At 46.0% G+C, this 57,671-nt stretch carries 56 protein-coding genes and 4 pseudogenes (2 of these 60 only partly in view); 57 read left to right on the forward strand and 3 right to left on the reverse strand.

The window, feature by feature from the left end:
• From DW996_RS04825 to DW996_RS04960, 31 genes and pseudogenes are all read left to right on the forward strand, one after another.
• Positions 1-659: the end of a DUF6020 family protein gene (locus DW996_RS04825; RefSeq protein ID WP_118535024.1), read on the forward strand. The gene continues 979 nt to the left of window position 1, outside the view; only the last 659 of its 1,638 coding nucleotides appear in the window; its start codon lies off the left edge, out of view; it ends in the stop codon at positions 657-659.
• A 745-nt stretch (positions 660-1,404) separates the two neighbouring features.
• Positions 1,405-2,394, forward strand: coding sequence for an acyltransferase family protein (locus DW996_RS04835; protein ID WP_118535026.1), 990 nt, complete (start codon positions 1,405-1,407; stop codon positions 2,392-2,394).
• Positions 2,395-2,406: 12 nt separating this feature from the next.
• Positions 2,407-3,393, forward strand: a complete 987-nt coding sequence (locus tag DW996_RS04840; protein ID WP_158575206.1) for an acyltransferase — start codon at positions 2,407-2,409, stop codon at positions 3,391-3,393.
• Positions 3,394-3,495: 102 nt separating this feature from the next.
• On the forward strand, positions 3,496-3,801 hold the full coding sequence (locus DW996_RS04845; protein WP_118280492.1) for a helix-turn-helix domain-containing protein: 306 nt from the start codon (positions 3,496-3,498) through the stop codon (positions 3,799-3,801).
• Positions 3,761-4,003: a HipA N-terminal domain-containing protein gene (locus tag DW996_RS14060; protein WP_330428785.1), complete on the forward strand. Its 243-nt coding sequence runs from the start codon at positions 3,761-3,763 to the stop codon at positions 4,001-4,003. The genes DW996_RS04845 and DW996_RS14060 overlap by 41 nt, the downstream gene beginning before the upstream one ends.
• Entirely contained in the window at positions 3,985-4,545 is a 561-nt protein-coding gene (locus tag DW996_RS14065; protein ID WP_330428786.1) for a HipA domain-containing protein, read from the forward strand. The genes DW996_RS14060 and DW996_RS14065 overlap by 19 nt, the downstream gene beginning before the upstream one ends.
• Complete coding sequence (locus DW996_RS14785) at positions 4,455-4,745, forward strand: HipA domain-containing protein (RefSeq protein WP_334294517.1); 291 nt, start codon at positions 4,455-4,457, stop codon at positions 4,743-4,745. Before DW996_RS14065 ends, DW996_RS14785 begins: the two co-directional genes overlap by 91 nt.
• A gap of 23 nt (positions 4,746-4,768) precedes the next feature.
• Positions 4,769-7,066: a type I phosphomannose isomerase catalytic subunit gene (locus DW996_RS04855; RefSeq protein WP_118535028.1), complete on the forward strand. Its 2,298-nt coding sequence runs from the start codon at positions 4,769-4,771 to the stop codon at positions 7,064-7,066.
• A gap of 35 nt (positions 7,067-7,101) precedes the next feature.
• A complete protein-coding gene (locus tag DW996_RS13205) occupies positions 7,102-7,794 on the forward strand; it encodes a mannose-1-phosphate guanylyltransferase (RefSeq protein WP_243098668.1) in 693 nt (230 codons plus the stop codon).
• Positions 7,779-8,168: a hypothetical protein gene (locus DW996_RS13210; protein WP_243098669.1), complete on the forward strand. Its 390-nt coding sequence runs from the start codon at positions 7,779-7,781 to the stop codon at positions 8,166-8,168. Before DW996_RS13205 ends, DW996_RS13210 begins: the two co-directional genes overlap by 16 nt.
• Positions 8,169-8,350: 182 nt before the next feature.
• Complete coding sequence (locus tag DW996_RS04865) at positions 8,351-10,081, forward strand: phospho-sugar mutase (RefSeq protein WP_118535029.1); 1,731 nt, start codon at positions 8,351-8,353, stop codon at positions 10,079-10,081.
• Positions 10,082-10,116: 35 nt separating this feature from the next.
• Positions 10,117-11,064 (forward strand): glycosyltransferase family 2 protein, encoded by a 948-nt coding sequence (locus DW996_RS04870; protein ID WP_118280488.1) that lies wholly within the window; start codon positions 10,117-10,119, stop codon positions 11,062-11,064.
• Complete coding sequence (locus tag DW996_RS04875) at positions 11,058-12,665, forward strand: response regulator (RefSeq protein ID WP_118535030.1); 1,608 nt, start codon at positions 11,058-11,060, stop codon at positions 12,663-12,665. Before DW996_RS04870 ends, DW996_RS04875 begins: the two co-directional genes overlap by 7 nt.
• The gene (locus tag DW996_RS04880; protein ID WP_118535031.1) at positions 12,662-14,110 is read left to right on the forward strand and encodes a sensor histidine kinase; all 1,449 of its coding nucleotides are present in this window, start codon (positions 12,662-12,664) and stop codon (positions 14,108-14,110) included. The genes DW996_RS04875 and DW996_RS04880 overlap by 4 nt, the downstream gene beginning before the upstream one ends.
• 162 nt (positions 14,111-14,272) lie before the next feature.
• A complete protein-coding gene (locus tag DW996_RS04885; RefSeq protein ID WP_118280485.1) occupies positions 14,273-15,268 on the forward strand; it encodes an ABC transporter substrate-binding protein in 996 nt (331 codons plus the stop codon).
• 125 nt (positions 15,269-15,393) lie between these two features.
• Positions 15,394-16,883, forward strand: a pseudogene (locus tag DW996_RS04890) (sugar ABC transporter ATP-binding protein).
• Between the two features lie 2 nt (positions 16,884-16,885).
• Positions 16,886-17,974, forward strand: a complete 1,089-nt coding sequence (locus tag DW996_RS04895) for an ABC transporter permease (RefSeq protein WP_118280483.1) — start codon at positions 16,886-16,888, stop codon at positions 17,972-17,974.
• 1 nt (position 17,975) lies between these two features.
• A complete protein-coding gene (locus DW996_RS04900; protein WP_118535032.1) occupies positions 17,976-19,037 on the forward strand; it encodes an ABC transporter permease subunit in 1,062 nt (353 codons plus the stop codon).
• 151 nt (positions 19,038-19,188) lie between these two features.
• On the forward strand, positions 19,189-20,289 hold the full coding sequence (locus tag DW996_RS04905; protein WP_243098670.1) for an ABC transporter substrate-binding protein: 1,101 nt from the start codon (positions 19,189-19,191) through the stop codon (positions 20,287-20,289).
• Positions 20,290-20,303: 14 nt separating this feature from the next.
• Entirely contained in the window at positions 20,304-20,630 is a 327-nt protein-coding gene (locus DW996_RS13215) for a hypothetical protein (RefSeq protein ID WP_243098671.1), read from the forward strand.
• 44 nt (positions 20,631-20,674) lie between these two features.
• Entirely contained in the window at positions 20,675-20,995 is a 321-nt protein-coding gene (locus DW996_RS13220; protein ID WP_243098672.1) for a hypothetical protein, read from the forward strand.
• Positions 20,996-21,017: 22 nt separating this feature from the next.
• Positions 21,018-21,608: pseudogene (locus DW996_RS13225) on the forward strand (tocopherol cyclase family protein); the annotation flags it as partial.
• Between the two features lie 38 nt (positions 21,609-21,646).
• Positions 21,647-22,717 (forward strand): 6-phosphofructokinase, encoded by a 1,071-nt coding sequence (locus DW996_RS04920; RefSeq protein ID WP_118280481.1) that lies wholly within the window; start codon positions 21,647-21,649, stop codon positions 22,715-22,717.
• 19 nt (positions 22,718-22,736) lie between these two features.
• Positions 22,737-24,341, forward strand: coding sequence for a DNA polymerase III subunit gamma/tau (dnaX, locus tag DW996_RS04925; protein WP_118535033.1), 1,605 nt, complete (start codon positions 22,737-22,739; stop codon positions 24,339-24,341).
• Positions 24,342-24,692, forward strand: a complete 351-nt coding sequence (locus tag DW996_RS04930; protein ID WP_118280479.1) for a YbaB/EbfC family nucleoid-associated protein — start codon at positions 24,342-24,344, stop codon at positions 24,690-24,692. It begins immediately after the preceding gene.
• A gap of 9 nt (positions 24,693-24,701) precedes the next feature.
• Entirely contained in the window at positions 24,702-25,298 is a 597-nt protein-coding gene (recR, locus tag DW996_RS04935) for a recombination mediator RecR (RefSeq protein WP_118280478.1), read from the forward strand.
• Between the two features lie 92 nt (positions 25,299-25,390).
• Entirely contained in the window at positions 25,391-26,083 is a 693-nt protein-coding gene (locus DW996_RS04940; protein ID WP_118535034.1) for a hypothetical protein, read from the forward strand.
• Entirely contained in the window at positions 25,966-26,568 is a 603-nt protein-coding gene (locus tag DW996_RS04945; RefSeq protein ID WP_147403527.1) for a LysM peptidoglycan-binding domain-containing protein, read from the forward strand. Before DW996_RS04940 ends, DW996_RS04945 begins: the two co-directional genes overlap by 118 nt.
• Positions 26,569-26,628: 60 nt before the next feature.
• Positions 26,629-29,646, forward strand: a complete 3,018-nt coding sequence (locus DW996_RS04950; protein ID WP_118535036.1) for a DUF6240 domain-containing protein — start codon at positions 26,629-26,631, stop codon at positions 29,644-29,646.
• A gap of 149 nt (positions 29,647-29,795) precedes the next feature.
• On the forward strand, positions 29,796-31,238 hold the full coding sequence (locus DW996_RS04955) for a flagellin N-terminal helical domain-containing protein (RefSeq protein WP_118535037.1): 1,443 nt from the start codon (positions 29,796-29,798) through the stop codon (positions 31,236-31,238).
• A gap of 11 nt (positions 31,239-31,249) precedes the next feature.
• On the forward strand, positions 31,250-31,735 hold the full coding sequence (locus DW996_RS04960) for a flagellar protein FliS (RefSeq protein WP_118535038.1): 486 nt from the start codon (positions 31,250-31,252) through the stop codon (positions 31,733-31,735).
• A 68-nt stretch (positions 31,736-31,803) separates the two neighbouring features.
• Here the strand turns inward: DW996_RS04960 and DW996_RS04965 are convergent, their stop codons facing one another.
• Complete coding sequence (locus DW996_RS04965) at positions 31,804-32,016, reverse strand: DUF2508 family protein (RefSeq protein ID WP_118280473.1); 213 nt, start codon at positions 32,014-32,016, stop codon at positions 31,804-31,806.
• Between the two features lie 355 nt (positions 32,017-32,371).
• Here DW996_RS04965 and DW996_RS04970 point away from each other — a divergent pair, with 355 nt between their 5' ends.
• From DW996_RS04970 to DW996_RS05030, 13 genes are all read left to right on the forward strand, one after another.
• Positions 32,372-32,689, forward strand: coding sequence for a prepilin peptidase (locus DW996_RS04970; protein WP_243098695.1), 318 nt, complete (start codon positions 32,372-32,374; stop codon positions 32,687-32,689).
• A 163-nt stretch (positions 32,690-32,852) separates the two neighbouring features.
• The gene (locus tag DW996_RS04975; RefSeq protein ID WP_118280470.1) at positions 32,853-33,872 is read left to right on the forward strand and encodes a hypothetical protein; all 1,020 of its coding nucleotides are present in this window, start codon (positions 32,853-32,855) and stop codon (positions 33,870-33,872) included.
• A complete protein-coding gene (locus tag DW996_RS04980; RefSeq protein ID WP_118280469.1) occupies positions 33,859-35,091 on the forward strand; it encodes a CpaF family protein in 1,233 nt (410 codons plus the stop codon). The genes DW996_RS04975 and DW996_RS04980 overlap by 14 nt, the downstream gene beginning before the upstream one ends.
• The gene (locus DW996_RS04985) at positions 35,079-35,702 is read left to right on the forward strand and encodes a type II secretion system F family protein (protein WP_158575208.1); all 624 of its coding nucleotides are present in this window, start codon (positions 35,079-35,081) and stop codon (positions 35,700-35,702) included. The genes DW996_RS04980 and DW996_RS04985 overlap by 13 nt, the downstream gene beginning before the upstream one ends.
• A 95-nt stretch (positions 35,703-35,797) precedes the next feature.
• Positions 35,798-37,081 (forward strand): hypothetical protein, encoded by a 1,284-nt coding sequence (locus DW996_RS04990; RefSeq protein ID WP_118535041.1) that lies wholly within the window; start codon positions 35,798-35,800, stop codon positions 37,079-37,081.
• Between the two features lie 17 nt (positions 37,082-37,098).
• Positions 37,099-37,263 (forward strand): Flp1 family type IVb pilin, encoded by a 165-nt coding sequence (locus DW996_RS04995; protein WP_118280466.1) that lies wholly within the window; start codon positions 37,099-37,101, stop codon positions 37,261-37,263.
• Positions 37,264-38,751, forward strand: coding sequence for a DUF5702 domain-containing protein (locus DW996_RS05000; RefSeq protein ID WP_118535042.1), 1,488 nt, complete (start codon positions 37,264-37,266; stop codon positions 38,749-38,751). It abuts the gene before it with no gap.
• Positions 38,752-38,854: 103 nt separating this feature from the next.
• Positions 38,855-39,595, forward strand: a complete 741-nt coding sequence (locus DW996_RS05005) for a TadE/TadG family type IV pilus assembly protein (protein WP_147403528.1) — start codon at positions 38,855-38,857, stop codon at positions 39,593-39,595.
• A 92-nt stretch (positions 39,596-39,687) separates the two neighbouring features.
• The gene (locus DW996_RS05010; RefSeq protein WP_118535044.1) at positions 39,688-40,092 is read left to right on the forward strand and encodes a prepilin peptidase; all 405 of its coding nucleotides are present in this window, start codon (positions 39,688-39,690) and stop codon (positions 40,090-40,092) included.
• 45 nt (positions 40,093-40,137) lie between these two features.
• Positions 40,138-40,365 (forward strand): hypothetical protein, encoded by a 228-nt coding sequence (locus DW996_RS05015; protein WP_147403360.1) that lies wholly within the window; start codon positions 40,138-40,140, stop codon positions 40,363-40,365.
• Between the two features lie 13 nt (positions 40,366-40,378).
• Positions 40,379-41,521 carry a DUF6382 domain-containing protein gene (locus tag DW996_RS05020; RefSeq protein ID WP_118535045.1) on the forward strand — a complete coding sequence of 381 codons (1,143 nt, stop codon included), beginning with the start codon at positions 40,379-40,381 and terminating at the stop codon, positions 41,519-41,521.
• A gap of 80 nt (positions 41,522-41,601) precedes the next feature.
• Positions 41,602-42,603, forward strand: a complete 1,002-nt coding sequence (locus DW996_RS05025; protein ID WP_118280460.1) for an SCP2 sterol-binding domain-containing protein — start codon at positions 41,602-41,604, stop codon at positions 42,601-42,603.
• Between the two features lie 24 nt (positions 42,604-42,627).
• Positions 42,628-43,041: an HIT family protein gene (locus tag DW996_RS05030; RefSeq protein WP_118535046.1), complete on the forward strand. Its 414-nt coding sequence runs from the start codon at positions 42,628-42,630 to the stop codon at positions 43,039-43,041.
• A gap of 106 nt (positions 43,042-43,147) precedes the next feature.
• Here DW996_RS05030 and DW996_RS05035 read toward each other — a convergent pair whose 3' ends face one another.
• Complete coding sequence (locus tag DW996_RS05035) at positions 43,148-44,212, reverse strand: undecaprenyldiphospho-muramoylpentapeptide beta-N-acetylglucosaminyltransferase (RefSeq protein ID WP_118535047.1); 1,065 nt, start codon at positions 44,210-44,212, stop codon at positions 43,148-43,150.
• Positions 44,213-44,371: 159 nt separating this feature from the next.
• Here DW996_RS05035 and DW996_RS05040 point away from each other — a divergent pair, with 159 nt between their 5' ends.
• The 9 genes and pseudogenes from DW996_RS05040 to dusB all read left to right on the forward strand — a co-directional run bounded on the left by DW996_RS05040 (position 44,372) and on the right by dusB (position 51,298).
• The gene (locus DW996_RS05040) at positions 44,372-44,686 is read left to right on the forward strand and encodes a hypothetical protein (RefSeq protein ID WP_118535048.1); all 315 of its coding nucleotides are present in this window, start codon (positions 44,372-44,374) and stop codon (positions 44,684-44,686) included.
• A 148-nt stretch (positions 44,687-44,834) separates the two neighbouring features.
• Positions 44,835-45,971, forward strand: coding sequence for a cell wall hydrolase (locus tag DW996_RS05045; protein WP_118280453.1), 1,137 nt, complete (start codon positions 44,835-44,837; stop codon positions 45,969-45,971).
• Positions 45,972-46,029: 58 nt separating this feature from the next.
• Positions 46,030-46,215: a diguanylate cyclase gene (locus DW996_RS05050; RefSeq protein ID WP_158572998.1), complete on the forward strand. Its 186-nt coding sequence runs from the start codon at positions 46,030-46,032 to the stop codon at positions 46,213-46,215.
• 90 nt (positions 46,216-46,305) lie between these two features.
• The gene (locus DW996_RS05055) at positions 46,306-47,223 is read left to right on the forward strand and encodes an SPFH domain-containing protein (RefSeq protein ID WP_118280451.1); all 918 of its coding nucleotides are present in this window, start codon (positions 46,306-46,308) and stop codon (positions 47,221-47,223) included.
• 139 nt (positions 47,224-47,362) lie between these two features.
• Positions 47,363-48,347 (forward strand): annotated as a pseudogene (argF, locus tag DW996_RS05060) (ornithine carbamoyltransferase).
• A gap of 24 nt (positions 48,348-48,371) precedes the next feature.
• Entirely contained in the window at positions 48,372-49,145 is a 774-nt protein-coding gene (locus DW996_RS05065) for a biotin--[acetyl-CoA-carboxylase] ligase (protein WP_118280449.1), read from the forward strand.
• A 17-nt stretch (positions 49,146-49,162) separates the two neighbouring features.
• Positions 49,163-49,501, forward strand: a complete 339-nt coding sequence (locus DW996_RS05070) for a DUF6145 family protein (protein ID WP_118535049.1) — start codon at positions 49,163-49,165, stop codon at positions 49,499-49,501.
• An 11-nt stretch (positions 49,502-49,512) separates the two neighbouring features.
• Complete coding sequence (locus tag DW996_RS05075; protein ID WP_118280447.1) at positions 49,513-50,301, forward strand: type III pantothenate kinase; 789 nt, start codon at positions 49,513-49,515, stop codon at positions 50,299-50,301.
• Between the two features lie 13 nt (positions 50,302-50,314).
• Entirely contained in the window at positions 50,315-51,298 is a 984-nt protein-coding gene (dusB, locus tag DW996_RS05080) for a tRNA dihydrouridine synthase DusB (protein ID WP_118280446.1), read from the forward strand.
• Here dusB and DW996_RS05085 read toward each other — a convergent pair.
• Positions 51,290-53,547 (reverse strand): annotated as a pseudogene (locus DW996_RS05085) (glycogen/starch/alpha-glucan phosphorylase). The gene dusB and the pseudogene DW996_RS05085 sit on opposite strands and share 9 nt — an antisense overlap.
• Before the next feature lie 135 nt (positions 53,548-53,682).
• On the opposite strand from DW996_RS05085, the gene DW996_RS05090 reads away from it, so the two are divergent.
• The 4 genes from DW996_RS05090 to DW996_RS05105 form a co-directional block, all read left to right on the forward strand.
• Positions 53,683-54,570 carry an AraC family transcriptional regulator gene (locus DW996_RS05090; protein WP_118535050.1) on the forward strand — a complete coding sequence of 296 codons (888 nt, stop codon included), beginning with the start codon at positions 53,683-53,685 and terminating at the stop codon, positions 54,568-54,570.
• Between the two features lie 165 nt (positions 54,571-54,735).
• Positions 54,736-55,746, forward strand: a complete 1,011-nt coding sequence (locus DW996_RS05095) for a LacI family DNA-binding transcriptional regulator (RefSeq protein WP_118535051.1) — start codon at positions 54,736-54,738, stop codon at positions 55,744-55,746.
• 114 nt (positions 55,747-55,860) lie between these two features.
• Complete coding sequence (locus DW996_RS05100; RefSeq protein ID WP_118535052.1) at positions 55,861-57,168, forward strand: ABC transporter substrate-binding protein; 1,308 nt, start codon at positions 55,861-55,863, stop codon at positions 57,166-57,168.
• A gap of 158 nt (positions 57,169-57,326) precedes the next feature.
• On the forward strand, positions 57,327-57,671 hold the beginning of the coding sequence (locus DW996_RS05105; RefSeq protein WP_118280441.1) for a carbohydrate ABC transporter permease. 507 nt of this gene lie beyond the right edge of the window; only the first 345 of its 852 coding nucleotides appear in the window; the start codon lies at positions 57,327-57,329; its stop codon lies off the right edge, out of view.

Below are 57,671 nucleotides of genomic sequence, written 5' to 3' on the forward strand. Positions count from 1 at the left end.
TGTGGAATGGAAACATATCAGAAGATGAGGAAGAAGTGCTGTATGCGGTATTGCCAGAAGAAAAGTGGAGACAAAATTATGCTTTTGCGTTTGTGGATCCAATAAAGTTTGACGAGCATTTTGATAACCTTTATCTAGCCGCGCACAAAAAAGAATTTTTGCAAACATGGGCAAGTATGTTAAAAAAGAATCTTACAATCTATGTGAAGGCATATCTGTATCACACGTATGGAAATTGGAGTTTGGCTGCATACAATACGAACGCGGTTGATAAGACGCAATCAATTTTTCTAAAACTTAATAATAATACAGGGGATACTAGTATATGGGGCGAATACTTAGCAAGTATATCCTTGAAAAATGATTCTTTATTGCCGAATGGTTTGACTAAATTGCTTCAAGGATTTCATGAAGATGCCTGCGAATGGAACCTGTGGCTTACGCCAGGAATTATGTTTTTACTTTTAAATTTGTGTACATGTATTGCCTGGAAAAATAAACGATATAAATTAATGTTAACGTTTCTGCCACTGTATTTATGTTGGGGATGTATGATGGTTGCAAGTCCTGCGTCTATGATCTACCGCTATAGTTTTTACATATTACTTTCGTTGCCATTTGTTTTAACTATGACATGGAGAGATATAGGATACAAATAGAAGAGTTCATAAGAGAGAAATTGCTCCCCTAAATTAGTTTTTAGAGCTAGAAGGAAAAGCTAGCATTTATGCGAATCACTATGCTGATGAGAAAGGGGCTCTTGATAAAGTTGCAGGTGATTTGGGTTACACAGGAGAGGAATATGTTGCGGGAGTTTCGATTGTCGATTGGAAAGCATATAAACTAATAAAATAAGAAAGATGCAATTGAGAAAACTTATAGCAAAATCAATTGTGTAAATTTACATATGATAACGTAGAGGCACTGATGCGGGTGCGATTAAATGGCATATTAGAACCATGAGGTGATGGTAATAAGAAGAATAAACTTATAAATCCGTATAGACCGGGAGCGGGAACGAAGCCTCTGGTTCTCGCTGGACGTGATCAGGATCTGGAAGAAGTAGCACAGATATTTGAAACTTTGCGGCTTAACATACCGACACAATCTATTATTTATAGTGGGCTTCGGGGGGGGGAGACGGTCTTGTTAAATGCGCTGGAGGAAATTGCAGAGGACAAGGAGATTTTCAGCAGACACGTAGAGGTGGAGACAAGAAATGATTTTATCTCTCAAATATCTGCATGTGCACAAGCATACATTCGTAAGTACAGTGCCAAAGACAAGTTGTATTTTCCTTGTCTGTAAAAGAAAGGGAATTATATATCCGGTTCGATACCGAGAATTGGACTTTACGGTTCCTGAATTTGATGGTTTTATCAAGAGATTGGAAGAGTACCAGACATGGGACGAAAAGAAGAAAAAAAACGCAACTTAACACTGGATTTTGCCAGAGGATTTGCCATTCTTCTAATGATTTATGATCATATTATAGGGCATGGAAAGGTCATTACCTCTTTTCACATGCCCTTGTTTTTTATCATTAGCGGATATCTTCTGAAAGATCAACCATTTAGACAGACTTTGAAAAAGAAAGCGAAAGGACTGCTTTTGCCATATCTGGAGTTTGCCGGACTGGCAATACTTGTAGGTTTTTTCAAGGCCATATTTATTCTGCACGCTAACTGGCAGGCAACAGGCAACTATCTGTTTCATAAGATGGTTGATACACTTTGTGCAAGGGATATCTGGCTTTTGTGGTTTTTGCTGGCATTGTTTGAGGCTCTTATGATTTATGTTGGCATCAAATGCCTGACGAAAAATCGGTATATGCAGATCATACTGGTTTTGCTTGTTTTTGTACTGGGCTACTGTTTATCACAAAAGTATGGAAGTGCCAATTTTTATTATTTGGATCAGGGGATGATGGCGGTGCTTTTTGTGGCGGTTGGCGACGCAGCGAAAAAACTATCCTGGGAGAAATTATATAGATTCTCATGGATGCGTATGGGAATTCTAGCAATGATGCTTGTCATATGGATGTTGGGGATCTGTTTCGGCCTGCTTGTCATGGCTAATCGTGTTTACGAAGGTTTCCCTCTATGTATTTTTTCTGCTATCGCAGGAACCTATCTCGTTGTATTCTGCAGTCATTTTATGAAAAGAATACCTTTGCTGGGATCAATGATTGTCTGGTGTGGGCAAAATACCTTAGAAATACTGTGTCTAGCCAATATCTTTCGGCAGTTTAGTGATTGGAAGGCTTTGTGTCAGGGCTTGGGAATACATAGTATATTCGTTATGTCCCTACTTCAGACCGGACTGATTGTAGGGATAGTTCTGGTCTGGAAAATTATAATAAAACACACAAGAAAACTTGACGAACGTCAATAAATGGAAGCCGAAATGATACAACTAAATGAAAAATCTAAAAATAGAATACAGATTATTCGGGCGATAGCCATTATATCTGTGCTAGTGATTCATACCGTAGGGCAGAGTCCATATGAACTATACATCCGTCCGTTAGTGAATTTTGGTGTTGGAGTATTTCTTTTTTTATCAGGTTTTCTGACACCCCGTATAGAGGATGTGAAGGTATTTTACACAAAAAGAATACTTAGGGTATTCATACCCTACCTAGTCTGGTCACTTTTGCTTTGCGTGGTTTATGGAGATTATCAGGATCTGGCATGGAACCTGCTGACATTTCAGGAGAGTAGCATTTACTACTATATTTTTGTTTATCTGCAGATCACATTGCTTGTGCCAATTTTATGGAAACTATTAGATGCAAGATATTATTGGCTGGGACTTGCTATTACGCCGGTGGCAATTCTGGTCGAGGTAATCTGGGCATTGACGGGACACTATCTGATTTATCCATGGAATATCAATAACTGCCTGGTTTGGATATCTTTTGTTTATCTGGGAATGCTTTTTAGAAGAGGAATAATTCGGATACACGGCAGATATCAACAGTGGAGTATAGTTATGGGGCTGGCAATGTTTTTAGAAGTGTTGGAAGGAAAATTCTGGCTATCTTTTGGCAGAGAAGATTTTGCTACAACACAGGTCAAACTTTCGTCTATGTTTGTGACAGGATGTGTGTGTGTGCTGGTGTTTTTTTATATTACAGGTCTTCATAAAGATGAAATATATACGGAGAAAGGTAGTAAAAAAGAAATTTTTAGGCGAATCGTGATTTCTATTGGTGATGCTTCCTTTGGTATTTATCTGGTGCATCCCCTAGTGATATATTTTTCGAGGCATAATACAGGATTTTTATTTCCTCTTAACACGATACTGACCTTGATACTCACTTATCTGTGTGTATGGATTGGGCAGCGTATATGTGGAAAAAAACTTGGGAGATATCTGGGATTTTATTAGGTTGAATCATCGATAAAACCATGCTATTATAGATAATATATTATACATAAATAAGCAAAAATGCATAAATTGAACAATATATTATCCAAAAGGAGCACTGAAATGGAAGCCTTGGTTTGGGAAACGGCAGAAGAATTAGATAAGAAAGTAGCAGAGCATTTGCGAAATATCCGCAAACGACGTCAGATATCTCAACGGAGTTTAGCAGATCTTAGCGGTGTTAGTTATGGCTCTGTCAAACGATTTGAAACAACAGGACAGATTTCCTTATTATCGTTGACTAAGTTGGCTATGGCATTGGGACTGGCGGATGAACTGAGAGATTTGTTTTCACAAGTGCCATATCAGGATATTCAGGAGGTAATCAATGAAAACAGAGAAAGGACTGGAGGTTTATCTCGGCAGTGACAAGGTAGGAATACTTGCGGAAACATCCAATCATAAGGTGGCATTTTCGTACAGTGATGTGTGGCTGGAAAAGGGTTTTTCCATCAGTCCCTTTTCATTACCCTTGAAAAGAGGTGTCTTTGTTCCTTCAAAGTTATATTTTAATGGATTATTTGGTGTATTTGCCGATAGTCTTTCAGATGCATGGGGCAGTTACTTTTAGAGCGGATTATAAAAGAGCATGGCGAGAATATTAGTTCTTACAATGTCTTGGATTGCCTTGCGATTGTAGGAACCTCTGGCAAGGGAACGTTAACATATCAGCCAGCATATTCTATCAGATTGGCAGAAAGTCAGGCTGATTTAGATGAATTGGCTAGACAATGCCAAAAAATTCTTTTAACAGAATATTCGGACAAATTAGATGAACTGTACCAACTGGGAGGAACCAGTGGTGGAGCAAGACCAAAGATTATGACGCAGATCAATGACAAATATTGGATTATAAAGTTTCCGGCACATGTTGATAAGCAGAATAGTGGAAAGATGGAGTATGATTATTCCCTTTGTGCTAAAAAATGTGGGATTGAGATGACAGAGACAAGACTTTTTCCGTCACAGACCAGTTCTGGTTATTTTGGAACAAAGCGTTTTGATAGAGTTGTAGAAGAAGGATGTGTTTTAATGTGTATGCGCATAACCGTGACGATCACGCCAAAAATTTTTCATTTATCTATGATGAAGAAAGAAAAAAATGGCATATGAGTCCTGCTTATGATTTGACTTACAGTAACACGTACTATGGTGAACACACAACAACAGTAGACGGCAACGGCAGGAATCCGGGCATGAAAGATCTTGTTGCAGTGGGGAAAAAAGTCGGAATGGATAAGACTCGCTGTGAGAGAATAGCGAGGAAGATTGAGGAATGCGTGTGGTACGATTTGAAGGAGTATCTTAGATAGATTTTAATGATAGGAGTAGATCAGTGAAAGCAATCATATTAGCGGGGGGCGCAGGTGACCGGTTGTGGCCGCTTTCCAGAAAAAATGCACCCAAACAATTCTTGAATCTGAACCAGGATAATTCTTTGTTCCAGGAGACCATTATCCGTAGTATTCCTTTTTGTGATGAGTTTGTCATCGTTACCAATCAGGAATACCAGGAGATTGTTGAAGGGCAGATGAACCAGTTTCAGGGGATCTCCTACCAGATCATTGTGGAGACGGAGGCACTTGGTACGGCACCGGCGGTACTCAAGGCGAGTTCTGTTCTTTCCAAAGAAGAAATGGTACTGATCATGCCGGCAGATCTGGTTTTGATCGGTGAGGGATATTCGGATGCCCTTTATCAGGCAAAGACGCTGGCAGAGCAGGGACAGTATGTTCTGTTTGGTGTTCGGGCGGATGCACCGAAAACAGGTTATGGCTATATCCGGCATCAGGGAAATCATGTCAGCCGTTTTATTGAAAAGCCATCCAAGGCGCTTGCCCAACAATTATTCTATCAGGATGATATTTTGTGGAATAGTGGCATGATCCTTTGTAATAATGGCATGTTGCAGGAAGAATTGGAAGATACTTTGCGGATCCGGCAGGAAAAGTATGAAAAAGAGCATGAAAGTCCATCCGGCGTATATAAGACCGGACGTATTCACATAGAGAAAGCACTTCTTGAGACATCAGATCATCTATCTGTGGTACCGCTTTTTATGCAGTGGCAGGATGTCAGTAATTTCCACTCTTATGAGAGTGTGTCCGTCGGAAAAGAACACAAAAATACCATTTTGCGTGATTGCAAGAATACGACGGTCATCAATCAGACCGATCGGCAGTTGATCGTGGGCAATGATCTGGATGATCTGTTTGTGGTCAATACAGAGGATGCCATTTATATTACCAGAAAGGAATCTGAGCAGGATATCAAGAGCATTATCGCAGAGGCGCCGGATACTTATGAGGCATATTTTAACTATAGTCCCATGGTATATCGTAACTGGGGCATGCGGGAGATCATCGCACAGGCACCGGGCTATCGTGTGCGGCGTATTCTGATGTATCCGGGAGCGACCTTATCGGCACATTCTCACGAGAAAAGAAATGAGAACTATGCCGTGATACAAGGTCAACTTGCAATAGAATTGGATGGCAGAGTAATACATATCCGGGAGCATGAAAGTATCAATATTCTGCCCAATCAGATGCATCGACTGTTTAATGATGGAGACCAGAATGTAGTCGTGATCGAGGTCGACACAGGGCAGGAGATTGATGAACGAGACATGATCCATCTGGACGAGGTGCCGATGGCAGGACAGAAATTACCGGAACTGTATCTCTTATCTCCGGCATACAAGGACTATCTGTGGGGAGGGGATCGTCTGGTAAGACAGTTCGGCAAACAGAGTCCCTATGATATCACTGCGGAATCATGGGAATTATCGGCGCATAAAGATGGACAGAGCCATATTGTCGGGGGGACTTTTGATGATCAGCCGTTTGGCGATTTTATCCGCCAATATGGATCGAAAGTCTGCGGCTGGAAAAGCCGTACCTTTGACCGTTTCCCGATCCTGATCAAGTTTATCGATGCGGCAAAACCGCTTTCCGTGCAGATCCATCCCGGGGATGACTATGCTTTTGTTCATGAAAAAGAGTTTGGCAAAAATGAAATGTGGTATGTGATGGATGCCGTAGAAGGCGCTTATCTGTATTGCGGCTTTTCGCGCAGGGTATCTGAGGAGGAAGTGCGAAAACGTCTGGCGGACAATTCCATCACGGAAGTGTTGAATAAGGTTTATGTCAAAAAGGGGGACGTGATCTTTATCCCGGCGGGGACGATCCATGCCATTGGTGCAGGTATCCTGATCTGCGAGATCCAGCAGAATTCCAATTCCACCTATCGTGTATATGACTACGATCGTGTGGATAAGGAGGGGAAGAAGCGTCCGCTCCATGTGGATAAGGCACTGGATGTCATGAATTTTGAACCTTATGAGCAGGGAGCATTTGGTTTGCTGGAGCCACAGGAAAAAGATGGAAATGTGGTGCAGCAGTTGAGCCTATGCAAGTATTTTCAGTGTGAAAAGTACCGGATTCGGGAAAAACAGACACTTTATGTGGATGAAGCATCTTTTGTTTCTCTTGTGATTTTGGCTGGAAATGGCATAATATCATGTGGAGAGGAAAGCATTTCCTTTGGAGCAGGAGACAGTATTTTTGTTTCCGCAGGGCGCAAGGTTCTTCATATCGAGGGGACTTGCGAACTGATCACAACGAGAATTTAGGACATATTGCAGAATAAAAAGAGAGGTAGAGTAGAATGAAGACATATGGCGTAATCATGGCTGGTGGCGGCGGTACGAGATTTTGGCCGCTCTCCAGAGCAGAGGAACCAAAGCAGTTATTGAATTTGAGTGGAAAAGACCTGATGGTCAATGAAACGATCGACCGGATCGCTACTTTTACAGACAAGCAGGATATTTTCATTGTGACAAATGAGACCCAGGTGCCGAAAATGCGTACGGCAACAGAAAGCCGTATCGCGGCAGACCATATCTTAGCGGAGCCGGCAGCAAGAAATACTTCCGCCTGCATTGGATATGCAGCATTAGAGATCGTAAAAAAATATGGTGACGGCATCATGTGTATCTTTCCGTCGGATCATTTCATCAAGAACCAGCCGGAATTTACGCGCGTTTTAAAAGAAGCCATTCAGATCGCCGAGCAGGAGGATAAGTTGATCACGCTGGGGATCACACCGACTTTCCCATCGACCGGCTACGGATATATCAAGTTTGATGCTACAGATGCTGCTTATGCAAAAAAAGTCGTAGAATTCAAGGAAAAACCGGATGAAGAGACAGCACAAGCCTATGTCGCCAGTGGAGAGTACGCTTGGAACAGCGGCATGTTCATCTGGCGGGCATCTACCATCTGCGAGCTTTTGACCAGTTACTCCCGGATGTGGCAGCCTGCCTGCATGAGATTGGTGACGCCATGGGAACGGATGTAGAAAAGGAGACGATCGCCCGTGTTTATCCAAACATTCCAAGCATTTCCATTGACTATGGTATCATGGAAAAGAGTTCTGATGTGCTTGTGATCTCTGCGGAATTTGGATGGAATGATGTGGGAAGTTGGGATAATCTGGGTGTTCTTTATGATGCGGATGCATCCGGCAATGTGATCGCAGCCAACCATATCGGCATTGATACGACAAATAGCATTGTCTATGGAAAGAAACGCCTGATCACCACGATCGGCATCGACAATCTTATCGTCGTCGAGACCGACGATGCGATCCTTGTGTGCGACAAGAACCGTGCCCAGGATGTTAAAAAGATTGTGGACGAGTTGAAGAAGCGTGGAGAGACAGAGTTTTTATAATAAGATATATTTGAGCGAAATATCCCACATAATTCGATTGCAGACCTTTGGAGTCCACGCCGGCACTTAATGAGTGCTTTGCACGAATTTAGTACCGCTGCGTGGAGCCAAGAGTGCGAACGTGTCTGCAATGAATTGGTGGGATATGAGCGGAACTAGGTATATATAATTAGGAGGCAAGAATGAACTACAAAGATACATACAACGATTGGTTACAGAATCCATATTTTGATGCAGCAACAAAGGAAGAACTGCGCGCCATCGCAGATGATGAAAAGGAGATCGAAGACCGCTTCTATCGCCAACTGGAATTTGGTACCGGTGGTCTGCGCGGCGTGATCGGTGCAGGAACCAACCGCATGAACATCTACACCGTCCGTCAGGCAACCCAGGGATTGGCAAACTACATTCTGGCACAAAAAGGACAGGATAAGGGCGTGGCGATTGCTTATGATTCCCGTATCATGTCACCGGAATTTGCCAAGGAGGCAGCCCTTTGCCTCAATGCCAACGGCATCAAGACCTATCGCTTTACCAGCCTGCGACCGACACCGGAACTTTCTTTTGCGGTTAGAAATTTGGGTTGTATTGCAGGTATTGTCATTACCGCTAGCCACAATCCGAGAGAATACAACGGTTATAAGGTTTACTGGGAAGATGGCGCCCAGATTACACCGCCGCATGATAAAAATATCTTAGCCGAGGTGGCAAAAGTGACTTCCTTTGATCTGGTCAAGACTATGGACGAGGTCAAGGCAAAAGAAGCCGGACTTTATCAGGAGATCGATCAGGAGATCGATGATGCCTACATGGCAGAACTGAAGAAGCAGTCCATCCACCCGGAGGTTATTTCTGAGATGGCGAAAGACTTTACCATCGTTTATACCCCTTTGCATGGAACCGGAAATATCCCGGTCCGCCGTGTATTAAAGGAACTGGGCTTTGAAAAGGTCTATGTTGTGCCGGAACAGGAAAGGCCGGACGGCAATTTCCCGACCGTTGCCTATCCAAACCCGGAATCGCCAAAGGCATTTGCACTTGCCCTTGCACTTGCAAAGAAAGTGGATGCGGATATCGTGCTTGCCACAGACCCGGATGCCGACCGTCTTGGCGTCTATTGTAAGGATACCAAAAGCGGTCAGTATGTTTCCTTTACCGGAAATATGTCAGGTATGCTGATTGCAGAGTATATCTTAAAGGAGCGAACCGCCACAGGAACCATGCCGCAAGATCCGGCTCTGGTCGAGACCATTGTTACTACGGATATGGCAAAAGTCATTGCCGAGGCTTACGGTGTGAAACTGATCGAGGTCCTGACCGGATTTAAATACATTGGTGAGCAGATCCGTCTGTTTGAGGAAAATCACACATATCATTATGTCTTTGGTCTGGAAGAAAGTTACGGCTGTCTTGCCGGGACCTATGCCAGAGATAAGGATGCCTGTGTTGCCGTTATGATGCTTTGCGAAGTTGCATCCTGGTATAAAAAGCAGGGCAAGACCCTGTGGGATGCCATGTTGGATATGTACGAAACATATGGCTATTTCAAAGAGGGATTAGAGACCATCACCTTAAAGGGCATGGATGGCGCAGAACAGATCCAGCAGATGATGGCAGATGCGAGAGAAAATCTGCCGCAGGCGATCGGTGATTATAAGGTGCTGGCAGTCCGTGATTATAAGACAGATCTGCGTATCGATATGGCAGACGGCAGCAAGAGTCCTACCGGACTTCCGACTTCCAATGTGCTTTACTATGAGTTGGAGGATCATGCATGGTGCTGTGTACGTCCTTCCGGTACAGAACCAAAGATCAAATTCTACTTTGGCGTAAAGGGGGCTTCCCTTGCAGATGCAGAGGATAAGTTGGAGGACCTTACCAAGGACATGATGGCTCTGTTTGACCGTAAGTAGAGCAGATTATATTGATTTTGACAGAGAGAAAGAGTATGAGTGAAAAGAAGTTGACCATGGTGGTTCCGGCATACAATGAGGAGGAGGCACTGCCTATCTTTTATGCGGAGGCATTGCGGGTAGAAAAGAAATTACCTGGAGTGGAGATCGAGTATCTCTTTATTGATGACGGATCTTCGGATGGAACCCTTGAAGTTCTACGGGATTTACATAAAAAGGATGCGCGTGTGCGATATGTTTCCTTTTCCAGAAATTTTGGAAAGGAAGCAGCCATCTATGCAGGGTTGCAGAATGCGGCGGGTGACTATGTGGCAATTTTGGATGCAGATCTACAGGACCCGCCGGCATTGTTGCCGGAAATGCTGCAGGCGATCGAGGAGGAAGGCTATGATTGTGTAGGCTCGCGCCGTGTTACCCGAAAGGGAGAGCCGCCGATCCGGTCCTTTTTTGCCAGAATGTTCTACCATATTATGAAGAAGATTTCAAATGCAGATATTGTGGATGGAGCCAGAGACTTTCAGTTGATGAACCGCAAGGTCGTGAAGGCGATCTTAAGCATGGGGGAGTACAATCGCTTTTCCAAGGGTATCTTTGGCTGGGTCGGTTTCCGGAAGAAGTGGCTGGAATATGAAAATATTGAACGGTCTGCCGGAGAAACAAAATGGTCTTTCTGGAAGTTGTTCCTGTATGCTTTGGACGGCATCGTTGCCTTTTCAACGGCACCGCTTGTGATCGCATCGGTGATGGGGATGGTATTTTGCCTGGTGGCATTTGTTGCGATCATTTTTATCATAGTAAGAACGCTGATCTTTGGTGATCCGACTTCCGGCTGGCCTTCCATGGTCTGCATCATTATCTTTATTGCGGGCATACAACTTCTGTGTATGGGTATTTTGGGGCAATACATGGCAAAGACTTATCTGGAGACCAAGAAGCGTCCGCTTTATCTGGTGGAGGAAACAGAGGAAGATGAGATATGTTGAAGGTATTTTTAGTCGAAGATGAATTCGTTATGCGGGAAGGCATCAAGAATAATATTGACTGGGCTTCCCATGGTTATGAATTTTGCGGGGAAGCAGGCGATGGGGAAGTTGCCTATCCTATGATCCAAAAATGTAAACCGGATATCGTCATTACGGATATCCGTATGCCTTTTATGGATGGTCTGGAATTGAGCAAACTGATCAAGAAGGAGATGCCATGGATCGAGATCATCATCCTGACAGGATTTGAGGAGTTCGCCTACGCCAAAGAAGCCATCAAACTTGGTGTGGCACAGTATCTTTCCAAACCGATCAGTGGGGATGAACTCTTGCAGGAGTTGGATCAGTTAGCGGAAAAGATCCGGGAGAAAAAGAGAGAACAGGAAGTCCGCGAGCAGTATCAGCGGGAAATGGAAGAAAATGTCCAGAAGAACCGTAAAGATTTCTTTAAGTATCTGGTGACCGGAAGCAAGACGCCGGTCGAATTGCTGGAAATGGCAGACCATCTGGAACTGGATATTTCTGCCATCTGGTACAATATCGTCCTGGTACAGATCAAATCGACCAGACATGCCAGAGATGAGTTCTCCAGTAGTATTGTAGAGGCAGAAGAAACCTTAAAGGCCTATGAATCCGAGAGCGATGTACTGGCATTCGAGCGCAGTCTGGAAGGAAAGGCGCTTTTGTTTAAGGGAGACAGCAGGGAAGAGATCGAGGAAAAGGAAAAACTTTTCTTAGAGGTCTTGCAGAAAACGATCGGCACCTATCATCATCTGGTCTACTATGTTGGCATGGGAGAGCCGGTCAACCGTCTGCGGGAGTTGCCGGAGTCCTTTGAACAGGCGAGACGTGCTTTTGCACATCGTTATCTGCAAAAGGAGAATATGGTCATTCGCAGTCAGGACAGTGAAAAGGCGGAGGCTGAGGAGGCATTTTCTATCGAGAGTGTCAATACCAAGGAAGTCAACCGCGGTAAGATCACGGAATTCTTAAAGGTGGGCGGTTCGGATGAAGTGGTATATTTTGTGGAAGAATTTTTCCGCGGAGTCGGTACAAATGCCTTAAAATCCGGTATTTTCCGCCAGTATATCGTCATGGATGCCTACTTCTGCGTCAGTGATTTCCTGGAGAGTATTCATGTAGGAAAAGAGCAGGTGGCTGCACCGGACTTAAATTCCGGTATTGTGGGCGATGAAAAAGAAGCCATGGACTATGTGCAGGGCATTTTACAAAAGGCGGTCAACCTACGGGAACAGCGGGCAACTGACCGTTACCGTGATGTGGTAGAGCAGGTCATGCATTATATAGGCGAGAACTATGCAGAGGAAGATCTGTCTTTAAATACGGTTGCTTCCTATGTCAATTTCTCACCCAACCATCTGAGTACCATTTTCAGCCAGCAGACCGGTCAGACCTTTATCAAATACCTGACAGATTACCGCATGGGAAAAGCAAAGGAACTTTTGCGCTGCACCGGCGAAAAGAGCAGTGCCATCAGTCTTTTGGTGGGATATAAGGATGCACATTATTTTTCCTATCTCTTTAAAAAGACTCAGGGAATGACACCGACCCAGTATCGAAATGGAGCCAAGACGGTATGAGAAAACGATGGATAGAATTTTACAATCGATCCACATTAGCGACCAAGATCCGATTTTCGTATCTTGTCCTTTTGGTGCCAATTTTTTCCATCCTCTTTTTTAGTATTTACAATCTTTGGTCCGGCAATCAGCGTTATGAGGACATGATCAACTCGACGCTGGTGGCGAGTGAGTTCAGTCTGGATTTTAAGAAAGATTTTGACTATGAGATCTATCTGGTGATTGTTGGTAATAAGACACTCAAGGAGTCGGATGTAGACCCCATGTTGCGTCATGCCAAAAATGTCGTCAAGGGCTTGGAAAATATCACAGAATCGCAGGATAATCGAGATCGTTTGCAGGATATCCGTAAATACTTGGATAGTTTGCAGGTCTATGTGGCGCGTATTGATGAAAACATGGCAGAGGGCAATCTGTATGAGGAGAACATGGAAATCTGGGAAAATGATGTCCAGATCGTTACGACCCTGGTGCGGGACGAGATCTCGCAATACACCTACTATGAGATCCAGGGGATCCAGAAGTCAAAGGATGACTACCAGAAATTCTACACCTGGATGCTCCGTTTTTGCCTGATCGCTCTGGTGGGCGTTGTGGTCGCAGTCGGTATCATGTCTTATCTGATTCCGCTGAGCATCACGCGGCCTTTTAAGGAATTGAGCCAGGTGACGGATGAGATTGCCAAGGGAAATCTGTCTGTCCGTGCCAACGTCAATACTGGTGTGGAAGCGACGGCACTCAGCAATTCCATGAATACCATGATCGATAAGATCAACGAACTTTTGGAACAGGTCACGACAGAGCAGATCCGTCTGCGCAAGGCGGAATTTGAACTTTTGCAGGCACAGATCAATCCGCATTTCCTCTATAATACGCTGGATGCCATCATCTGGCTGGCAGAAGCAGGCGAACAGAAGCGGGTCGTCGGTATGGTGCGAAATCTTTCGGATTTCTTCCGTACTTCCTTAAATCAGGGGAAGGACATCAATTCCATTAAGGAAGAAATGCTCCATGTAAAGAGTTATCTGGAGATCCAGCATGTCCGGTATCAGGATATCTTAAGTTATGATATTGAGGTGCCGGAAGCCCTTTATATTTACAGTATCCCCAAGATCACGATCCAGCCGCTGGTAGAAAATGCCCTCTATCACGGCATCAAGAATAAACGCGGCATGGGGCATATCAGTATTCGTGGGGAGGCGGGGGAAAAGGATTTTACCATCACCGTGACAGACGACGGTATCGGTATTGATGAGACGCGCCTTAGGCAGGTGCAGTCCGGCATACAAAATAAGGTCCTGACCGGCAAGGACTTTTACGGGCTTTACAATGTCTGCGAAAGGATCCGTCTGAATTTCGGTGAAGAATATGGCATTTTTATTGAAAGTGTCTACGGAGAGGGCACAAGTGTACGTGTGATTCTCCCTTACGTTGAAGCAAAATAAAAAAATCAACTTCAAAAATAAAAAAATCAAATAAAATATGGAAGGCAGAAGAATTTCAACTTTTCTGAGATTTTTCTGCATGGATAAATAAAGGATCATCTCATAGAATGTAATACATCAAGGGATGGTCCTTAAAATTTATAATTTGGGAGGTACAATTATATGAAGAGGAAAGTTCTTGCAGCCATCTTGGCACTCACAATGGTATTTGGTTTAGCCGCTTGTGGATCTAAGGGCGCATCATCAGATGGGGGGTCATCTGATTCAGGATCAGGAGATCTGATCAAAGTAGGTATCATCAACAATGATCCTAATGAGTCTGGTTATCGTACAGCAAACGATAAGGACATGAAAGAAATGTTCACAAAGGAGAATGGATATGACGCTTCCTTTGCTTACAGTTTGAAGAACGATGAGCAGATCACAGCAGCACAGAAGTTCATTCAGGACGGTGTTGATTATCTTCTTCTTTCTGCTGCTGATACAGCAGGATGGGATTCCGTATTAAAGGATGCACAGGATGCAGGCATCAGAGTTATCTTATTCGACCGTACAATCGACGCTGATGACAGTTTATATGAAGCATCTATCGTATCTGATATGGACAAAGAAGGCGAGACAGCAGTTAATTGGTTAGCAGATCAGGGCTTAGATGAATACAATATCATCCACATTCAGGGTGTTATGGGTTCTGCAGCACAGCAGGGACGTACCGGCGCTTTGGATAAGAAGGCTAAGTCAGATGACAACTGGAACATCGTTACACAGCAGACAGCAGAGTGGAACGCAGAGAAAGCACAGCAGATCGTTCAGTCAGAGATCGACAAGGGAACAAAGTTCAATGTTATCTATGCTGAGAACGACGACATGGCTAAGGGTGCTGTAGCAGCTCTTGACAAGGCAAACATCTCTCACGGCGTTGGCAAAGATGTTATTGTTATGGGATTTGACTGCAACTCATGGGCATTGGAAGAACTCTTGAACCAGAACTGGAACTATGATGGACAGTGCAACCCTTATCAGGCATCTACCATTGATGGCATCATCAAGAAGTTAGAGGCTGGCGAGAAATTAGAAGACAAGGTAGTCATCATGGAAGAAAAGGGATTTGATGCTACAACGATCACACAGGAAGACATTGATAAGTACGGAATCTAATCTTTCCTGACAATTTAAAAATTTTGAAAATGCGTGGTGCGGCGTACGAAGATTCTACGCATGGCATCACGCATTTTTTAAAGAAAAGGAGTGAAACGCAGGTGAGTAATAAAACCATTTTGGAAATGAAACATATCAATAAATCATTTCCTGGAGTTCGCGCTTTACAGGATGTAGATTTTACATTATGTGGCGGTGAAATTCATGCTCTGATGGGCGAAAACGGAGCTGGAAAATCGACACTGATCAAGGTTTTGACAGGCGTTTATGAAAAGGACGATGGTCAGATTTTCGTAGAGGGAAATGACAAAGAAGTATCCATCCGATCACCACAGGATGCACAGAGACTGGGAATTAGTACGGTGTACCAGGAGATCACACTTTGTCCTAATTTGTCAGTAGCTGAAAACATGTACATAGGTAGAACAGAAAATATCTATCAGGACTGGAAGAAAATGAATGCGGATGCTGACAAATTATTGCGGTCTCTCGACATTCCGGCAAAGGCAACGCAGCAGCTTGCTTCTTGTTCCATCGCCGTCCAGCAGATGGTTGCCATTGCTCGTGCGGTAGATATGGACTGCAAGGTTCTGATCTTAGATGAGCCGACATCTTCTTTGGATGAGCAGGAAGTAGAAAAACTCTTTACCCTGATGCGGGATCTGAGATCCAGAGGCGTAGGCATTATCTTTGTAACCCACTTCTTGGATCAGGTATATGAGGTCTGTGACAAGATCACGGTACTGCGTGACGGCAAACTGGTAGGTCAGTATGAGATCAAAGATCTGCCGCGTGTGAAATTGGTTGCCAAGATGCTTGGTAAAGAATTGGATGATATGTCCGATATCCGCGGCGAGCAGGAGCCATACAGTGGCAAGGATGCAGACCAGATTGTATTTGAGGCAGAAGGACTTTACAGTAATGCGGGTATCAAGCCATTTGATTTCAACATCAAAAAGGGTGAAGTCAATGGATTTACCGGACTTCTGGGTTCCGGTCGAAGTGAATGTGTCAGAGCTATTTTTGGCGCCGATCATGTGCTTGGCGGAAAGGTAAAGAAGAACGGTAAGGAGATTAAGATTACAAAACCGATCGATGCCATGAAAAACGGTATTGCATACTTACCGGAGGATCGTAAGAATGACGGTATTATCGGAGATCTCTCCGTTCGGGAAAATATTATTTTTGCAATGCAGGTAATGCGTGGCTTCTTCCGTCCGCTCTCAAAGGCAGAGGCAAACAAATATGCGGAAGAATACATCAAACTTCTGGATATCAAGACAGCATCCGCTGACACACCGATCAAATCACTCTCCGGTGGTAATCAGCAGAAATGTATCTTAGCACGCTGGCTTCTGACCCATCCGGATTATCTGATCCTGGATGAGCCGACACGTGGTATCGATATCGGAACCAAGGTCGACATCCAGAAATTGGTATTGAACTGGCTTCCGAAGGTATGAGCGTGACCTTTATTTCTTCTGAGACAGATGAAATGCTCCGTACCTGCTCCCGCCTGATCGTTATGCGTGATCGCAAGGTGGTTGGCGAACTTTCCGGAGAAGATCTGACACAGAACAAGATTATGAGTACAATCGCTGGAGGTGAAAATTAATCATGGGAAATACAGCAGTGAAAAAAACGAAAGGATCTGGATTTTTCAGTAATCTGGTAAGACAGCAGATGTTTATCCCGGTGGCAGCGCTTGTGATCCTGGCTGTGTTCAATCTGATCGCAGATCCGTCTTTCTTTAAGATCACACTTGGATACAGTAGTTCCGGGGCACCGGTCTTATCCGGTTATCTGATCACCATCTTAGACTATGGTTCAGAACTTGCCATCTTAGCGATCGGCATGACACTGGTAACGGCTGCTTCCGGCGGACAGGATATCAGTGTGGGCGCTACCGTTGCCATTGCGGGCAGTGTGATCCTGCGTGTACTTTGTGGTTCCAATTCCAGACCGGAGACACTTCGTACCTCGGTTTTGGTGGCATTCTTGGTAGCATGTCTTGTATCTATGTTATTTGGAGCATTCAACGGTGTCCTGGTAGCCCACTTTAAGATACAGCCGATGGTCGCAACCCTGATCCTATATACTGCAGGTCGTTCCATTGCAGCCTGGATCAACAACAATGAATTGCCATTGATCAGTGATCCGTCTTTTGGCTACTATGGTGGATTTTTACCGGGAATTCCGATCCCAACGCCGTTCTTTATCGCGGCTGCCTGCGTTATCATTATCGCGCTGGTATTGAAATTTACAAATTTGGGACTTTACACACAGGCTGTTGGTATCAATGAAAAGTCATCCCGCTTAAACGGTATCAACCCGACCTTTATCAAGTTCTTGAGTTTTGTTATCTTAGGACTTTGCGTTGCCGTTGTTGGTCTGATCAAGGTCAGCCGACTTTCAACGATCAACTATTCCGTTATCGCAAAGGATATTGAAATGGATGCCATTCTTGCCGTAGCACTTGGCGGTAACTCCTTAAGTGGTGGTAAGTTTAATATGGCGGCATCTATTCTGGGTGCTTATGTTATCCAGTTCTTGACAACGACCCTTTACAAATTCGATGTGCAATCCGATGCACTTCCGGCATACAAAGCGGTTGTCGTTATCTTACTGGTTGTCCTGAGTGCACCGGTTGTCCGTGAAAAACTGGCAGGTCTTGGCAAAAAATTCCGTGCAAAGGAGGTAGCATAATATGGCTAATAAGACTTCTACAGCACAAAAAGGTATTGGATACAAAATCAAAAATATGACGGATACGAATATGCTTCTGACCATCACGATCGTTATCTTTTTCCTGATGTATATTGGAGCGATCGTATTCCAGGGAGAGGGCTTTTTGAGGCCGCAGACCTTCCTTAGTATGTTAAATGCAAACGGAGCACTGATCATTACCTCCTGCGGCATGAGTTTGGTCATGATCACAGGCGGGATCGATATTTCCGTTGGTGGTGTGGTAGCACTGGTCAGCATGTGCAGTGCCGTATATCTGGATTATCATAACGGTTCCATCTTAGGGGCTGTGCTGATCTCCCTTGGTATCGGTCTTGCCTTTGGTATTGTTCAGGGCTATCTGGTAGCCTACTTAGATATCCAGCCATTTATTGTATCTTTGGCAGGTATGTTCTTTGCCAGAGGTATGACGACGATCGTCAACACCAATCCTTTCAATGTGCAAAACGAAGCATTCGTTGCATTAAAGGATACCAGAGTGATCGTTCCGGGACTGGGTTCTGTCAACAAATTAGGCAGATATGTGGATGCATATGTAGAGATTGGTGTGGTTGTAGCACTTCTGGTCGTCATCCTCATGTTTATCATGCTCCGCTGGACCAAGTTGGGACGTAGTTTCTATGCTGTTGGTGGCAACCAGCAGAGTGCACTCATGCTTGGTATCAATGTCAGAAGAACAAAGTTTTTGTCACATTTGATTTGTAGTTTGTTAGCAGGTATTGGCGGATTTGTATATTTCCTCCATGTTGGATCCGGTTCTGCTTCCCATGCCATGGGTATGGAAATGAACGCCATCGCATCTTCTATCATCGGTGGTACCATGCTGACCGGTGGTGTGGGAAATATCATCGGCACACTCTTTGGTGTACTTTCTTTGAGCACCATTCAGAATATCGTTTCTTCTGCAGGTCTGGATCAGGCTTGGTGGACAGGAATTACGATCGCCGCAATGCTCTGTCTCTTCTTAGTGATCCAGAGTGTAGTTATGTCACGTAAGAAAAAAGCACAAAGTTTAAATAAATAACCTCCTTCTTTTTTAGAAACGACATGAGAAAAGTAGAGATGAACGCATATCCGGCGTCATCTCTATTTTTCGTTTTCTTTTGGTATGGGTGTTGCGAAATTGTCGCAATTCGGAGATAATAAGAAGTGGTATGAGAAGGGGTGTTTTTACAATGAAAGGAATCAAAAAGACCAGACGCAGTATGGCAAGCCGGCTGGTTGCTGTATTTAGCGTCTTATTGTCAGCCTTTACGCTGACAACAGGCTGTGGAAATACGACGACGGCAGCGACATCACAGGATACAGAAAGTCAGGACAGCAAGCAGATCGTGATCGGTTTTTCCCAACTGGGAGCAGAGTCGGATTGGAGATCGGCGAATACCGAATCCATGAAGTCGACCTTTACCGCAGATCAGGGTTACAAGTTACTGATCGAGGATGGGCAGCAGCAACAGGCAAATCAGATCATGGCAATCCGCAAGTTCATCCAGCAGGATGTTGATTATATCGTGCTTGCCCCGGTGACGGAAACAGGTTGGGAGACCGTTTTAGAGGAGGCGCGCAGTGCCAATATCCCGGTTATTGTCATTGACCGCCAGGTGGCAGTGTCGGATCCGACACTCTTTAACTCCTGGGTGGGATCTGATTTTGAATTAGAGGCAAAAAAGGCAACCGCATGGCTGCATCAATATGCGGTCGCCAAGGGCATAGCAGAGGACAGTCTGCATATTGTCAATATTCAGGGAACGATCGGTGCATCCGCGCAGATCGGCAGGACCAAGGGCTTGCAGGATGCGGTAGTCACCTATGGCTGGAATCTTCTGGCGGAGGTGCCGGGAGAATTTACTCAGGCAAAGGGAAAGGAAGCCATGAGCACGCTGCTCAAGCAGTATGATGACATCAATGTTGTCTATTGTGAGAATGACAATGAAGCATTCGGAGCCATTGAGGCGATCGAGGATGCCGGCTATCATGTGGGGTCGGATATCGCGGCAGGTGATATCATGGTCATGTCTTTTGACGGCGTGAATAAAGAAGTTTTATCCTATCTTTTACAAGATAAGATCTCCTATGTGGGAGAATGTAATCCAAATCAGGGACCAAAGGTACAAAATCTGATACAGACCCTAGAAGCAGGCAAGACACCGGATAAGTATTCCTATATGGAAGAGCATGCATTTGCGCATGATGCTACCGTACCGTCTGTAGAGGTAGATGGGCAGATGTATCCGGTCACTGTGATGACCAAGGACAAACTAAAAGAGTATAAGTAAGGAAGTGTGTTTCTATGAAGATTTTTGAAAATCTGGATGAGATCAAACAAAAGGCAAAGGGATTAGAAGAAAAGGTGGGGCAGACCATCGGGGATATCGAGGAAAAGATTGGACAGAGCGTCGAGGTGGTGGAAACCAAGGTCGATCTGCCTGAGATCAATTTTAACCACTCGGATGTCAGTCGAAATAAATTCATGCTGCATGGAAAACTGGCAGAACAGGGCTATGACTGGTGGTGGCATTCCTTTACAGCCCACCATAGCAAGACCGGAGAGGAGAGAGCCTTTTTTGTAGAGTTCTTTACGATCAACCGGCACTTGGCGGGGAAGAAGCCATTTTAGGGCAGACCGAGGAAAATCAAAAAAAGCAGGTCAAGCCTTCTTATATGATGGTCAAGGTCGGTAGCTGGGGAGAACATCCAATACAGCTGCACCGCTTCTTCGCATGGGATGAGGTGACGGTCAAGGAGGATGCCCCTTACCTGATCAGTGCAGACAACTGCTTCTGCTCTGAGACAAGAACGCTTGGTATGGTGGACGTGACCGAAGAAGAATGTCAGGCGCATCCGGAATATATGTCAGATGCTGGCAAGATGTATTGGGATCTGACCATGGACAAAAAACTGACGTTTAATGTAGGTTATGGCGCCAGCGAACCACTTCGCGATGCAGAGCCTTTGAGATGTTCTGGCATTGTGAGGGCATGAAGACTGCCTCGAGGGAAAAGTCGTATTAAATGGCGAAGAGTATATCGTTTCCAAGGAAGATTCCTATGGATATGCAGATAAAAACTGGGGCAGGGATTTCACAAGCCCTTGGGTATGGTTGGCGAGCAGTGATCTGACCAGCAAGACGACCGGAGAAAAATTAAAGGACTCCGCATTTGTGATCGGTGGGGGCAGACCAAAGGTAGGACCGGTCGCTATGGAGAATAAATTACTTGGAGCCATGTGGTATGAGGGCGAGCCGTTTGAATTTAATTTTTCTAAGGTATGGACGCTGACCAAGACGAAGTTTAAATGTAAAGAGACAAAGCATCATGTCGTATGGCGTGTTGTGCAGGAAACACCGATGTCAAAAATGTGTACGGAGATCGCCTGCAAAAAGGATCAGATGCTTTTTATCAATTATGAAGCACCGGATGGCAGCAAGCGCCATGACCATCTGTGGAATGGCGGCAATGGCAGTGGTACGATCAAGTTATATCGCAAGCATCTGCGCCTGAACAAGGATGGGGCAAAGCCAAAGTGGGAGTGGGAACTGGTCGATGAGATTGCAGTTGCCCATGCAGGCTGTGAATATGGTGAGTACAACAAGTAAATAATACAGACAGATCAAAAAGAAAGGATGGGGTACGAATGAAAATTGGAATGTTGACGAGCGGTGGCGACTGCCAGGCACTCAATGCCGCAATGCGAGGTGTGGTCAAGGGACTCAGTGAGAACGACAAAGACTTGGAAGTATATGGCTTCTATGATGGCTACAAGGGCTTGATCTATGGAAATTACCGCCTGCTGTCAAGCAAGGATTTTTCAGGTATCCTTACGGTGGGAGGAACGATCTTAGGATCATCCAGACAGCCTTTCAAACAGATGCGGATTCCGGATGAGAATGGTCTGGATAAGGTCGAGGCAATGAAAGAGACTTACTATAAACTCAATCTGGATTGTCTGGTCATTCTGGGGGGTAATGGTACACAAAAGACAGCCAATCTTTTGCGTGAGGAAGGGCTGAATGTGATCCATCTTCCAAAGACCATTGACAATGACATCTATGGAACGGATGTGACCTTTGGATTTCAGAGTGCCATCAATGTCGCCTGCAATGCGATCGACTGTATTCATACCACCGCGGCTTCCCACAACCGTGTCTTTATCGTGGAGGTTATGGGACATAAGGTCGGCTGGCTGACCCTTTATGCCGGTGTGGCATCCGGGGCAGATATTATTTTGTTACCGGAGATCCCATATGATATTGATAAGGTGATCGAGGCGATCGATAAACGCCATCAGGCAGGCAAGGGCTTTACGATCTTAGCGGTAGCGGAAGGCGCGATCTCCAAGGAGGATGCAGCACTTTCCAAAAAGGAATGGAAGAAAAAGAGAGAAAATTCACCATATCCGTCCGTTTCTTATGAGATCGCCAAACTGATCGGAGACCGTACCGGTTCAGAGGCAAGGGTGACAGTGCCGGGACATACACAGCGGGGCGGCAGTCCTTGTCCGTATGACCGGGTGCTTTGTACGAGACTGGGATCTGCGGCAGCTCAGGCGATCCTGGAAAAAGATTATGGCTATATGATCGCTATGATTGATGGGCAGACAAAGCGTGTTCCGCTGGAAGATGTGGCGGGCAAACTTAAGATGGTAGATCCTGACTGCCAGATGATTCAGGAAGCAAAGCGGATCGGCATCAGTTTTGGTGATTAGGAAGTAAGAGGTGTAGAGGATGTCTTATACGGCATTATATCGTAAATTCAGACCACAGGATTTTGAGGATGTAAAGGGGCAGGATCATATTGTGACAGCCTTAAAAAATCAGGTCAAAGCCAATCGGCTGGGGCATGCCTATCTCTTTACCGGGACGAGAGGAACCGGTAAAACGACGGTGGCAAAGATCCTGGCAAAGGCAGTCAACTGTGAGCATCCGGTGGATGGCAGTCCCTGCAATGAATGTGAGACCTGTAAACGTATCGCGGAAGGCAGCAGCATGAACGTATTTGAGATCGATGCGGCTTCCAACAACAGTGTGTCAAATATCCGAGATATCGTAGAAGAAGTGGCATATTCACCGACAGAGGGCAAGTACAAAGTCTATATCATCGATGAGGTACATATGCTTTCTGCAAGTGCTTTTGCGGCTCTTTTAAAGACTTTGGAGGAGCCACCGGCATATGTGATCTTTATTCTGGCAACAACAGAAGTGCATATGATTCCGATCACGATCTTATCCCGCTGTCAGCGTTATGATTTCCGGCGGATCTCCATTGATACTATTGCAGGACGTTTGCAGGAGCTGATGGTCAAGGAGAATATCTCTGTAGAGGATAAGGCATTGCGCTATGTGGCAAAGGCGGCAGACGGTTCTATGCGTGATGCCCTAAGTCTTTTAGACCAGTGTATCGCTTTTTATCTGGGCGAAAACCTGACCTATGATAAGGTATTGCAGGTGCTGGGGGCTGTGGATAATGAGATCTTTAGCCAACTGCTCCGCCATGTCTTACAGCATGATGTCACAGGTGCGATCGGTGTCTTGGAAGAGATGGTCGTACAGGGCAGGGATCTAAACCAGTTCGTTATCGAATTTACCTGGTATATGCGCAATCTTATGTTGGTAAAAAGCGATACAAATATGGAAGATGTGCTTGAAGTTTCCAGTGAACATATGGCATTATTAAAGGAAGAGGCAGCTATGGTAGGGGATGAGACGCTGATGCGTTATGTCCGTATTTTCTCGGAACTGTCCAACCAGATACGCCAGTCATCACAGAAACGTGTGTTGATCGAGATCGCACTGATCAAATTGTGCCGACCGCAGATGGAACAGGATTACGAGGCGATCGTAGATCGTTTGGATGTGGTAGAGCACAAGATCGAGGAGGGCGTTCCAGTCATGGTGCAGCAGGCAAGCGCAGGAACCGTTAATCCGGGGCTATCTGGGGCAGGAGCATCTGCCGTGCAGAAAAAAGATCTGCCGGATGCTATGCCGGAAGAAGTGCAGAAATTGTGCCGTGAGTGGAAACAGATCGTTTCCGGTTCCAGCGGACTTTTGCGGCAGGCACTTTTAAGTGCTTATCCGACGGTCAATGAGCAAAATCAACTTATGCTCGTCTATGACGAGCCACCAGGAGCCAAGAGTATCAATAGTTCGATCTTAGCCAGCGAAGATACGATGGCAGATCTAGAGGCTATGGTGGAAGAAGCGATCGGTAAACATGTGCCGATCGTTGTGAAAGTCAATACATCAGGTGCGGCAAGCAGCCAGTTATATACCAATGCGGTAGATTATTTTGCAAAGGTCGCAAATATTGAAATTGAAGAGGAGGACTTTTAAATGGCAAGAAGAGGTGGAGGATTCCCAGGCGGTGGTGGCATGGGTAATATGAACAACCTTATGAAACAGGCGCAGAAGATGCAGCGTCAGATGGAAGAAGCATCTAAGGCATTAGAGGAAGAAGAACTGACAGCAACCGCAGGTGGCGGTGTCGTAGAAGTGACAGTTTCCGGCAAGAAGGAGATCACAAAGATCAAGTTATCCGAGGAAGTCGTAGATCCGGATGATATCGAGACCCTGGAAGATCTGATCATGGCAGCGACCAATGAGGCACTTCGTCAGATGGACGAAAAGGCACAGACACAGATGTCGAAAATAACCGGAGGCATGGGTGGCGGATTACCATTCTAAGCAGAGTACATGGATTATTATAGCAAGCAGATCACAAAACTGATCGCAGAGTTATCTACATTGCCGGGCATTGGTGCAAAGTCGGCGCAGCGTCTGGCCTTTCATATTCTTGATATGCCTACAGAAGAAGTAGAAGATCTGGCAAATGCCATGGTCAGTGCCCGAAAGGGTGTCCACTACTGTAAGCAGTGCTATACGCTGACAGATGATGAGATCTGTCCGATCTGTAGCAATCCTGCCAGAGATCAAAAGGTGATCATGGTCGTAGAGGATACCAAGGATCTGGCGGCATATGAAAAGACCGGTAAATACGAGGGCGTTTATCATGTCCTGCATGGTGCCATATCACCTATGCAGGGGATCGGACCGGCAGACATCAAGTTAAAAGAATTGATGCAGCGTCTGCAGGGAGATGTAGATGAAGTTATCATAGCAACCAATTCCAGTCTGGAGGGCGAGACGACAGCAATGTATATCAGCAAACTGATCAAGCCGACAGGCATCAAGGTATCGCGTATCGCGAGCGGTGTTCCTGTAGGGGGCGATCTGGAGTACATTGATGAAGTGACCCTGCTACGTGCGCTGGAAGGCAGAACAGAGTTATAAGATCATCGGGAGAAATCCCGGTGATTTTTTTGTGTAATTTCTACATTTTTCTTCGCGGGGGTGTGGTAGCGTGAAGAAAAAAGGAGACCGTTATGATAGAAATAGTAAAAGAACCCACACCCGTAGAAAAAGTAGTTGAGGAACCAAGAAATGTAAGACAGATCGGAACTTTGCCCAAAGATGCCCGCGTGTACGTGGAAGATTATGTGTATCGTTTTTTACATGGAAGCAGTCGCCAGAAGAAACGGTATGCTTTTATTTTGCTAGGAGAGATCCGTCAGGGAGGGCAGCAGCCCAATTTATACATAAAAGGCGCTATGGAACTGGAACAGATCAGTTTCGGAGGCGGTATGCCGGTCTTTTCCGAGGATATCTGGGATCGGATATACCGGCAGGTCAGAAATTATTTCCCCCAGTGGAGTATCTTAGGTTGGGCAATGCAGTGCCTGGGCGAGCCGACCCGGATGGAGGACATCCAAAAGATCTGTAGCCGTCATTTTCCGGGGGATCATGGCAATGTCCTATTGTATGATGCCTATGGAGAATGGGAAAAACTTTACATGGATCGCCATGGTATCATGGAGGAGGTAAGCGGATTTTTTGTCTACTATGAAAAGAATACCCTGATGAGTACCTATCTCAGTGAGTATCATGGAAAAAAGAGCAGATGGCAAAGCGGGCAGATCTGGATGAAATGGATCGTTTCCTTTTGCATGACGAGAAGCGATATGACGAGGAAATCCGGCAGGATCGAGAGGCACTGGCGAGGTATCGGTCTTATATGAATGACCGCAGGGGAAGCGGAAAAAGCCAGATGTCTAAAGTGGCGGTATCGGTTGCCCTGGTCGTTATGATCCTGCTGTCCGGCGTACTCTTTCAAAATTATACCAAGTTAAACGAGATGCAAAAGACGGTCGCGTCACTGGGTGGCAGTAGTGATGATGCCAGCAGCCAGATGATAGAGGAGACCATCAGCAAGGGAGCAGAGGAACTGGCAAAAGCGGATGAATCGCAGGAGGCACAGGACGATAGCGGGGGGAGTCAAACGACCGAAAACGCGACGGCAAGTGCTTCTGCCGAGGCAAATAACAGCACAACGACGAACGTATATCTGCAGCAGGGCTATTATATTGTAGAACAGGGAGATAAGTTGACGGATATCAGCAGAAAAGTCTACGGAACAGAAGATATGGTCAGCCAGATCTGTCAAAAAAATAATATCGAAAACGGAGATCATATTTGTGCCGGAGATAAATTGCTCCTGCCTTAAAAGGTCAAGTTTTACCCACAGACGACCGAAATATAATACAACAGATAAAGGAGGCAGTGCATGCAACTGGAGCAGATTGGAAGAAAAGACATCATAGAGCAGGTAGGAAAGGTTGATGGAAAAGCGACTACCACAGATGCCGCGCAAAGTGAGCAAAAGATCGCTAAGGAAAAATTGCGCAGTATCTCGGTCAATAACCCTTTTTACAATAAAAATGATCTGAAAGAAAAGACTATGGCAGAGAAAATGGAAGAACAGTTGGCACAGGGAACGGATGCCAGTCTTTTACATAACCAGATGGCAGTCTATGCCCAGACGACTTCGGACAAGGACTACGAAAAAATGCAGGAGGAGGGATTTTCTCCTATGCATATGGAAGCACACACCATTGTGACCGTGACAGATCGTATTAAGGTTGCTATGGCAAAAGGCGGTGCGGATATTTCCCGGATGGGCGGTATTTCGGATGCCAAGTTGGAGGCTATGAGTGACAGTGCGGGACAAAAAGTCCAGTTGGAATATGCGCTGGAAAATTCCGATCTTCCGGTGGAGGAGGATACGCTTGCGGCAGGACAGATCGCAATGACCAAGACGCAGGAGATGGATGGCCAGCTGTCCTTGGGGGCTGCCTGCTATATGTTAAAAAATGACTTGTCTCCGACTATTGATCATGTCTATCAGGCGTATTTTTCCGGTGGAACGGAAAGTGGGGTGGCAGACGATATGGAGGCTTTGCCAAAAGATCTGCAAGCCCAGTTGGAGACCATGCTTACGGATGCAGGCATGGAGGCTTCCGATGAAAACCTGACTTATTGCAATTATCTGATCAAAAATCAGATCCCGGTCACTACAGAAAATCTGACCTATATGGCAAAGTTGTTAGAACTGCCTTTGGATCAGGAGAGCGGCGCTACAGCAGAACAGATCGCAGATGCCGTAGCAGAAGGCAAGGAGCCGGGGGATGCCATGCTTTTATCGGACTACAGTCTGATGGGGCAGGCAAAAGATCTGTATGCGAAACAGATGAAAGAACTGGATGCGATCACAAGCACGAGACAGATGCAGGAAGCAAGGCTTCTGATGAGTGTGGAGGCGAATTACAGTCTTTTGAAAAAGGGCATTGCGATGGATATCATGTCGATCGAGGAGACGGTAGATGCCCTCAAGTCTTTGGAAGAAGAATATGTAAAGCAGATGCTTTCCGTGGATGATCCGGAGCAGACAGCGGAGAATGTTGCCGTTTATCAGGATTACAGAGAGGCACAGGAGACGTTTGGCAGTGCACCGGCAGCATTCTTAGCGCAGATACCGGCAGTGGAGGAAATGACCCTGCGCCAGGTGAGCGCAGAGGCGGGAAAGGTATCTGCTGCATTTGAAAGTGCTGAGAGCCGCTACGAGACGGTCTGGACAGAACCGAGAAAAGATCTGGGAGACTCCATACAAAAGGCATTTGCCAATGTGGATGATATTTTGCAGGATCAGGGCATGGAACTGACCGAGGAAAACCGCCGTGCCGTGCGTATTCTGGCATATAATGAGATGAATCTGACCGAAGAAAATATCCAAAAGGTGCGCCAGTCCGATATGGCAGTGCAGAAAATGTTCCGGGCGATGAAGCCGGTCAGTGTCATGGAAATGATCCGACAGGGGCATAACCCGCTGGATCTGACGGTAAAAGATCTGACCGATCTGGCGGAAGATCTTTCCGGTCAAGGGGAATCCAAGACCGGACAGGACAGCGATGAGTATGCAAAGTTTTTGTGGAAATTAGAGCAGACCGGTGACATCAGTCAGGAGGAGCGCGACAGTTACATTGGCATTTACCGTATGATCTATCAGGTGGAAGCGGGCGATGGTGCCGCGATCGGAGCCTTGATGATGCAGGGAAAAGATGTGACCCTGCGCAATCTCATGACGGCAGTGCGGTCAACCAAACATAGCGGACAGGAATATGCGGTCGATGATTCCTTTGGGCAGGTGGACTCTTTTGACCGGGCATCCCTTTCCATCACTGAGCAGGCAGAGATGGCATTTCAGGCAAATTGCCTGTATGAGGCAAAAGATACCATGACACCGGTCAAGATGAAGCAGTTTGAAAGTCAGGACGCTTACATGGATCTAACACCGGAGCAGTTCAAATCCCAACTGGATATTATTGAGGCAATGCGCCTGGCACCGCAGGAGACATTAAGCGGGCAGGATGCGGCTTATGTTAAGGAAGAAGAAGCGGTCGAGGAGATGGCGCGGGAGCAGACCAGACAAGAGGTGGCAGAGGCATTAAAGAGCGAGGAAGCCGTTTATCAGATGCTTGATAAATATGACCTGCCACAGACACCGGCTTTTCTGAGCGGTATTTCGGAAATGCTTAAGGACCGCAATAGCGTCTATCGCAATTTACAGAGATTTGCTTCCGGTGACAGTCAGGATATATCCGCAAAGCAGATTTCGGATCTGATCGGAGATTTGATCGAGGAATACGGCGAAGCCTGCAAGACACCAAAGGAAATGGCAGATGCCCAGCATAAATTAGAGGAAACCGCAGAGAAGGTCATGAAAAATATGCTGGTGGAAAAAGATGTGACCTCGATCGATGTGCGTGGCATGAAACTTGTCATGACTCAGATCCAGGCATTGGGACAGATGGGAGAGCAGAGCGAGACCTATAATATTCCGATCCTTGTGGAAGACAAACTGGGCAATCTTTCCCTCAAGATCGTGCGTGGAAGCGAGGAGAAAGGTCTGGTCGATGTGGCACTGGATATGGACGAAAGCGGTGCTGTCTCTGCAAGTTTCCGCTATGAAAATGGTCAGATCTCGGGCGATGTGGCTTTTGAAAAGGAGGATATCGCCGGACTGTTTTCAGATCATATGCCATATTTAGCCAATGCTATGCGTGAGGAAACCGGTCTGCCGGTATCTTTTGCTTACGCTGCGGATGCCGGGACTAATGTAGATGATTTCTATGAAAAGGAAGACGCAGATTTTGCTGTGACAAAAGAGCAGGACGCGGTTTCGACCAAGGTCTTATACGGGATCGCGCGGAGTTTTGTAGCAGAGGTGGCAGAACTTTTGTCTTAAGGATGGACCTGCAAAAAACAGCAAGGATCGGTTAAGTTGCAGGGCAGATAACCGATATAAAAAGTGTGACAAAGGATTGTCCGCTTTAAACCCCGCATGGATGCGACAGATGAAAACGAACTGGCAAAGGATAAAGCGAGGTATCAGATATGAAGATCAATAATAATATTTCAGCAGTGATCACAAATAAGCAGTTACTCGGAACGGAGAACAATCTGAGTTCATCTATGGAGAAACTTTCTTCCGGCTTAAAGTTGAATCATGCATCAGATAATCCGTCCGGGATGGCAATCTCCAATAAGATGAAAGCCCAGATCCGCGGATTGGATCAGGCATCACAAAACGCTTCTGACGGTACGTCCGTCATTCAGATCGTGGATGGCGCACTTGGCGAAGTGACCGATATGTTACAGCGTATGCGTGAATTGGCGGTACAGGCTGCCAACGGAACCAACTCACAGAAAGAAAAGGAAGCCTGTCAGTTGGAAATCGCATCTTTGCGTGATGAGGTCGACCGAATCTCCGAGACGACAGAATTTAACACCAAGAGCCTTTTGGATGGCTCTTTGGATGCGCGAGTGTATGCGGACAAAGAAAACCGTGATAATATTTCAAGAATTTATGTCTCTGACAGTGTGGCAGAGGGCACCTATAGTCTGACTGTAGATAAGGCAGCGACCAATGCGACCTATGATACAGGAATCCAGGTAGATGATCTGGTTGGCAAGAACGGACAACTTTCTATCAATGGCTATACCGTCAAGATCACAGATCAGATGACAAAAGAAGAAATCTACACAGCCCTGCGTGATGGGGCAGAGATCGGAGAGTGCACGATCAGCCGGATCGATAAGCCATTGTCCTTTACTTCGACAGCCTATGGATCACATGCATCGGTTTCTTTGATACAGCAGTCAAAAGATGGAGATATCTTTGGCGCAGGCATCCCAAATACGCAGACGAACCCGGATGCAAAAGCCGTTGTGACCACCGGCGATAATGCAGAAGTGACTTTGGATTCAGCAAACAGTGCTTTTGATCCGAGAGCGACCGTTTCCTATGATGGCAATAAGATCACGATCACCAACACAGATGGATTTAATATGAGTTTCCTTTTGGAAGCAGGCTTTGAGGCAGGCGCGACAACAGCAGCCGGAACGACCACTACGGGTGTCATCAATCTGGAAGTGACAGATATCGGCATCATGGATCTGCAGATCGGTGCCAATGAAGGTCAGACCATGCAGGTGCGCATTCCGTCCACTAATGTGGACAGCCTCTATATTGACGATATTGATGTGACGACGGTAAATGGACCGTCAAAAGCCATGGATCGTCTGGATAGTGCCATTTCAACGATCAGCCAGATCCGTTCCCAGATCGGTGCTTATGAGAACCGCCTGGACTATACGGTTGGCAGTTTGGATGAGACGCAGGAAAATATGGAATCTGCCCTGTCCCGTATCGAAGATGTAGATATGGCAGAGGAAATGACAGAGTACACCAAGTACAATGTCTTGCAGCAGGCAGGCACCAGCGTTTTGGCACAGGCAAATGAACTGCCAACACAGGCACTTCAGTTATTGCAGTAAGGATATAAGGTATGACAGCAGAAACAATCGCGACATTTACCAGAAAAATCGTGGCGAGCAATCGTTCAGAATTGATATGTGTATTATATGAGATCTATTTTTCCTATGAACAAGAGGCAATTGAGGCTCTGACAGGGGAAGGAAAAGAGGCAGGAGATACTTATACCAAGGCTTTGCGCCAATGCGGACAGGTGGTCAGACACTTAAAGGATGCCTTAGATTTTTCTTATAAGATTTCCTATTCCCTGTATGCACTTTATGATTTCGTGGAGAGACAGTTGGCGAAAGCCATGTATGAGCAGAAGGTCGAAAGGATCCAAAGTGCAGGGAAGATCATGCGAGATCTGGAAGAATCCTTTGTCCGGGTGGCAAAACAGGATGCCAGCGGACCTATGATGGGAAATGCCCAGCAGGTGACGGCAGGACTTACCTATGGTAAGGGACAGTTGAATGAGTCCATGGGGGCTATGGAAAGCAACCGCGGTTTTTTCGCATAAAAGATAGGAAAAGAGCCTAAGTGATCGTTGGGTCACCTAGGCTCTTTTTGGGTGTGCTATGCAAAGATTTAGAGATTTAACTGTTTTACCTTAGTCAAGAGAAATTTATGCCGCATCTGTACGGCTTTTACCTGATAAATATAGTAATCGATCAGATCGGGATCTGTCATGTACTCTAAATTGGAGTATGCATTGGCAAGGTCGTGCTGTGTCTGAGTCAGATCATCGAGAAGAAGGCGGACCTGCGGGTCTGTCTTTTTTGTATGGGTAAGTAATCGCATAAAATAACCTCACTTTCTATCCCTTTACTCTTTATTACAAAGTATGAGTCAGAATGTTAAATTTATACATACATGAGAAAATTCGTTATTTTTGGGATTTGCCCAAAATGCAAAAAGTAAGGGTATCTGCCTATGCAAAATCAGATGCGTGGCTAAACTATACAAAAAATGCACGCCACACCTGTAGAAAAACAGGGGCTTTTGGAGCATATGCTTAAAGACAGGTGAAAAAGTTTGTAAGAATTCGACAAATATCAAACAAATCGCAGAGATCATGGACAGAAGGGGATTTATCGTGTAATAATTGTGGGCAAGGAAGGGGAGGTGAGCCAAAATTATTGCATGGGGAGTAGCCATAGTATTTTCATGCGCGGCGGTCTGCACAGATCTTAAGACCACGCGTGTACCCAATGGGTTGATCGTACTTGGTATTTTAGCGGGCGTCATGCTTTCGCTTATGGGGATAAGATCTGGGGGAGTAGTTCTATTTCTGATACGCTTGATCTGGCCGGTGGCACTTTTGTATCCGATCTATCTGATCCGGGGACTGGGTGCCGGGGATATCAAATGCTTTGCAGCATTATCGGTTATACTCGGAAGTCGTCTTGCGCTATCAGTCATCATCTATTCTTTGATCATCGGTGCCGTCATAGGCTTTGCCGATGGATTCTGAGAGGACAACTGAAAGGCCGTATGTATGGAATGTACGCCGGCTTATGCCAAGTCCTGCTCTACAAGCAAAATTCCGCTTATTTCACAGAAAGAGGAGAAAAACTGCATTTTACCATCTGCATTTTTTTTGCATTGGTAGGATGTCTATTGAGGGAGGGGTTAAAGTGACAAAACAAAGTATTGTTGTATGTGACAGCGATGAAGCATATGTGCGTGCCTTTGCGGCATACCTGATGGAATGTCTTTCGGATGTGACGATCGTCTCGTTTACATCGGAGGAAGCGTTCCTGGCAAGCGAGGCAGTGTATTCTATAGGCATTTTGAGCAAGGATTTCCTAAGTGTCTTAGAGTTTTCCGGCAAAGAAATGGTGCACGAAAAGTTTTATCTGTGTGACGAGATCATTGCAAGCGAATATGAGCATCTGCCTATGGTCTATAAATATCAATCTATGGAGATCGTGGAAGAAATGTTAAAGCGCCTGCAACAGAAAGAGACAAGCAGTTGGTGGCACCGCGCCGGAAAGGAAAAGACACAGTTTATCGGGATCTATTCACCAATCTCACACGAACTGCAATTACCGTTTGCTTTGTCCTTAGCACAGGTCTATCGGGAGAGTGGCAAGGTCTTATTTTTAGACATGGAGGAACTTAGCATTTTACAGATGCTGACAAAGCAACAGGGAAACCGGAGTTTTGTCGATCTGCTTTATCTGATGACCCGACAGGAGGCGGGCGGCGAGGACATTAGAGCCTATACCAACTGTTTTATGGGGGTGGATTATGTCAGTCCGTTTGCAGGACCGGAGGAAATGGCGGATGTGGAAAAGGAAACCTGGGTGGCGTTTTTTCAGCAGTTGATGGCAAGTGATTATGATACGGTGGTGCTGTTGTTTGGCAGGACTATCCGAGGCTTTCAGGAAATCATATCGGGCTGTCAGGAACTGATCGTTCTGGGAAAACCCGGAGACTACTACCGGATGAGTCAGGGAAAATTTGTAGAATACGCCGAGAACCATTACACGGGAGTGCAGGTACATGAGGTCCTGCTTCCTATGTCCGCAGGTAATCTGGTAGATGGTACCTATGCGGTGGAAGAACTCATCCAGGGCAATCTTGGCATGTTTGTACGTCGGATGATTCGCCAGGGTGTCATGGCACAGGGACTGGCTTATGGCATCGGTTGAAAAACGCATACAGGAGGAGATCTTACGGGATCTGGATATGACGCGGGAGATTTCAGATGAGGAACTCTTAGGCATCATTCGGCAGAAAATCTGTGATGTTGGAAAGGGGGAATATCTATCCATAGCCTATCGCATGGAATTGGAACACCGGATCTTTTACGGCCTGCGTCGTCTGGATGTTCTGGAAGACCTGTTGGCAGATGATACGATCACGGAGATCATGGTAAACGGGCCGGATCAGATCTTTATTGAAAGAAATGGCTGCCTGGAGGAGACCAAGTATCATTTTTCTTCCAACGAGAAGTTGGATGATGTGATCCAGCGGATCGCGTCTGCCAACAATAAAATGGCGAATACATCACATCCGATTGTAGATACCAGACTGGCAGACGGATCGCGCGTGAATATGGTCCTGGCACCGATCGCGGTCGATCATAGTGTCCTTTCCATCCGAAAATTCCCAAAAGAGCAGATCACGATGGAAAAGTTGATCGCCTGGCAGGCTTTATCACAGGAAGCAGCAGACTTTATCTGTCAACTGGTGCAGAGCGGATACAACATTTTTGTATCGGGAGGAACAGGTTCGGGCAAGACAACCTTTTTAAATGCCATGTCCGAATTTATCCCAAAGGATCAGCGCGTTATCACCATAGAGGATTCGGCAGAATTGCAAATGTCGTCGGTTCCCAATCTGGTTCGTCTGGAGGCGAGGGATGCCACCATGGAAGGAAAACTACAGGTCTCTATTCGCGACCTGGTCAGGACTTCGCTTCGTATGCGCCCGGATCGCATTGTTGTGGGGGAGTGCCGCGGTGTGGAAGCCATCGAAATGTTGCAGGCATTTAATACCGGGCATGACGGAAGTTTTTCGACCGGGCATGCAAATTCGGCAAAGGATATGTTGAGCCGATTGGAAACTATGGCACTGGGGGCAGGCGAGATACCGCTGGTGGCATTGCGTTCGCAGATCGCTTCGGGGGTGGATCTGATCATTCATTTGGAGCGTATGCGTGATGGCAGCCGCAAGGTGCGGGAGATCGTCGAGGTGCTGGGAGTCGAGCAGGGGGAAATACAGTTACAGCCGATTTTCTCTTTTGAGGAAAAGGGGAGTGGAGAGAAGGTGAAGGGCGCATGGATACTCAAAAACAAAATGCAAAGAGATCAAAAGTACAGACGATCTGTAGGACAGGTGAAAGAAAAAAGCCCTTGGTGGAAGTGAGTATCGCTGTTCTTCTGACCCTGCTTGTGGCGTGGATCTTCTACAATGCATGGTACGGCTTACTCTGGTTTCCAGTGGTATATCTTTTGTCCAGCCGTATTTATCGGGAGGAAAAACAGGCGAAAGAAGGGCAAAGGAAGAACAGAGCTTTTAAGGAGTTATTGGAATTGCTTTCCGGTTTTTTACAGGCAGGCATGTCACTGGAAAACAGTTTTTTGCAGGCAGAAGGGCAACTTGCCATGTTGGGAGAGGAAGGAAAAGACATGATCTATGCCCTGCATCAGATGAACCAGAAAGTAAAGGTCAATATTGCAGTAGAGCAGGCATACATGGAGCTGGCAGAACAGATGGACCTGGAGGAGGCGTGTGCCTTTGGCGAGATCCTCTTATTTGCCAAGAGATTGGGAGGAAACTATGGGAAAAATATTCAGAGGACCGCCACAAAGTTAGGGGAGAAGATGAGTTTACAGGAGGAGATAACGACGATGATGGCGCAGAAGAAGTTGGAGATGAAGGTCATGCTTGTGATCCCACTTGCTATTATTGCCTATGTACGCCTGACATCTGCAGACCTGCTTGCCGTTTTGTATGGCAATCTGGCAGGAGGCTGATCATGAGTGCCTGTCTGGTGGTCTATGTCCTGATGGCATTGTGGAGTCGGCGTATTATGGATATTGTGATCTGAAATGATGGGGAGTATGTGGTTATGGTGCAGACAGTGATCGTAAGTCTGATCTGTCTTTTGACGTTTCTCTTATGGAAAAGAAAAAAGAGAAAGGAGAGGTATGAAAAATATAAGCGTGCAGTGCTTCTTTTAGGGATCATGGAACTGATGGGGCTCATGCTCAGTCTGCAGCAGTGGTATGAGTCAGGATGGGGATTTAGCGGAAGGCTGGCGCGGGAGGATATGGGACAAGGATCTTATAGAGAAGAACTGGAACTTTCATCTTCTGTTTACAGCGGTAGTCTTGAGGTTGAGGTAGAAGATAAATGGCCGGATCAAAAAGAAGCAGAAAAGAAGATCAAGGATGCCATAGCAGAGATCGATGCGACTTTTTTGGCAGAAAACGAATCGCTGGATCAGATCTATAGGGATGTGCAGATATCGGAGGTTTATCAGGATGGTCAGGTCGAGGCGGATTGGAGTTTTGATGACTACACCTATGTGTCGGCGGATGGCAAATTAAAGACCGAGGAGTTGGAGGAAGATACTTTGGTGGGGGCAAGTGTTCTTTTGTCCTGTGGTCCTTATCAGGAGATCTATGATTTTTCCTTTTGCCTGTGTCCGAGTCCTGCGGACAGCAAAGAGGGGCTTTTGCGCCAGATCCAAAAGAGCATCCGAGACCAGTCCCGAGAGAGCGGGGACATAGTCCTGCCGGAGGAGGTGGCAGGTATTGCCCTGCACTGGAAAAAGGCAGGAAATGGGGATGGAGCCCTATTGTCCGTATTAGGATTGCTTGTATGTTTTCTTTTGCCCTATGGAGACAGGAAAGAAAGGGAAAGGCAGAGGGCAAAGATACGGCGGGAGCGAAAGAAAGATTATCCCTTGGTTGTAGATGAACTGGCATTATTTTTATCTGCCGGTATCACCTTGCCGGAAGCCGCCCGTAAGATGACGGAGGCTTATGAAAAAAGAAAGAAGCGGACAGGGAAAGTCCAGGCAGGATTTGAGTTATGGAAATTTTTTTCTTATGAAATGCGTGAGGGCGTGCAGGAAGGAGAGGCGATCGCGCATATGGGGATGCGGAGTGAGTTGAAAGAGTACAAGAAACTGGCACTTTTGCTGGAACAGAACAGGCGGCAGGGCAGTGAAAAACTTGTGCAGCAGTTGGAAGAAGAAAATCTGCTGGCATATGAGATGCGCAAGAATCAGGCAAGAAAGGCGGGAGAAGAAGCATCAGTCAAGTTGCTTTTTCCTATGCTGGGGATGCTGGGGATCGTCATTGCGATCCTTCTATTGCCAGCCATGATGACAATGGGAAGTTTGTAGAAAGAGGAGAAAAGTATATGAGGATAAAAGATTTTTTGATGGAAGAAGATGGCGTGGGTGTGGTAGAAGTGATCCTGATCCTGGTGGTTCTGATCGGGCTGGTGCTGATCTTTAAGAAACAGATCACGGAACTGGTAAACAGTATCTTTAAGACCATCAACAAGGAAGCAGGAAAAGTATAAATGAGACAGGGGAGTCTTACCATATTTTTCAGTATGATCCTTTTGAGTTTATTTAGCCTGTTTTTTTCTATGGTCGAGACCTTGCGTATCTATGAAATGCGTCTGGAAAGCAGGAGTGTGACAAAAATCGCCATAGCAAATGCTTTTTCGGAATATCAGCCCTATCTATGGAAAACATACGGGATCCTGGCATTGGACGTCGGCTATGGAACAGAGGATTTTGATCTGGCACATATCGAAAAGCGTTTGTCGGATTTCGCATGGGAAAATTGCTTGGGATCAGAAAAGGAACATGGACTGGAACTGTTTTCGATCGAGCCGGAGCAGGCAGAGGTCACAGCCTATGGACTGCTGACAGATGATGAGGGAGCAGCCCTGATCTGTCAGGGGGCAGAAGTAGCGCGACAACAGATCCTACAGGGCATTTGGGAGACATGGGATTCCAAGTATGGGCAAGTGGCGGATGACAGAGAAGTCCCGGATGTTGGGCAGATTGTTGCGCAGGCGAAAAAGGGGATAGAGGTAGCCAAAGAGCAAAAGACAGAAGAAGGCTCTGCTGGGAATGAACAGGTGGCAGAAGATCAAATGAGTTCCACCCCGGTAGAAAAAGTCCGGGAAAATCCGCTGGAATTGTTTTCACAGATCAAAGAGCAGGGATTGTTGGGCTTGGTGCTTAAAGAGCAGGCGGTTTCGGAGAAGACGCTAGCGACAGCGATAGGGCTGGAAGAACGCTTGCTGTGTCAGGGAAGCGGGGAAAAGAGGAGAGAAGTCTCCGGGTACGACCGGATATGCTTTGACTGGTATGTCTTGCAGGAGTTTTCACACTTTGACCGGGAGGTGTCTGCGGATCGTGCGCTTTCTTATGAAGTGGAGTATTTGATCGCAGGAAAGGCAAGTGATCGAGAAAATTTAGAAGCAGTCGTATTACGCTTGCTTGCCATGCGGGAAGTACAAAATGCTGAGGTCATACTGACGGATCCTACTATGATGGGACAGGCATATGAGATCGCACTTGCATTGGCAGGGGCTAGCGTCAATCCGGCGCTGGTGCAGGTAGTGCAGGTTGCTGTTGTGGCAGTGTGGGCATTGGTTGAGAGTATATTGGACTTGCGTGCCCTGCTGGATGGAAAGAAGATCCCAATGCTTAAGGCCAGAGCACAGTGGAAAAGCCAGTTGGGGGCTTTGCAGACGGCATTGGATGGAGGGGAAGATACGTCGGTGCAAAAGGGGATTGGTTATCAGGAGTATTTATTTGCCCTGCTTGCCCTTTTGCCGCAGAAGAAATTGGCGTATGGCTGTATGGATCTGATGGAAGCCTCCATGCAGCAGCAGGAGGATTATGCCTATGTCAAAATGGATCATATGGTCTATACCATGGATATTTCCTGCTCTTTTACAGGTCAGGGTCTCTTTGATGCCTTCCTGCCCATGCAGCCCCTCTGGGTAGATCTATACAGATCCGAATGTCAGGAAACTTTATATTACTAAACAGGAAAGGAGGTGTAAAAGGGTGTCTCTTTCTCAAATGTGTTTCCGTGTTGCGGCGGAAGCAATCCAGAGTAACGAACCTTTTATTCAAAATCAATCTAGTATGAAATCTCTTCAAAATAGCAGAAAAAAGTTATTCTTTTCTTCAGACCTTAATCCAAATAAAGAGACACCCTTTTGCATCTCCTATCAAGGAAGTTACACGATCGAGGCGGCGCTGATCCTGCCACTTATGATCAGTGCATGTATTTTTATTCTGTTTTTTCTTCGCATTGCCATGGTACAGATCGGTGTGAACCGCAGTATGGAAGAAGTAGCCGGGAAGACAGCAATCTGCGGAGAGCAGGATGCGGTCGGGCTGTCGGGACTGGTGCTGGCGTGCAATGCCAGAATGATAATGATCGGTACACCGACATCTTATATCCGAGGGGGAATTTTAGGGATCTCTTATGATAAGTCGTCCGTAGAAGATAACTATATCACACTGGTGGCAGAGTACGGGATCACCTTTCCTATACGGATCTTTGGGACTTACCACTGGAATATGGAGTCTAAGACAAGTTGGCGAAAGTGGATCGGTTGGGACCCGGAGGAAGATGGAGATGGTCATGGCTATGTCTATGTAACAAAAGAAGGCAGTGTTTATCACGAGCGGTATGACTGCACCTACCTGCATCCATCGATTCATGCGGTGGCTGTCAAAGAACTGGATGCATACAGAAATACAAGTGGTAATCGTTATAAGATATGCCGCAGTTGCAAGAGTGGAAAAAAGAAAGAGGGAACTGTGTATATTACCGACTATGGGGACAGTTATCACAGCAAATTGTCTTGTGGTGGATGAAACGGACAATTTATCGTAAGCGTAAGGAAGATGTTCTCATGCTGGCAGGATGTAGTAAATGCAGTATGGGAAAGTAGCAAAGGGGGAGAAGTATGAAAGTTATGGGATTGGTAGGGATGCTTAGTATCTGTAGTGTGGAGGATCTGTGGAAACGGCAGATTCATCTGGTTGTGATCAGTGCATTTGGGATCTTAGGTGTTTTGCTGCATTTTTATGATGGCAAGCAGACCGCGCTGGATATGTGCGGCGGTATGCTGGTTGGCATTGTGCTGTATCTGCTCAGTATTTTTTCACACGGAAAAGTAGGGAAAGGGGATGCCTTTCTGGTGACATCCATGGGCGTCTATCTGGGATTTTGGGACAATACGACGGTGCTTTGGATGGCATCTATCATGGCGGCGATCTTTGGCGTCGTGGTCTGTATCTTTTTTGGAAAGAAGAAGGATGAGAGCCTGCCTTTTGTGCCATTTTTACTGGTCGCATATCTCTTGTTTTGATTCTGGGCGCGACAGCGGCAAATATTTGAAAGCGGGGAGCAAGGAATGGTAAGTGAAAGGGTGAAACGCCCCAGAATGTGGCTGGCGGCATCTTATACGGTGGAAGCCTCCTGGGTAATGGCAATCTGTCTGGGCATCGTCTGTATGCTGATCCTTTTGGGATACGAGGTTTATCATGAGGCACTGGTATTTGCCAGAGATACAGTGTGTGAAATGGATGTGGTCACATCTTTTCGGAAAGCAAAATTGCTGATGCAGAGCGTTGGCAGGTAGGGGAGGATGAGAAATGGAGATTAGTTATAAAAGAACACATAAAGAAAGTTATATGATCATTTCAACAGAGGAGTATGTATCGGATTATGAAGAACAGATGTTGAAGGAAAATGAGATCCGGTCGCTCTTGTCTTTTTATACCATGGAAATGAACGGCAGAATACAATTCTGGTATGACATTTCCGGAAAACAATCGCTAAAAGACTATCTGCAGCAAAAAGAAGTGACTTATGAGAGCATGGAGGAGGTCTTTTTATATCTGGCGATGGCGTATGAGGAGATCCATAAATATCTTTTGCACGAGGACAAGGTGTATCTGTGCCCGGAGACTGTCTATGTGGCAAGACAGGGACAGTTTCGGGTTTTTCTCTGTTATTGTCCTTTTGAAAACTTTGATGAAAATCCGTTTGCTGCCTTGATGGAATATGTTCTGACGATCGTGGATCATGGGACAGATGATCTGATGCGCACCTGTTATGAAATGTATGATATGACTTTACAGGATGGAACGACCTTATATGACCTTTTGCATTATCTGCAAGAACAAATGGAGGGCATGCGCTATATAGAGGAAAAATCAACGATTGCTTACGAGGAGTCGGAAATTCCCTCGTACAATGAAGATGTGCCCCCTATGGTAGAAGAAAGGGAGAGTATGGTGCCGGAGGAATCTGTCTATTACGAAAGCAGTTACGAGAAAATTCTGGAGACTATCCGGGCAAAGGGGCAACACATCAAGGAATTGATCCTGTCCTGGTTTGCACAGAATCGGGAAGTACACGGTGGAAAGAAGGATGTTCTCATAGAACCGGAGCCGATCCCGGTGGAACGAACGGTTCTTCTGCATGAAAAAGCGGCATCCTGTCAGGGACAATTATTGTATCAGGGAAATGGCGGAGAAGAAGATTTTTTCATCAGGGAAAAGACCTTTCGCATTGGTACGGATGCATCCGGCAATGAGGCGCAGTTGCACTCATCGGCGGTCAGCCATCAGCATGCCCGGATCATACGCCAGGAGAGAGAGTTTTACATTGAGGATCTGAATTCGACCAATGGCACATTTGTCAATGGTGTCATGCTGGCTTATACCCAAAAGAAAAAACTGGAGCCTATGGATCGTGTTACCTTCGCGGATGTGGAGTATTTGTTTGTTTAAAGATTGCGTTTGACTAAGAAAAAGAGGTTATTTATAATAAAAAAGTAATTGATGAGCGATAAGTAAGAGCAGAGGTTTTTATGAAGGTCAATATTTATTATGGTGGACGAGGCGTATTGGACGATCCGACGCTTTACGTTATTCAAAAAATGGAAAGCGTACTGATAGAACTTCGGGTAGAGGTACATCGGTATAACATATATGAGCAGAAAAACGCCATTTCCATGTTGCCACAGACCTTAAAGGATGTGGATGGCATTATTCTGGCGACGACCGTGGAGTGGCTGGGGATCGGCGGATATATGAACCAATTTCTGGATGCCTGCTGGCTCTATGGCGATAAGGAGAGTATTTCTTCTATTTACATGCAGCCGGTTGTGATGTCTACGACCTATGGAGAGCGTGAAGGTGCTTTGACCTTGGAAAATGCATGGGAGATCCTGGGTGGTCTGCCTTGTGCCGGATTGTGTGGTTATGTTGAGGATATCGTGAGTTTTCAGGTCAATCAGGAATATGCCCACATCATTGAGAAGAAGGCAGAAAACCTTTATCGCACGATCTCGCAGAAGTCCAAAGGGCTTCCGACCAGTAATCAGGCAGTCACAAGAAGTATTCTTCGTACCCAGCAATTAGAACTGACCCCGCAGGAGAGCGAGCAGTTATCACAATATGTGTCAGATGACAATTATGTCAAGAAGCAGAAGCAGGATATTGAGGAGTTATCCAGCATGTTCCGTGGTATGATGGGCAAGGAGGCGCAGGAGTCAGCAACCGAGTATATCATGGAATTTCAGTCACATTTTGCACCGCAGCCGGATTTCTCGGCACGCTACCTCTTTATGATCGGCGGTAAGAAAAAGCCTTTGTTTGTTGGTGTGGATGGCGATGAGATCGTCTGCCATTATGGACAGGAAGAGGAGATTGATGTGTACTTAAAAGTGCCGCAGGAGATCATGGATCAACTGGTGCGTGGGCAGATGACATTCCAGAGAGCCTTTAGTGTGGGAGATCTGACGACCAAGGGTAACTTCAAGACACTTCGTATGTTAGATGATATTTTTACTTTTACACAGGACAAGTAAGTAGTAGATAAAGGAGATGCGAAAATGAGAGACGACAACTGTATTTTTTGTAAGATTTTAAATGGAGACATTCCATCCAGAGTAGTTTTTGAGGATGCGGATTTTCAGGTTATCATGGATGCGGAGCCTGCAACCAAGGGACATTGCCTGATCCTGCCAAAAGATCATTATGCCAATGTATTTGAAATGCCGGATGAGGTGGCGGCTAAGGTGCTTCCGACCGCAAAAAAAGTGGCAGCGCATTTAAAAAAGACTCTGCATTGCGATGGCATTAATCTTGTGCAGAACAATGGGGAAGTTGCAGGACAGACAGTGCATCACTTTCATATGCATGTGATTCCGCGCTACGAAGGCGGCAATGCAAAGGATGTCACATGGAGCCACAGTGAGTTTAGCGCTGAGGAGTTGGATAAGATTCGCGACCAGATCCGGATGTAGTAGTAGATAAGGCAAAAAGAAAAGATGTTTCTACGGCATGGGAAAGAGACTTCCCATCTTGTAGAGACATCTTTTTATATAATAGATAATTTTCTGATTTTGGGATTTAGCGGCTGACTTCCTCGATCAAGCCCATAATGGTCTCAATCGCGTTCATTTGTCCGCTGTTTTTCATAGCATCGATATATTTGCTGCGATGTGCCATGACATCATCAATGGTCGCCATAAGTTTTTCGGATGTGACTTCTTCTTCCTCAAGTACCGCAGAAAAGCCCTGCTTTGCAAAGGAATTGGCATTTAAGATCTGATCGCCACGGCTGGCATTTCTGGATAGTGGGATCAGGATGTTTGGTTTATGTAGTGCCAGAAGTTCACAGATGGAATTGGCACCGGCTCTTGCAACAACGAGGTCTGCGGCTGCAAAAAGATCCGGGAGGTTCTCACTGATATATTCAAACTGTGCATATCCTTTTTTATCCTTGAGGGACTCATCGATATTTCCCTTGCCGCACAGATGGATGATCTGGTATTTGGTCAGCAGGGTATCAATGCATCCACGGATGGCATTGTTGATATAGACGGATCCGATGCTGCCGCCCATGACCATGAGGATAGGCAGGTCGTCGGTAAATCCGCAGAAATCTTTGGCTGCCTGCTTATTGCCGTGTAAAAGTTCCTGACGGATCGGAGATCCGGTAAGGACGGCTTTTTCTTTTGGCAGATAAGGCAGTGTTTCCGGGAAATTGCAGCATACCTTGGTAGCTGATGGCATCGCAAGTTTGTTTGCCAGACCCGGGGTCAGGTCGGATTCATGGATGATGACCGGGATATGTCTTGTCTTGGCTGCCATAACGACCGGCACAGAGACAAAACCACCTTTGGAAAAGACAACATTGGGACGGATCCTTCCCAGCAGGCGTCTTGCCTGAAAGAAGCCGTGAAGCACACGGAAGGGATCGGTCAGGTTTTTCCAGGAACGATAACGGCGGAACTTGCCGGAACTGATACCATAGTAAGGGATCTTCTTATCCTCGATCAATCCTTTTTCAATACCTTCGTAGGAACCGATATAATGGATCTCATATCCATCTTTTTGTAAAGAATCAAACAGAGCAATATTGGGCGTTACATGTCCTGCGGTACCGCCACCTGTCATAACTATTTTTTTCATACAAAAACTCCTTTATTCTAATCTATATCAATCTTACCTTGCTTTTGCTAATTGTCAAGATGGTGACTGTCTACTTTTTACGTCATTTTTTGCAGACAAAGGCTTGTACCATTTTATATAGGAAGAAAAGCAAGAGGAGGAAGAACAGGTGGATATGACATGGCTGGAAAAATTAGCGGGAGCAGAGGGCTGGATCGGGCTGGGACTTTTGGCTTTACTGGTCCTGCTTTTGCTGATCTTTATCATTCGCTTTTCACGTTTTGCAAAAAGTGTGAGCAGGCGGCAGGACAGATCCAAGTATATGTGCAGGATGTGCTGGGAGACTATGAGGAGACAGGCGAGGCGGCAGAAAAAAAGCCTTTGGCAACAGGGGAAGATCCCATCATAAGAGGGAAGAAAGAGGAAACGGATGCCATGACACCTGCGGAGCAGGAAGCCCTTTTACAGGAGATGCTGGGAAACCTTTTGGGATGAAAAATGAACAAAACTTGACAAAGTGAGGCGACTTTGTTATAATTCGTAATAAATTTGTAACAAATGTAACAAATTTTGTATAAAGTATCATAGAAATGCAATACTTGATATATAGATAGTATTACATGAATATGGAGGAATTATTTATATGAATTATAATTGGAAGAAGCGCGTTGCGCAGGGAACAGTGGTTGCTTTGGCAGTGACGGCGATGAGTACGACTACCGTACTTAGTCAGCCCAAAGAAGCGACAGACACTGTGAGCGGATATCGTACCGCCGGTATTGTCCAGGCAGTCAGTACGATGGAAGCAGGTGCGTATGCGACTGCCAATGTCGTAGGTTCTCAGGTAACCGTAGTTGCTGCCGCAAATGAGCAGGCACAGGTCGCATATCCTGAGTGGCAGGATCGCCTGATGGCAAATGTGGATGAGTTCTTGTATGTGAGAGCAACCGCAAGTACAGATTCTGACATTGTCGGTAAGATGTATAAGGGCGATGTGGCAGAGGTTACAGCGACGGAGGGCGACTGGTATCAGATCACATCCGGCAATGTGAATGGCTATGTGCTCGGTGAGTATTGTCTTACCGGTGATGATGCACATGCACTGGCAGAAAGCGTCTGCAAGACCTATGCAAAGGCAAAGGAAGGCGGTATCCGCGTCCGTAGCGAGGCAAGTGCTGAGAGTGCGATCTATACCGTGATGGCGGTAGGCGATTCGCTGGAAGTAGATACGCAGGCTACGCCGGTAGACGGCTGGGTGGCCGTAAGCACCAAGGCTGGTACCGGATATGTCAGCAGTGATTATGTGGATGTCAGCATTGATTATGGAACAGCCATTACGATCGAAGAAGAACAGGCAGCCATTGCAGCAGCCAAAGCCGCAGAAGAAGCAGCGGCAGCAAAGGCACGCGCTGTGACCGTACAGAATCAGGCAGTGGCAGCATCTTATGATGATACGACACTTTTAGCAGCCCTGATCCAGTGTGAGGCAGGCAATGAACCCTATGAAGGTCAGGTAGCCGTTGGTGCGGTGGTATGTAACCGTGTCCGCAGCGGTGGTTATCCAAGTTCTGTTTACGGTGTTGTATATCAGAGCGGACAGTTTACACCGGCAGCGAGCGGATCTGTAGCATCCGTAGCGGCAAGTGGTCCAAAGGCATCCTGTATGCAGGCAGCGCAGGCAGCCCTTGCAGGAACGGACAACACAGGCGGAGCATTGAGTTTTAGACCGGTCAGCAGTGGACGCGGCGGCGTTGTGATCGGCAATCACGTATTTTTCTAAATTAAAATATGCAAAGCAAAAATCCCTTTTTGACATGGAATCATGTTGGAAAGGGATTTTGTCATTGTTTTGTCCTATATCCGGACTTTGGAGGAGAGATTACAAATTAAGTCTTGGCGCATCCTTCTATCGTCAGAAAGAGCAGATGAGTTTCGACCGCCTGTATCAGGAAGCGGATCAGGCAATGTACGCCAGCAAGAAGCAGGCAGGATTTGCTATGACGATTTATCATACAGTAGAATAGTAGACATAATCGCAAATTTGTTGCGCTATTAGCACAGATAGGGTACTATAAGATGGTAGCAAAGAATAAAATGCATATGGGAGGTAGTTTATGGTAGTAGTTATCATTTTAGTCGTGGTGATCTTATTACTGGTTATTTCTTGCGTCAAGGTTGTACCGCAGGCACATGCTATGGTTATTGAGCGTTTGGGCGCTTATCTTACGACCTGGCCGGTAGGACTCCACTTCAAGGTGCCGTTTATTGATCGTGTGGCACGCAATGTCAACTTGAAGGAGCAAGTAGTTGATTTCCCGCCACAGCCTGTTATCACCAAGGATAATGTTACAATGCAGATCGACACGGTCGTATATTATCAGATCACAGATCCAAAGTTGTATTGCTATGGTGTTGAAAATCCGATCATGGCGATCGAAAATCTGACAGCGACGACACTGCGTAATATCATTGGTGATCTGGAACTCGACGAGACATTGACATCCAGAGAGACCATCAACACAAAGATGCGTTCTGCCCTGGACGTTGCAACAGACCCATGGGGTATCAAGGTCAACCGTGTTGAGTTAAAGAACATCATTCCACCGGCGGCCATCCGTGATGCCATGGAAAAACAGATGAAGGCAGAGCGTGAGCGAAGAGAAGCTATCCTGATCGCGGAAGGTGAGAAGAAGTCAACCATCCTGATCGCCGAAGGTAAAAAAGAGTCTGCCATTCTCGACGCTGAGGCAGAGAAGCAGGCACAGATCTTAAAGGCAGAGGCTGTCAAGGAAGCAACCATTCGCGAGGCAGAAGGTCAGGCAGAAGCCATTCTCAAAGTCCAGCAGGCGAATGCAGACGGTCTGCGTTTCTTAAAGGAAGCCGCTGCGGATGATGCTGTTTTACAGTTGAAGAGTTTAGAGGCATTTGCCAAGGCAGCAGATGGCAAGGCAACCAAGATCATCATTCCGTCTGAGATCCAGGGAATGGCAGGTCTGGTCAAGTCCATCACAGAAGTGGCAAAGGACGAGTAGAACATTTTCTATCGGAAATGAAAAGAGGCGGTCGCAGGCGCGGCTGCCTTTTCTTTTTTCCTTGCACAAGAGGGAAAAAGGAAATATAATACAATGAGAAAAAAGTGGGTAAAAATTAGGATAAAGGAGATCGATACATATGAATCTGTCAGGCAGAAATTTTTTGAAACTTTTAGATTATAGCCCGGAGGAGATCCGTTATCTCATTGATCTTTCAAAAGAATTGAAGGACAAGAAGAAAAAGGGGATCGCGCATGATGAATTAAAGGGCAAGAATATTGCTTGATCTTTGAAAAGACCAGCACCAGAACCCGTTGCTCTTTTGAGGTGGCAGCGCATGATCTGGGTATGCATGTGACTTATCTGGATCCGTCCGGCTCCCAGATCGGTAAGAAGGAGAGCATCAAAGACACGGCAAGAGTACTCGGCAGGATGTTTGACGGTATTGAGTACCGCGGATATGGGCAGGAGATCGTAGAGCAGCTGGCAGAGTATGCAGGTGTTCCGGTATGGAATGGACTGACCAATGAATTTCATCCGACACAGATGATCGCAGATATGCTGACCATTGAGGAAAAGTTTGGCAAGTTGGATGGGATCAAGTTTGTTTATATGGCGATGCCCGCTACAACATGGGCAATTCCCTTATGGTGACCTGTGCAAAACTGGGCATGGATTTTGTTGCATGCACCAATAAAAAGTATTTCCCGGATGAGGCATTGGTCGCAGAGTGCCGTGCCATTGCAGAAAAGACAGGGGCATCCATCACTTTGACAGAGGATGTGGCAGAAGGCTGTAAGGATGCTGACGTGATCTATACGGATGTGTGGGTTTCTATGGGCGAGCCGACCGAGGTCTGGGAAGAACGTATCCATGACCTGCTTCCATATCAGGTCAATGCCAAGGCACTTTCCTATGCCAAGGATACAGCCATCTTTATGCATTGCCTGCCGGCTTTCCATGATCTGGATACGACAGTCGGTAAAGAGATCCATGAAAAATTCGGTTTGACCGAGATGGAAGTGACCGATGAGGTCTTTGAAAGCAAGCAGTCTGTTGTTTTTGATGAGGCAGAAAACCGTATGCATTCCATCAAGGCGATCATGTATGCGACTTTAAAATAAAAGGATAAGAGAGCAAGACAGCATATGATACAGATGAGACATGAGTATTTAGAGAGTATTGATTCTACCAACAATGAGATCAAGCGCCGTGCGGTAGCCGGCGAGACGGAAGGGCTTGTCATTTCTGCCGGAAAGCAGACGGCAGGCAGGGGCAGGAGCGGACACCAGTGGGAGACACCGGCGGACATTTCGATCGCCACATCGCTTTTGCTGCGACCGACGGTAGCCATAGACCACCTCAGCAGTCTTACTCTGGTGGCTGCAGTGGCGGTGCGACGCGCAATTGAAGAACTTTATGGTATCGAGACCTGGATCAAGTGGCCCAATGATGTCATCATCCATGGCAAAAAGGTCTGCGGTATTCTGACAGAGATGAGTGCCAGCGAGGGCAAGGCAGAATATGTTGTAGTCGGCATCGGGGTCAATGTGCATCAGACTTCTTTTTCCGAGGAATTGGCGGACAAGGCAATCTCTGTGGATATGGCGCTTAAAGAGCAGGATCCTTTTGGGGCAAAGCGGGGCGACTGTAAAGAACTGACCTACCGCATCTGGCAGGAGTTTGCCCTTTTGTATGAGGCTTTTTGCATGACAGAAGATCTGTCTATCGTCATGGAAGAATACAATCGTTTTCTGATCAACCGCAATGCCAAGGTGCGTGTACTGGATCCAAACGGCGAATGGGAAGGTATTGCGCGTGGTATCGACGAATCGGGCAAACTACTGGTAGAGACCAAGGAGGACCTGCGGCAGGTGGATTCCGGCGAGGTCTCAGTCCGGGGTGTCTATGGCTATGTATAGAAAGGAACATTCGATAGATGAATGACGAAATCGTACTTTGTGGGGCAAGTTCCTACAATAAAAAATATTACTTTAATGAGCAGTTTTCTTCTCTGCCACAGGGGATACAGGACGAGTTGCACATTATGTGTGTGCTCTTTACGGCAGATGTCGGAGGTATCCTGCAGGTTGTCTTTGATGAGGACGGCTCCCTGCAGTTGCGCACACAGACAGAGGAGGATGATATCCTCTATGATGAGATTGGTAGCGTTTTGAAGATCAAGCAGTTGCAGAGAGAAAAGGAAGAATTGTTTGAATCGCTGGAAATGTACTATCGTGTCTTTTATCTGGGAGAGGCATACGAAGGCGAGGAGTAGGAGAAGATAAGATGTTAATGACGATTGATGTAGGAAATACAAATATTACCGTGGGTATTTTTGACAAACAGAAGTTAGTGGGAAATTTTCGTCTGACAACAGGCATGACACGTACTTCCGATGAGTTCGGGACGGCGATCGGGGAGATCCTGCGCTACAATGATATAGAAAAGCAGGACATAAGCGATGCCATCATTGCCAGCGTAGTGCCAAAGATCATGCACTCCCTGACCAGCGGCATCATCAAGTATTTTGAGGTGCATCCGATCTTAGTGGAGCCGGGCGTGCGTACCGGGGTCAAGATCATCACGGAAAATCCGCGTCAGATCGGAGCAGATCGTATTGTCAATGCCGCAGGCGCACTGGGCTTGTATGGCGGACCGGCGATCGTCATTGATTATGGTACGGCGACCACCTATGATCTGGTCAGTGCAGAGGGGGCATATGTATCCGGTGTGATCGCGCCGGGCATCCGTACATCCGCAGAGGCACTCTGGTCAAAGACGGCAAAACTACCGGAGATCGAGATCCGCAAACCGGAGCATATCCTGGCAAAGGAGACGATTTCCTCCATGCAGGCGGGCCTGGTTTATGGACAGATCGGTCAGACGGAATATATCGTAAAACATATGATCGCAGAATCCGGCTACGAGGATATCAAGGTCGTAGCGACCGGTGGGCTGGGCAATCTGATCTCCAAGGAAACGGATTGTATCAATATCTATGATCCGGAACTGACCTTGCAGGGACTGCGTCTGATCTACGAAAAAGAGATGAAAAACCGCGGGGCAGATCGTTAGATAGGGGAAAAGCATGGACAAGTCGACATTACAAGGACTTCAAATAGGAAAGGTAAGACTGGAAAATAATCTGGTCTTAGCACCCATGGCAGGCGTGACAGACCTGCCATTTCGTACTTTATGCAAAGAACAGGGCGCAGGGCTGATCTGCATGGAAATGGTCAGCGCCAAGGCCTTACAGTACAACAATAAAAACACATATCAACTGCTGGAGATTGAGGAAAAAGAGCGGCCGGTCTCCTTACAGTTATTTGGCTCGGACCCGGATTGCATCAGCGAGATGGCAAAGCGGATCGAAGACCGTCCTTTTGATATCTTAGATATCAATATGGGCTGTCCTGTGCCAAAAGTCGTTAATAACGGCGACGGCTCCGCACTGATGAAAAATCCCAAACTGGCAGGGCAGATCATGCGAAAAACGGTAAAAGCCATTCAAAAGCCGGTCACAGTCAAGATCCGCAAAGGTTTTGACGATGCCCATGTCAATGCCGTGGAAATAGCAAAGATTGCGGAAGATGCCGGTGTGGCAGCCATTGCCGTACATGGCAGGACAAGAGAGCAGTATTATTCCGGCAAAGCCGATTGGGACATTATCGCCCAAGTCAAAGATGCCGTATCCATTCCGGTCATAGGAAATGGAGATCTTCTGGATGCCAAAGATGTGATCGCCATGAAAGAGCAGACCGGATGTGATGGCTTTATGATTGGCCGTGGTGCGCAGGGCAATCCTTGGATCTTTCATCAGATTCTGCATTATTTTGAGACAGGGGAAATGATAGGAAAGCCGCCGATCGATGTTGTGGTGGCTACCATGCTTCGGCATGCGAAGATGCAGATCGCCTTTAAAGGGGATGAATTGTATGGAATACGAGAATTTCGCAAGCATGCGGCGTGGTACACCAGTGGTTACCACAATTCCGCACGCTTACGTGGTATGATCAATGAGGTCAACACTTATCAGGACTTGGAAGACCTGATGGAGCGCGTCTTAAGATAAATGCCAGATGTCTTCATTATACTGGGCGATGGTTCGATCGGATGAGAAGAAGCCGGCTTTGCTGATATTGATCAGCATCTTCTTCGCCCAGGTCATGCGGTCTTCATAATCCGCATAGATACGTTCCTTGGTCGCCTTGTAATCTTCAAAATCCGGTAAGGTCATGAACCAGTCCTTGTTCAAAAGTTCATGGTAAAGACGTTCTAAGTTTTCTTTTTGTCCGACCGCAAGCATGGTATCGCTGATCAAAAAGTCGATGGCACGTTTGATGGCAGGATCTTTCTCATAGTAATCTCTGGAAACATAGTCAGCCTTCTCATAATGGGCGATGACCTCGTCTGAGGATTCGCCAAAGATATAGATGTTGTTGTCTCCGACAAATTCATGCATTTCCACGTTGGCACCGTCTTCGGTTCCGATCGCAATGGCACCGTTTAACATGAACTTCATGTTGGAGGTACCGGATGCTTCCTTGGAAGCAAGTGATATCTGCTCGTGGATATCTGCTGCCGGAATCAGTTTTTCAGCAAGTGTGACATTGTAGTTTTCTACCATGACAACGGACAGGTATGGAGATACCTCCGGGTCATTGGCAATGATCTCTTGTAAGCAGAGGATGACATGGATAATGTCTTTTGCAATGACATAAGCCGGAGCAGCTTGGCACCAAAGATGACTGTGATCGGACGCTTTGGCAGTTTGCCTTCCTTGATCTCAAAATATTTATCGATCACATAGAGGGCGTTCATCTGCTGTCTCTTGTATTCATGCAGACGCTTGATCTGGATGTCAAAGACAGAATCCGGGTTAATGGCAATGTTTTGTGTCTGTTTTAGATAAGACGCAAGTTCTTCTTTCTTGCCCTGTTTTACGGCAAGCAGTTTCTCCAGTACCGCAGTATCATCGGCATAGGCAGATAATTTTTCCAACTCGGTCGCATCTTTCTTGTAGCCGTCTCCGATCAGTTCGGTCAAAAGATCGGCAAGCGGATGGTTGCAGTGGAGCAGCCATCTGCGGAAAGTGATGCCGTTGGTCTTATTGTTGAATTTTTCCGGATAGATCTTGTAGAAGTTGTTGAGTTCGCTGTTCTTCAAGATCTCGGTGTGCAGGTAGGCAACGCCGTTGACGGAATAGCCATAATGGATATCCATGTGTGCCATGTGTACGCGGTCTTCCGCATCGATGATGGCAACGCTTGGATCGTGGAAAGTATCATTTACTTTGTTGTTCAATTCGTAAATGATCGGAAGCAGTTGCGGTACGGCTTTCTGTAAGTAGTGGATCGGCCATTTTTCCAGTGCTTCTGCAAGGATGGTATGGTTGGTATAAGCACAGGTCTTTGTCACGATCTCGATCGCTTCTTCCATGCGGATTCCCTTTTGCATTAAAAGGCGGATGAGTTCCGGGATCACCATGCTTGGGTGGGTATCGTTGATCTGGATGGTTGCATAATCTGCCAGATCATGCAGGTTGCTGCCACGCTCTAAGGCTTCGTCCAAGATCAGATGAGCGGCATTGCTGACCATGAAATATTGCTGGTAAACACGAAGAATACGACCATCCTCGTCCGAATCATCCGGGTATAAGAATAGGGTCAGGTTTTTGGCAATGTCCGTTTTGTCAAAATCAATGCCCTCTTTTACCAGTGATTCATCGACAGAATCAATGTCAAATAAATGCAGTTTCGTTGTTCTTCCCATATAGCCGACAACGTCGATATCATACATGCAGGAAGTCAGCGTCAGACCGCCAAATTCGATGTCATAAGTCCGCTTGGTCTTGGTCAGCCAGTTCTTGTTTTCAATCCAAGGGTTTGGCGTTTCCTGCTGCAGATTGTTTTCAAATACCTGCTTGAAAAGCCCGAAATGATAGTTCAAGCCGACACCGTCGCCGTTTAAGCCAAGTGTAGCGATGGAATCCAAAAAGCAGGCAGCCAGACGACCAAGTCCACCGTTTCCAAGAGATGGTTCCGGCTCGATGGTCTCGATCTCTGCCATGGTCTTTCCGTATTTTTGCAGGCAGGCTTCCACCTCGTCGTAGAGCCCCAGGTTGATCAGGTTGTTGGAGAGGAGTTTTCCGATAAGAAACTCAGCAGAAATATAGTAGAGTTTCTTCTTGCCCTCGGTGGTCACCTTTTTTTCGGCTTCTTCCTTTACTAGTTCTAAAAGAGCAACATATATCTGCTCGTTTGTGACATGTCCCGGATCCGTGCCAAAGGTATCCTTGACCTTGATTTCTAATGCATCCATAAAAACCTCCTAAATTACACATTCTTTTTATGCTTCCAGTATATAGGCTATGATGACTCTGGTCTTGTCATATCATAGCAAAAAGTAGTACAATCCTATCATTGGAAAAACAAAGAACAGGAAAAGAGGCAGAAAATGGATATAAAAGAATACGAAAACTATCATGAACGAAAAGAACACAGCCGACAGACTTTTCCATATAATACCTATTTGTGCTCCATGCCGCTGGATTTTAGCGAGGTGCCCATGCATTGGCATGACGAGATGGAGATCATCTATATAAAGAAAGGGCGGGGCATGGTCTCCGTAGAATTTGATGAGAGGATCGTGAGCGGAGGAGAGTTTGTCGTAGTCCTGCCGGGGCAACTGCATGGCATCCGTTCTGTGCCGGGGGAAAGTGTCGAGTACGAAAATATCCTCTTTCGCCCGGAAATCTTATATGGAAAAAAGGACGATGGCTTAAGACAGGGCTTTTTTAATCCCCTTTTTCAGATGAAGATCGTCATTCCTGCCTTTTATGGGGAGGGAGTTCCCGGTTACCGGGAGATCAAAGAGGTTTTAGATGGCTGCGACAGCATTTGTAAAGAGCCTGTGGAGGGCTATGAACTTTTGCTCAAAAGCAGGCTCTATCTTCTGATATATCATTTGTGTCAGACCAGTGGGCAACGGGGCAGGGTCAAGAACAGCAGACCCCATGAGGAAATGAAACTGGTCTTAAAATATGTGGAACTGCATTATATGGAAAAGATCACGATCGCCGATATGGCGGAGGTCAGCGGTTTCAGCGCTTCCCATTTTATGAAATACTTCAAACAAAACATGGGACAGAGTTTCATTGACTACCTCAACGACTACCGACTGACCATGGCATCCCGCATGCTTGTGGCATCCGAGGCCTCCGTTCTGTCCATAGCCCAGGAGGTCGGTATTGATAACATGTCCTACTTCAACCGCGTCTTTAAGCGGAAATTCGGCATGACTCCAAGAGACTTCCGCAAGGTCAATGAAAACAGGAATTTGTGATCTTGCACAAAAATAATGGATTGCTTTCGTCGAAAATAGCAAAAATGACATAGGTATGTTGACATGGTAAATTTTGGGGTATAAGATATATGCATATCAACTGAAAACGTTTCCAGTAACGTTTCCGGTAACGTTTTCAAAGAATAAACGGGAAAGGGCACAGATATGACGATCAAAGATATAGCAAAAATCAGTGGCGTGAGCGTCAGCACTGTTTCCCGCGTATTAAACAACCACCCGGATGTGAGCGAGGATGTACGGCGCAAGGTCATGGCAGTTGTGGAGGAGTACAATTACATTCCCAACAACAGCGCCAGATCATTGGGACAGAGCAAGTCAGATAACATTGGACTGATCGTCCGTGGTATCTCCAATCCTTTCTATACATCCATCATCCATGAGATCGAGCAGGATATCGAGAAGGCTGGTTACACACTTGTGATGCAGCAGATCGGCGCCACGGAGGATGAACTCTTAGCAGGTGCCATGATGGAGCGGGACAAGAGATTGCTGGGATTGATCTTTTTGGGAGGACGTCTGGACTATACCAAGGAACAGATCGCAGCGATCAGCGTACCTTTTGTTTCCTGTTCTTCCAACAATGCTTATGGATCCTTGGATGATACCTGTTATTCCAGTGTATCGATCGACGATACGCAGACTGCCTATGAAGCAGTCAAGGAACTCTATAAAGAGGGACACCGCAGGATCGCCGTTCTTCTGGCAAGACCGGATGACGGTTCGGTTTCCCAGATCCGCTATGAGGGATATGTCAAGGCATTGACCGAGGTGGGGATGGTTCCGACAGAAGATCTGATCATGTCTGTGGACAGTTACAATATCGCAGATGCCTATCATGGGACAAAAGCGTGGCTGGATAAGGGAATAGCCTTTGATGCGATCTTTGCGATCGCAGACAACCTTGCCATGGGAGCCATGAGAGCGCTTCGGGAAAAAGGGATTATCGTGCCGAAAGATTGCTCCATTGTAGCGATCGATGGTATTGAGGTGTCAGAGTATATGGCACCGGCACTTTCTACATATTGTCAGCCGATGGAAGAACTGGGAAAGACCAGTGTGGACCTTCTCATCGATCTGATCGAGAAAAAGGGAGAACACAGGCAGATCATCCTGCCGACAATCTTCCGCGAGGGGGAGACCATTGCAGTCCGATAAATCGGTCATAAATAGCAGTGGTCCTGCATATAATGATTTTTGATTGTGGCAAAAGCGCAGTGCCATAATTGGAAATAAATACTTATCAATTATCACGAGAAGGAGAGGGTAATCATGAAACTAAAAAAAGTATTAGCATTGACAATGGTTGCTACAATGGCAGTTGGCGCATTTGTCGGATGCGGCAGTTCCAAAGATGGGGGAGATTCTGCTAAGTCAGATTCCGGAAAGGTCTACTATCTGAACTTCAAACCCGAAGCAGATGATGCGTGGCAGGCTTTGGCAAAGGAATACACCAAGGAGACAGGTGTTGATGTTACGGTTGTAACAGCAGCATCCAACAAGTATGAAGAGACACTGATGGCAGAGATGTCAAAGAGTGAGGCTCCTACTTTATTCCATGTAAACGGACCGGTTGGATTGAAGAACTGGAAAGATTACGCAATGGATCTTTCAGATACAGATGTATATAAGAACTTAAACGGTGATGAATATGCATTGAAAGATGGCGACGAAGTTAAGGGTATCGCAATGGCTGTTGAGACATACGGTATCATTACAAATACAAAGTTATTAAAAGAAGCAGGATATACTGTAGATGATATCCAGAGTTTCGATGACTTAAAGAAGGTAGCAGAAGACATCACAGCAAGAAAAGACGAACTTGGATTTGCAGCATTTACTTCTGCAGGTATGGATGATTCTTCTGACTGGAGATTTAAGACACACCTTTCAAATCTTCCAATCTATTTTGAGTATCAGGATGAGAACGAAACAAGCACAGATGCGATCAAGGGAACCTATCTTGACAACTACAAGAACATCTTTGATCTGTACATCAACAACTCAACATGTGATCCAAAGGAACTTGCAAGCAAGACCGGTGATGACTCAGAAGCTGAGTTTATCAATGGCGAAGCAGTATTCTTCCAGAATGGTTCATGGGAATATGGCAACGTAGTAGGTGATAAGAAGTTATCTGCAGATGATGTTACAATGATTCCTATTTACATTGGTGTTGGTGATGAAGCAAATCAGGGACTCTGCACAGGTACAGAGAACTACTGGTGTGTAAACAGCGCTGCTGATGAAAAGGATATTCAGGCAACACTTGATTTCATGAACTGGTGTGTATCTTCTGACAAGGGAACAACAGCAATGGCTGATGACATGGGATTTGTAATTCCTTTCAAGGATGCAAAGGATACAGACAACGTATTCGTTCAGAAGGATAAGGAAATGCAGGCTGCAGGCAAGACAACAATTCCTTGGGACTTCACAACCATCCCTTCAGAGCAGTGGAAGGCTGACCTTAGTTCTGCACTTACAGCTTATGCAGCTGGAACTGGATCATGGGATGATGTTAAGACAGCATTCGTAGATGGATGGGCAAAAGAGTACAAGGCAGCAAATCAGGAATAATCCGCATTTGCAAATTTCATAGATGCATCGATTCCCTTGCGCAGGAATAGCATCGCTTATAATTGTTTTGAATAACCGGAGGGCGGGCAAACAACGCCTGCCCTCTATATTTATGCCCAAAAGGCAGATGATTTTATCGTTTTTTAAAGGAGGTTACCATGGAAAAAGCAGTTAGAAAATATTGGCCTGTCTTTGTGCTGCCGACCGCTGCGGCTTTTTGTGTAGGCTTTTTGTATCCGTTCATTCAAGGATTATATTTATCTTTCTGCAGCTTCATTACGATTGACCGGGCAAAGTTCAACGGATTGCAGAATTATAAATACGCACTTACCGATGCAACTTTTTTGCATGCATTCTGGTTTACGGCATTATTTACGATCGTGGTTACGATACTGATCAATGTCGGAGCATTTGCACTTGCACTTGCACTCACCAGTAAGTTGAAAGCATCCAATCTTTTCCGTACCATCTTTTTTATGCCAAACCTGATCGGCGGTATCGTC

Source organism: Roseburia sp. AM51-8, assembly GCF_003478275.1.
Classification (GTDB): domain Bacteria; phylum Bacillota; class Clostridia; order Lachnospirales; family Lachnospiraceae; genus Pararoseburia; species Pararoseburia lenta.

Bases quoted from the DNA above. Each gene is read 5' to 3' on its own strand.
- DW996_RS13220 (WP_243098672.1), top strand. From the start codon at position 20,675: ATGATGGTCAAGGTCGGTAGCTGGGGAGAACATCCAATACAGCTGCAC.
- DW996_RS04955 (WP_118535037.1), top strand. From the start codon at position 29,796: ATGAAGATCAATAATAATATTTCAGCAGTGATCACAAATAAGCAGTTA.
- dusB (WP_118280446.1), top strand. From the start codon at position 50,315: ATGGACAAGTCGACATTACAAGGACTTCAAATAGGAAAGGTAAGACTG.
- DW996_RS05015 (WP_147403360.1), top strand. From the start codon at position 40,138: ATGGTAAGTGAAAGGGTGAAACGCCCCAGAATGTGGCTGGCGGCATCT.
- DW996_RS05035 (WP_118535047.1), bottom strand. From the start codon at position 44,212: ATGAAAAAAATAGTTATGACAGGTGGCGGTACCGCAGGACATGTAACG.
- DW996_RS05000 (WP_118535042.1), top strand. From the start codon at position 37,264: ATGAGACAGGGGAGTCTTACCATATTTTTCAGTATGATCCTTTTGAGT.
- dnaX (WP_118535033.1), top strand. From the start codon at position 22,737: ATGTCTTATACGGCATTATATCGTAAATTCAGACCACAGGATTTTGAG.
- DW996_RS14785 (WP_334294517.1), top strand. From the start codon at position 4,455: ATGTGTTTTAATGTGTATGCGCATAACCGTGACGATCACGCCAAAAAT.
- DW996_RS05040 (WP_118535048.1), top strand. From the start codon at position 44,372: ATGGCTGGAAAAATTAGCGGGAGCAGAGGGCTGGATCGGGCTGGGACT.
- DW996_RS04880 (WP_118535031.1), top strand. From the start codon at position 12,662: ATGAGAAAACGATGGATAGAATTTTACAATCGATCCACATTAGCGACC.
- DW996_RS05010 (WP_118535044.1), top strand. From the start codon at position 39,688: ATGAAAGTTATGGGATTGGTAGGGATGCTTAGTATCTGTAGTGTGGAG.
- DW996_RS05025 (WP_118280460.1), top strand. From the start codon at position 41,602: ATGAAGGTCAATATTTATTATGGTGGACGAGGCGTATTGGACGATCCG.
- DW996_RS05090 (WP_118535050.1), top strand. From the start codon at position 53,683: ATGGATATAAAAGAATACGAAAACTATCATGAACGAAAAGAACACAGC.
- DW996_RS14060 (WP_330428785.1), top strand. From the start codon at position 3,761: ATGAAAACAGAGAAAGGACTGGAGGTTTATCTCGGCAGTGACAAGGTA.
- DW996_RS04885 (WP_118280485.1), top strand. From the start codon at position 14,273: ATGAAGAGGAAAGTTCTTGCAGCCATCTTGGCACTCACAATGGTATTT.
- DW996_RS04865 (WP_118535029.1), top strand. From the start codon at position 8,351: ATGAACTACAAAGATACATACAACGATTGGTTACAGAATCCATATTTT.
- DW996_RS05045 (WP_118280453.1), top strand. From the start codon at position 44,835: ATGAATTATAATTGGAAGAAGCGCGTTGCGCAGGGAACAGTGGTTGCT.
- DW996_RS05100 (WP_118535052.1), top strand. From the start codon at position 55,861: ATGAAACTAAAAAAAGTATTAGCATTGACAATGGTTGCTACAATGGCA.
- DW996_RS04940 (WP_118535034.1), top strand. From the start codon at position 25,391: ATGATAGAAATAGTAAAAGAACCCACACCCGTAGAAAAAGTAGTTGAG.
- DW996_RS04950 (WP_118535036.1), top strand. From the start codon at position 26,629: ATGCAACTGGAGCAGATTGGAAGAAAAGACATCATAGAGCAGGTAGGA.
- DW996_RS04875 (WP_118535030.1), top strand. From the start codon at position 11,058: ATGTTGAAGGTATTTTTAGTCGAAGATGAATTCGTTATGCGGGAAGGC.
- DW996_RS04870 (WP_118280488.1), top strand. From the start codon at position 10,117: ATGAGTGAAAAGAAGTTGACCATGGTGGTTCCGGCATACAATGAGGAG.
- DW996_RS04995 (WP_118280466.1), top strand. From the start codon at position 37,099: ATGAGGATAAAAGATTTTTTGATGGAAGAAGATGGCGTGGGTGTGGTA.
- DW996_RS04960 (WP_118535038.1), top strand. From the start codon at position 31,250: ATGACAGCAGAAACAATCGCGACATTTACCAGAAAAATCGTGGCGAGC.
- DW996_RS04835 (WP_118535026.1), top strand. From the start codon at position 1,405: ATGGGACGAAAAGAAGAAAAAAAACGCAACTTAACACTGGATTTTGCC.
- DW996_RS04980 (WP_118280469.1), top strand. From the start codon at position 33,859: ATGGCATCGGTTGAAAAACGCATACAGGAGGAGATCTTACGGGATCTG.
- DW996_RS05065 (WP_118280449.1), top strand. From the start codon at position 48,372: ATGATACAGATGAGACATGAGTATTTAGAGAGTATTGATTCTACCAAC.
- DW996_RS05095 (WP_118535051.1), top strand. From the start codon at position 54,736: ATGACGATCAAAGATATAGCAAAAATCAGTGGCGTGAGCGTCAGCACT.
- DW996_RS05075 (WP_118280447.1), top strand. From the start codon at position 49,513: ATGTTAATGACGATTGATGTAGGAAATACAAATATTACCGTGGGTATT.
- DW996_RS04845 (WP_118280492.1), top strand. From the start codon at position 3,496: ATGGAAGCCTTGGTTTGGGAAACGGCAGAAGAATTAGATAAGAAAGTA.
- DW996_RS04895 (WP_118280483.1), top strand. From the start codon at position 16,886: ATGGGAAATACAGCAGTGAAAAAAACGAAAGGATCTGGATTTTTCAGT.
- DW996_RS05020 (WP_118535045.1), top strand. From the start codon at position 40,379: ATGGAGATTAGTTATAAAAGAACACATAAAGAAAGTTATATGATCATT.
- DW996_RS14065 (WP_330428786.1), top strand. From the start codon at position 3,985: ATGGGGCAGTTACTTTTAGAGCGGATTATAAAAGAGCATGGCGAGAAT.
- DW996_RS04930 (WP_118280479.1), top strand. From the start codon at position 24,342: ATGGCAAGAAGAGGTGGAGGATTCCCAGGCGGTGGTGGCATGGGTAAT.
- DW996_RS05055 (WP_118280451.1), top strand. From the start codon at position 46,306: ATGGTAGTAGTTATCATTTTAGTCGTGGTGATCTTATTACTGGTTATT.
- DW996_RS04900 (WP_118535032.1), top strand. From the start codon at position 17,976: ATGGCTAATAAGACTTCTACAGCACAAAAAGGTATTGGATACAAAATC.
- DW996_RS04945 (WP_147403527.1), top strand. From the start codon at position 25,966: ATGGCAAAGCGGGCAGATCTGGATGAAATGGATCGTTTCCTTTTGCAT.
- DW996_RS13205 (WP_243098668.1), top strand. From the start codon at position 7,102: ATGAAGACATATGGCGTAATCATGGCTGGTGGCGGCGGTACGAGATTT.
- DW996_RS13210 (WP_243098669.1), top strand. From the start codon at position 7,779: ATGGGAACGGATGTAGAAAAGGAGACGATCGCCCGTGTTTATCCAAAC.
- recR (WP_118280478.1), top strand. From the start codon at position 24,702: ATGGATTATTATAGCAAGCAGATCACAAAACTGATCGCAGAGTTATCT.
- DW996_RS04840 (WP_158575206.1), top strand. From the start codon at position 2,407: ATGATACAACTAAATGAAAAATCTAAAAATAGAATACAGATTATTCGG.
- DW996_RS13215 (WP_243098671.1), top strand. From the start codon at position 20,304: ATGAAGATTTTTGAAAATCTGGATGAGATCAAACAAAAGGCAAAGGGA.
- DW996_RS05030 (WP_118535046.1), top strand. From the start codon at position 42,628: ATGAGAGACGACAACTGTATTTTTTGTAAGATTTTAAATGGAGACATT.
- DW996_RS05070 (WP_118535049.1), top strand. From the start codon at position 49,163: ATGAATGACGAAATCGTACTTTGTGGGGCAAGTTCCTACAATAAAAAA.
- DW996_RS05005 (WP_147403528.1), top strand. From the start codon at position 38,855: ATGAAATCTCTTCAAAATAGCAGAAAAAAGTTATTCTTTTCTTCAGAC.
- DW996_RS04920 (WP_118280481.1), top strand. From the start codon at position 21,647: ATGAAAATTGGAATGTTGACGAGCGGTGGCGACTGCCAGGCACTCAAT.
- DW996_RS04990 (WP_118535041.1), top strand. From the start codon at position 35,798: ATGGTGCAGACAGTGATCGTAAGTCTGATCTGTCTTTTGACGTTTCTC.
- DW996_RS04905 (WP_243098670.1), top strand. From the start codon at position 19,189: ATGAAAGGAATCAAAAAGACCAGACGCAGTATGGCAAGCCGGCTGGTT.
- DW996_RS04965 (WP_118280473.1), bottom strand. From the start codon at position 32,016: ATGCGATTACTTACCCATACAAAAAAGACAGACCCGCAGGTCCGCCTT.